Raw genomic sequence first — 57,671 nt, 5'->3', positions numbered from 1 at the left:
CCGTCCAATAATTCGTTGTCAAAAGAGATGCGCCCAAAGCAACGCCAAAACTGGCAATGATCGATCCAAAAAGCCCGGCAATTACCCCTTTGATCTTATCTTCAAGTTCCATCATAAGCGTATTGTTAATTCTTACATCGCAAAATAAAAAATGTGATCCGATGTTGTGTAAAAGAATTTGCCTGTCAATCTATGCCACCATAGTAACATCCTTTTGTACCTCTGTAAAAATAACATGTGAGAATGTTCGGGAGACTGATTGAAAAATATTTTAAACTTTACCATCAAACATGCACCGATCATATCATTTCTGTGTAGAAATGTTCCAAAAATAGTTGAAGATACTTTTCATGCTGTCCGTTATGATGCGATGATCGATCGCTACAATAAAGGGATATTTTCCGGAAAACAGAACCAGAGTATCACCAACAATCCAGAACGATGCCTTAAATGCGATGTCCTTTGGCATTTCGCGGAGGATGATCGTCTGTCTTTCTATTTTTTGTGGACGGATGTCTTTGATCGATCCTGCGGTTACCAGAGATTTTGTGATAATATTTTTTTCTTTCTTCAAGTCCAGCATTGCGTAGAAAAATTCCTCCGATAAAATTTTATGATAATTTCCCGCATGCGGATTTTCTATCGTGTAAATCTCACTTTTTTTCTTCATCCCAAGTATCATTTTTTCAATAAATGATTTGATGCTCGCTTTGCTGTCATAAATCTTTGCAAAAGGAAAATCAGACTCTGAGCGATAAAGATCGGCCAAAAGCATGCCCAATTCATCTGCTTGCTTCACACGATTCATAAATGCCTGCTTGAGCATGTGTGGCGACTCGATCCAAAAATAACTTCTTCCGCGATATCTGTGGATGGAAATGTACTTTTCGCCTTCCAGTTTTTGTAAGATGCTGATCACAGTCGTTCGCGGGAGACCGGCTTTTTTTGCAATATTTGTAGCATTGGATTCTCCCAATTGTGTCAGAGCGACATACGTCTTTGCTTCATTGCGATTGAAACCTAATTCTCTCAGTTGTCTAGTGATTGCTTTATATTCGCTCATAAAAATAATGTGGTGACGAAAATTTTCGTCACTATCAATGCTTAATACCCCCTATTTTAAAGGATAATTCACCCCCTGTCAATATTTTTTGTGATCTTTCCGAACAAAAGATCGTTATTTTTCTATCATGTGGTCACACGTTCCTTAACAATCACATCATACGGAGGCAACTATGAAAACAACTGCTGTATATCCTGGATGCTTTACCCCGCCGACACATGGTCATTTCCAAATTGCAAAAAGATCCGCAGAAATATTCCCCGAAGTGACGATCATCTGCTCAACCAATGAAGCAAAAAATGGCACACGCTGGTTTTCTGAGGAGGAATGCAAAACGATGTGGCAACACTATCCTCTTCCAAAAAATGTTTTGATAAAAACATTCGCAGAATATTCCCAAGAGTATGTCGACCTCTCGCGCATCATCATGATCCGTGGCATACGCGACGAAAACGATATGGAAAATGAAAAGCGTGTGATGAAACTCAACAAAGAACAATTTGGCATCGATAAGATCTTCTATATCTTGGCCGAAAAAGAATTTGCCGGTATTTCCGCTTCACGAGCGAGAAAATCTACGACAGAATGCGATTTTTACGATCTCGCATCATGTGTCTCTCCTGCCATTGTCACGCTATTACTGGAAAAATCGCTGGGGATTAAAAATCTGTTCATGGTTGTCGGAAGACCTGGCTCAGGCAAATCCACATTTCTCACAATGCTTACTGGGATCGACCCAATCAATATCCACATCAACACAGATCTTTTTTCCGCGCTGATCAAACCATTGATCATTGCAAAGTTCGGAGACAAGACCGACCTCGTCGATCTGGCAATTACACACGATGCCGAATTGACCGCATTTGTTGCACCGCAGTGGTTTCAATTTTTGAAAAAAGCACTGCAAAAAGTGCCAAAAGGCACCAACGTTTTTTTGGAAATTTCCTATGGGTTGAAACCTGGCAAAGAATTATACCGCTACATCGGACACAAAGTTCTTTATGTGGTCTGCGAAGATGAAATGGAAAATCGTCGACGAATCACAGAGCGTGGCACTGACAGGCATATGCGTTTTATCACAGAAATCCCCGACCTCGCCCAATCGATCGATATCGCTCATAAAAACCGCTTGGAGCTACATGTCATTAACTCAGATGGAAATATCTGCACACTGCGAAAACGCGCTATAAATTTTCTGCAAAAAATTTCCACTTCAAAGGAGATCTGAAAATGGAAAAATATTTCATGCACATTTGCAAAAAGTTCGGCACCGAGAAAAGATGCTCAGACACCTATACAAAACTCGTTGCGACATATCGCACACCAGCGAGATTTTATCACACGTTTTACGGACATATCGCTTTTTGCATCGCAGAGCTAAAAGATGTCCCTACACGCTTGATCAATGACAGAGAGACTGTTGCTATGGCAATCTTTATGCACGATGCCTTTCCTCAGAGCGGAGATGAGAAACGAAGTGCCACATTCGCCACTGCGTTATGTCGAGAAATGGGCATGCCAGACACATTTGGAGAAAAAGTGGCCAATCTCATTTTGTCAACAACACATAACACGTGTCCTGCAGACAATGATGCCAAAGTCATCATTGATATTGACTTGACGATCTTTGGACAATCAACTGAGATCTTTGACACCTATGAGAAAAATATTCGTAAAGAGTATTCTCATATTCCCGCAGATATTTTTGCAAGAGAACGCGCCAAGATACTCAGACGTTTTTTGCACCGTCCTTTCATATTTCTAACAGAATATTTTAGAGAAAAATATGAAAAGCAAGCAAAATCTAATCTAAGACGATCCATTGATCACCTCACATAAAAAACCAAAGAGCGAAGAAAATTCTTCGCTCTTTTATATTCACGTTGCATACGACCTAGTCGCAAACATACACGCACGGATCAAGCCATGCATCGAGTTCATTTTTTTTCTGGACATAGCCCATGATGTTGATACCTGTTCCTTTGTGGATGCCGAGATGGAGATGCTTCCGTTCTCCGCCGGTTTCTATGCTCTTATCCGATCCCAAAACCCCAATTTCCTCACCCATATCCACATGGTCGCCTATTTTTTGAGAAATGCTCGCCAGCTTCATGTGACCATAGATCACTGTCACAGGCTGACCATTCACATCACATGATTGTACTACCACACCGCCATAACCTGTAGCAGATCTCTTTACAAGCACTTGACCTGTGCAGATCGCCTTTACCACAACTGGTGCATCACGTTCTTCAGGAAAAATCTCAAAATCAGTACCCGTATGATAACCATAAAATCTTTCTGGTTGAATGGGAGAATTTTGCTGCGTAATGAATATGCCAAAATATTTTTTGATCACACGCTCGTTTGCTCTTTCCAGCGGAGACTGAAAATCACGTGATTTCGCATCAGATATATTGGGCACTTCCGGAGATATTATATCGTTGGGAAGCATCTGCTTCTCATCTTGGATTGGAATATCTTGGACATTATTAAATGGTTGTACAAAATAATTTTTTGACCAGATAAAAAATATCACGCCTACAATGATCACGATCACTGAAATGACAAGATATTTTTTCATATCTATCATGATACAAGCATGCACTCAAAATGAAAAGAGACCCGTGATAATTACTATCAGAAGTCTCTTTGATACTGGTAAGATCATTTTTTACACCATCATTTTTATGGCATGATCTTTGATCTGTTTGAGGTTGATCAGTTGATCAGTACAGTCTTTGACATTATATCTCATCGGACTCATACCGCATGGCGGTGTGATCAGATCGCCTGCACGAAAATCAGCTACGTGCTCTTTTCTCTCAACGCCCCACGCAATCTTTTTGCCGTTGCGATAGTATGGATAAAGAGCAATATTGAACTGAGAAGCATCAAAGCTGATCATATCAACAACAGATGATCGCAAAAGAATATCCCAATCCATCGGACCACAGCAATGCACACCACGGACAACATGAAAATTTGAGAAAATCGCATCCCATATGCTCTCATAATCAAACCCCGCCTGCCCCAATGCCGGCTCATCCAAAAAAAGAATGACTTCGTCTGCGTAAAGACCATCCATGATCGTGGTAATGTGATTGCAAATGACCTCTAATGCCTCATTCTCACCACACCCTGTTGTGATCAGTATTGCCGGACCGATGCATTGGATCTTTACACGCGAAAATCGATGTTTTTTGAACTCTTCCAGACAACTCATTTTCCCGGGATTTTTTGCGTAATTCAACATCGAATCACCAAGGATTGGGAGCTCAGGGAAAAATGGGATTTCGTGAAGCAAGCTGTAACTAACCGCTTCACTCACATTCATATGTGGCAAAGAACCAATTTGTGTAATGACTTTATCCGTCATTGAAATACCTCCTTTGTATTTTTTCAATGAAAATTTTTACCTACTGTAGCGGATGTATCATCATAGCATCTCCAGTGTCATTTTATCAAGAGCAAAAAATATACCTACTCCACATATCAATGACAAATTTTTTTATGGACAAAACAACGCATGTGAGAGATTACATGGTTCCAAAGAAGTGTAATATCTGCCACTGAAGAATTTTATATCAAACGCGTACCTGTAAGTGTTAATTTCTTTCCCAATTTTGTGGTGCCAAGAATTGTGATCACGAGATCACCTGTGTGCAAGATCCCTTTTCCCTTTGCCGCATCGATCGCATGGTTGATGCACTGCTCGCGGCTTTCTTCGCCCGCGGCAAGAAACGAGTTTACGCCCCATACGAGCGCGAGCTGGTTGTATGCTTTTTGACGATTTGTAACGACAATGATCTGCTGTTCCGGTCGATAATGTGACAGCATCCGCGCAGTGTACCCACTTTCCGAATAGATCACAATCGCTTGTGCATGCATTTCTTTTGCAAAATCGTATGTTGCATGAGCAATACGCACTTCTTCGGATGAAAACGTGATCGGCATCGCCACCAACATATCATCATAGGGAGACACTTCTGTATGTGCCGCGATCTGTGCCATTGTGTCCACGGCCTCTACCGGATATGCACCCATACTGGATTCACCGGAAAGCATCACGGCATCCGTATGGTCTGCAACAGCGTTGGTCACATCCGCTACCTCCGCGCGAGTCGGTCGTGCGTTATGTTCCATGCTCGCAAGCATTTGCGTTGCGACGATGACCGGACGCAAATGATGAATGGATTTTTCCAAAATATCTTTTTCGAGGATTGCGATCGTCGTCGGATCCATTTCGATACCGAGATCCCCACGCGCGATCATCACGGCATCCGTCGCCGCGAGAATACGATCCATATTCCCCAATGCTTCTTTGCATTCGATCTTTGATATGATCTTTGGCAAGTATGTTTCTTCGCCGATGATCTTTTGCATATTTTGCCGCACATCGACGATATCCTGCCCGTTGCGCACAAACGACAATGCCACGTAATCCACATCATGCGCCAATGCAAATGCGAGATCATCATAATCTTTTTTTGTCATCGTCGGCAATGGGATGCTCGCATCAGGAATATTCACGCCCTTGTGATTTTTGACTGTGCCGCCATCCACCACATCACAGACAACATACTCCGCCGTCTTATCCACTGCGCGCAACTTCATGAGTCCGTCTTCGATGAGGATGTCATTGCCTACAGTGATCGCATCAACGATATGTGGACAGTCCAGTGCGATATATTTTGCATTTGCCGCACTTTTTGCGATCACTTCATCAGTTTGCGACACGTCAAACAATTTGATCGTTTCACCGGATGTGATCACCACTTCTGCAGAAACATGCGTGCGTACACGCGGACCCTGCAAATCTGCGAGGATCGCAATTGGCACGCCCACATTTTTTGCCGCGGTGCGTACATTTTGCATCACCTTTTCATGCCATTCATATGCCCCGTGAGAAAAATTGAACCGTGCAACATTGAGTCCGGCACGAATCATCTGTTCCAACACCTCCACGGTTTCCGATACCGGACCAAGTGTTGCCACAACTTTTGTTTTTTTGATCAAAATATTTTTTTCCATATTTTTTATTTTACAATGTGTATTTACTCCCTCTACTATACCATACCTGCCTGCCAGTAGGTAAGCAGGCAGAGACTTGTAGATATTTAGACAAGTACCTGCCCGCAGTGCTTTTGCACACGCAATGCAGGCGGGGACTGGTAGATCAGTAGAAAAGTAGATTGGTAGACACGTAGACAGGTAGACGATAATTAGATGGATGAACTTTCGACATTATAAAAAAACAAAAACAGGTTTTCACCTGTTTTTGTTTTGTCTACAAGTCTACGTGTCTAATTAGTCTACTTGTCTAAATTTATTTATCCAAAAGATGAATTCCTCCGATAAGAGGAAGTTCTGTCATTTTACCATTGGATGCGTTGATGATGCCCATGATCCAAAGTACGATACTTCCGATCATTACGACAAAGTAGATCAAAAATCCGATCAAAATCACTGTCAAAATACTTGAAATGATGTATCCGCCAACCGTAAACATCAATAGAACTAGCGATTGATTAGCATGAAACTTTGCGTATGGACTGTCTTTTGAGTCCGTAATAAGTGGCAAAAAGAAAATAAAATATGCCAAAATTGCCATTGTTTTATTCTTTTCCACATCTGCAGGATCAGCTTGTCGCACGGGAGCTACTACCGGTTGTGCTTGTGGCTGTGGTTGTTGTGCTTGTTGTGTGTTATTTTGTTCTTCCATAATGTCACCCACCTTTCTATTATTTATGATTAATTTCACACTCGTATTATATCAGACTATGCGATTTCTGCAATCTCATCAGTGATCTCGTCCGGCAAGCTTTCTCCCGGCTCTGTCTTGCCGGGATACCGCCACGCACTGATAATGTGAATTTGCTTTTGGTTTTGCGCAACGTTATTGAGAAACCGCATCATTGGATTATCCTCTGCAGAAACTTTTTGTGCATCTGTGGGAGAAACTTTTTTCTTGGCGTATTTGTACATGACCCAAATTTCACTGTTCCATGTTTTTTTACCGCTCGCATCGCGACGCGTTGACTGTGGCTGCATGACAGCGATCGTTCCATTACCGACAATACTTTCTTCTTTGCGTTGTGGACTACGAATGACACGCGTAACACGTTGCGCGCTCAAACCATATTGACGCATCTTTGCCTTGGCGTGTTCCGTCCAATAATATTTTTCCGAATTTTTCGGAGATTTGATGATCATAATGTTTAAGAGAATAAAATCATTTTATCTCCGACCCTCTCAGTGCCGCCACGCGTTCCTCAACTGGCGGATGTGTTGCAAATAGACCGGAGATTTTTTTTCCTTTAAACGGATTTACAATATAGAGATGCGCCGTCGCACGATTTGCCGCTTCAAGCTTTTCACTGTCACCGGAAATTTTTTCCAATGCTCTAGCGAGACCTTCCGGATATCGCGTAAGCAAAACCGCGGAAGCATCTGCCAAAAATTCACGCTTGCGAGAAATTGCCATTTGCATCAATACCGCCGCAATCGGAGCAAGAATGGATAACATGATTGCGACGATCATTAAAATGAGTTGCAATTGTCCGCCATCTCGGTCACGTCCGCGTCCACCAAAAAACGCCCACCGGCGAAACCAATCCGCCAAAAGTGTCACGAAACCGACCAAAACGACGATGACCGTGGAAAGCAGAATATCTCGATTGCCAATATGCGACAACTCATGCGCAACCACCCCCTCCAATTCTGTCTTCTCCAATTTTTGAATGATCCCCGTTGTCAAACAGATCACACCATGTTCCGGATCGCGTCCTGTAGCAAAAGCATTTGGCGCACTATCTTCGATCACATAGATCTTTGGCACAGGAAGACCTGCTGTGATGCACAAATTTTCCACGATATGATAGATTTCCCGCGCATTGTCATGCGTCACCTCTTTTGCGCCACTCATACTCAAGACGATCTTGTCACTCCACCAATATGAGACAAAACTCATGATGATAGAAAATGCTACGGCAATATAGAGGATGATCTGATTGTTCATCGCGTTGGCAAAGACATAACCGACGCCCATCACAAAAATCAAAAATCCTGTGATATAGACAAAGGTCAAACGAATATTTTTATCCACTTGTGTATAAATGGTAGACATATATCAAAACAATGTTTATAAAGTCCATAAAGTTTATAAAGTGATAAGACTTTTTAACTTTATGGACTTTACAGGCTTTATAAACTTTACAACTATGTTTAAAATTGTACTTTGACGTTCTCTCTCTGTGTGTCCTCGATCTCAAAGAATTCTCTCTTTGTAAAAGCAAAGAGGCTTGCCACAATATTACTTGGTACAGTCTCTACTTTGGTATTGTAATCACGCACAGTACCATTGTAGAAACGACGCGCCGCTTGGATCTTATCCTCTGTATCCGTGAGATCATTTTGCAATTGCAAAAAGTTTTGATTTGCTTTGAGATCAGGATAGTTTTCCGCCACAGCAAAAAGTTTACCCAACGCCCCAGAAAGACCCTGTTGCGCACCGGCAAGCGCCGCCATATCTCCGGCTGTTGCATGACTTGCATCCACCGTGATCGCTGTTGCTTTGGATCGTGCCTCCATTACCGCCTCCAATGTTTGACTCTCATGTTTTGCATAGCCCTTTACCGTTTCTACGAGATTTGGGATCAAATCATAACGCCTCTTGAGTTGTACATCGATGTCACTCCATCCTTCGTCCACGCGTACGCGCATCTTTACAAGCGCGTTATAGATCCCGATGACCCACACAACGATCACAACGATCGCGACCAATAAAATAATTCCAATCATATTTTTCTTATTAAAATTACACTGCAATCCTAACACACTCTACCAAAAAAATACAGAGGGTGCTATACTATATGCATATGATCGACACATTGATACAATTTCAACTTTTTCTCATTCCTATTGCCATAATCATCTTTGCGCAGTCGATAAAATTTGTACGACTCTCGATCAGACACGGCATCAAATGGGACAATATCCTCGACCCGGGGCATTTTCCCAGCGCACACAGTGCGTTCGTCACCTCACTTGTTGTTGTGATCGGCTATTATGAAAATGTCACGTCCGGCGTGTTTGCCGTCGCATCGTGTTTTGCTTTCATTACGATCTATGACGCAATGCGCATACGTATGCAGATCGGCATGCAAGGACGCACACTCAACAAACTTGTAGAAGAAACCAAAGGAATCAACCATAAAGATTTCCCTCGCCTCAAAGAACACGTCGGCCATTATGCCAATGAGGTTGCCGGCGGTATCGCTGTCGGATTTGTCGTTACGGCATTTTTCATCTATATCGTCACACTTCTCTAGCATCCTCAAAAAAAGAAAACGCCACTGGAATATTTCCATTGGCGTTTTTGGATTTTCTTTCATAACAACCTGTCCCATATGCGTCTCACCGACAATTTTGCACCGCAATACTCATCAATAAAGACGAATTCTGCTTTTACATATTTGTCTGAAACACCGACAATTTTTATCGGGGTCTTAACTGTGCTTCCATGAGATGAAAAAGAAATGTCATATGTTCTTTTTATGCCTACTTTTGCAGAATAAACCGTGAAACTCACACCCTGCAACGATAAATCTACCAATATGATCGGATGCTCCTCATTATTAATTGTTATTTTTCCTGTAACACTGATCTTTTTTCGATCGCATTTGCGACGAATAAATGTCACAAGAAATTTTCCTCCACATTTACATCCAAGTGTTTTTTTGACATAGTGCTCCGGTACATTTATACCAGACCCCCTCTTACAATGCGGACAAACGATCCATGTCTGCCCCCCTTTTACTCCCGCTTCTAATTCTTCCATCATCGCACCCCATATATAATTGGAAAATTTTTATTGTCAAATAACAAACACCCATAACATTGTGATTATTCATTGTATGTAAAAACACCTTTTCTGTCAAAAAAATACATCATTTAGAAAAAGAGGTCATGTCTCATTGGTTTTTCTATTTTAAAATACAGTACTTTTTACAATACCAAAAATCAATAAATATGCTTTGTCCAAATAATTGCACGTATATGACTATAAAAAAATCTCTCGGAGAGCTCTCCAAGAGATTGTTTTCATCGATCTTTTTTTAAAAAAATTGTCTGCGCTTGGTAAAACATGCCCCCACCTTTTCGCCCGAAATATTACGGATGATCAACTTGTGTTGCGGAAACCGCGGATTCCAATCACATACGATCCGTTGCACCTGTTGACCCACGCGCAGTTTGCGCGCTTGTCCATGAGAAATACTAAAGCCTACACCTGCGCAAGAAATATCATGCAAAAGAACGGCCATATACCCCAATTCTCCCATGTCCAGTCGCGCTTTACCACTCTGCATTTCACGAATCGTATAACGCCGATTGAATGTGCATTCACATTTTTGCTTACACGCATGACAAGTAATTTTGCGACGTTTTTCATTGGGACGCAGAGGTACCATATATCTTTTTTTGCAATGCGGACAAATAAATTGCGCATGTCCCTCCTGTACTCGACAAATTATCCTTTTGTTTTTTTGCACATACATAATTGCTCCACCGCCTTTTATTTATGTTGCTGTAATGGTATGATCAGCCGATGTCGTGGTGGGTGATTCATTCCATCAGCATATTGCACACCGATCCAATCATCCCACACTCTCCGCACGACAAAATCATCTACTGTGTCACATCCTCTACTCACTTCATACTGAATAATGATGTTTTGCCCAACTAAAAGCTGGCGCTTTGCACCCTGCAAAAAACAAAAACCCATGCCACCAAATGAAATATCAAATGGTTGAATGATATGTTTTGTGCCACTTTTTGACACATATTGTGCAGTGCCAAATTTGTACGGACCCCGTCGACTTGTCCGCCGGTCGATCTCGCATACAATGACAAAACCACACTTACATCGCACTCTTAATTTTCGTACGCCACTCTTTACAGCAACATCCGCCTCGTGACGACACATCACACAACGAAACCGCATGATGCCGTCCTGCACGTTTGTTACAACCGTTTGGCCATCCACATCGATCACCTCTTTCGTTGAATTATCCTAAATGTTAAACAACAATTTTCTCTGCTATGCATTATACACCATTTATTATTTTCGTAATTTGCGCAAAGCCTCTCGCACGCACCGTCGATCATCCCATGGAAACAATATGCCGTCTTTCCCAGCGATCGCCTGCTCCGATCCCTTGCCGGTGATCAATACCACATCACCTGTGTGTGCGATAGAAACAGCTTTCTCAATTGCCCTGTCGCGATCTGTGATCAAAAAGAGATTTCGTCCTTCCACCTTACCTGTCTCTCTCGCGCCATCTGCAACTGCCGAAATAATTTCCAACGGATCATCATCATAAGGATCCTCGTTCGTCACGATCACAGAGCGCGCCAATTCTCCCGCAATGCGTCCGAGTTTTGCGCGACGTGAAATATCACGTCCGCCTCCGGTTGACCCGAGGACATGGATGATATTTTTTGGTTCAAGGACACGAATTGTTTCATATAATTTGGTTACAGCAACCGGCTCGAATGCATAATCCACGATTACGGTAAAGTCTTGCCCTTCGTCGATCCGCTCCAATCGTCCCGGCAAACTCATGACCTGCATCAGCCCTTCAATAGCACGATTTTTTTCCACGCCCAGTGCTTGCGCAACAGAGATCGCAGCGACAGCATTTGTCGCATTGAAATCACCCAGAATGTGCATCTGCACATCCACACCATCACATGCAAACCGCACACCCGTTTTGTTTGATATGCCTGCGGTATACTGCACGATTTGCATAGATGCATCCTGCATGTCGCCCTGTGTAAAACCAATCTTTTTTTCTACATCAAACTGCATGAAATCCTGTGCATGCAGATCGTCCATATTGGCTACGATCGTTTTTGCAATGTGTTTTCCCTTGATCGTTTTGTGTTTACACTGCGCAAGATGTGCAAAGATCTCTTTTTTTGCGTTTTTGTAATTGTCAAAACTGCCATGAGAATCAATATGCTCCGGATAGAGCCCGGTAAAAACCATCACATCATAATTGATAAAGCGATGGCGAAATTGTACCGCTCCCTCGGATGTTGTTTCTACGATTGCCACATCGCATCCGTTTCGCACCATGCGCCTGAGTATATTTTGTGTGAAAAACCGCCCCACCATCGTCATCTTTTTATCATTGAGCCAATCGTTCTTTCCATCGCTAAACATTGCTGTCGACGTATATCCTACGCGGAGTCCTGCATGACGCAATGCCTGCGCTGTCAAATACACCACTGTCGTCTTACCCGTCGTCCCCGTTACACCGACAACGATCATCTTTCTGCCGGGAAAACCGCACACAAGCACCGCCAAAAAACCCATCACATAGTGATAGATCGGTTGCGCCATGCGAAAGATCTTTCGCGGGATCATCTTTTTGATCATTGTAAGTATCATATATCTTATGATACAAGATAACGCGCGAGAAAACCAGATAGTCAAGATTTTTTCATATGACTGTAAAATTACTGATTTTAACAGTTTTGCAATATCACAATTTTAGCAACTATCAAAAATTTGAAAAAAATATTCACTATAGAAACACCATTTATATTATGTACAATATATTTGTGAAGTGTAATAAAAACAAAAGGAGCAGGTTACAAACCTGCTCCTGCAAGATTCGAAAGCAAGAAACCATAATCGCTTGCATATTTTCCTACTACCTTTTTTATTGTAGCACAAAATTAAAGAGCACTGTGTGAAATACAACACAGTGCTCGTTTTTTTTAGGATCACAGGACTAGGTTTCAAAGAATCCAGAGAAGATTCAAGAAACAAAGTCCCAAGAACTAATTTGCGCACAACACCGCAGAATGGACAGAACGGAAATCACCGTCGAGCCCGCTGCCGTGCCAGTACCACTGCTCACCGTCCCAACTGAGACAACGAACAGCCAAGCGACCATCGGAGAGGCAATAAATAGTGCCCCAGAATAAAACTACTTTATTCTTCCACTCTTCCGGGATAAGTTCAGGATGTGCCAAAAGGTAATCCAGCACATTGGCATTCAGCACAGGCATTTTTTCAATTTCTTTGCAAAGCTGATTACCCTTTATTTGCTTGCCACTTTCCTGTACTTTTGACAAGTGTAGTGAAACTTTTTTTGCGTTCCACTCCAATTGTCCGCATTTGTTATGTCTCTCAACTTTCCATCCTTTAGGGATGGACGGATCGGCATCGCAATCGATGAAATGTGCTATTGTTTTCATGTTATCAGAAGACATATCTTCCTCCTTTTTTCTGGCACATGTGCCATTTTTATATTTTCGCTGTTAGATTTGACCGATATGGTCTCTCACCACAACCAAAAATTGCCTTAAATACGACTCTTTTGGCTGTGGTGAATGAAAAATTGTCAAATTACTACGACTCTGTATTATACACCTAAATCGTCATTTTGTCAAGAGTAACGCAAATCTGATATAAGTATATTTTGCATATAGAATAATCATGAATTCCCGTTCCCCGATTTCTCGAGGACAAGCTTCACGGGAATGACAAGAATTTTTAGACTTACAAAGGGCGTCTCTACCCTATGATTTGAACTTCTGTGCAAGACGATAGCCATAGTATCGCAGTGGTGATAGGACAATATCATATGATCCTCGTGTGGCAAAAAACGTTTCTTGCGGTGCAAATCCTTGTTTGAATCGGGTGATTCCCTGCTTGCCTTTATCCTCTGTATGCGGGAATACACCCCCCAGGTCATACCATTCACATCCGCGTACCTTTGCATCGAGAATTGCCTGCCATTGCAAGAGGAATGGCGCCATCACGTCACGATCGCGATCGGCGGTTGCACCGTGCAAGTATGTTGCCACGCCGCCATAAAACGATACGAGGTTTGCGGCGATCACGTTGCCATTGTATTCAGCAATATACAGTTGCACATGATCATCGGATAATGTATTGATGATCTTTTCATAGTGTGACTTGTCATGGAAAGAAACTTCTTTCCTCACAGCCGTTTGCCCGACAAGCGCACAAAACGCATCTACATACTTTTGTTCTTTTGATGCAAAAACTGTCACACCTTTTTTCTGCGCGAGACGCACATTATACCGCGTTTTGCTTTTCATATTTTTTAATAGTTCTTCTTCGTCTTTGGCAATATCGATGATCAGATTGTGTCGCGGTTGCATGTCGTGCGGTGCGTGCAAAACATGTTGCCCGCATTCATCAAGAACGCGCATCATCGCTTCCGTGCCAACATCGATCCGCACCCATCCGGCACCATGCTCTCGCGCTACAGCGATGATCTTGGCACATGCTGTATGGTCCAGATCAAAAACGCGCGGTACATACATATACGCGCCAAATAGCGGTACGCGATTTTGGATCATGTGATGTATCGCATACGCACTCACTATACGGTATGTTTCCTTTTTTTCCGCATGCAAAACAGCCATCCATTCCTCTGATTGCAATAGTCCGCCTTCCGGTTTTTTGATGCTCTGATGTGTCATAATGTTTTTATACTATCAAACATGTCACAAAAAGGCTATAATACCCTCACAAGATCTCATTTAATATCCATGTCATGCTGAACTTGTTTCAGCATCTGAGATGTGAGATCCTGAAACAAGTTCAGGATGACAGAAGTTTTCTTTTAAATAATTGTTATATAAAAGAAAAAATGATATTTATATTAAATCAGTTATAACAATACAAAAAACTTATGAATGACTTTGATCACATATGCATGCGCCGGTGCATTGCACTATCACAAGAATCAATTGATGCGGGCGATGCACCATTTGGTACGGTGATCGCCAAAGATGGACACATCATCATCGAAGCACAAAATGATTACAAAACCAAAGTTTCCGAACACGCCGAAATCGTTGCCCTTAATCGCGCACATGCATTGTTCGGTTCATCCGACCTGAGTGGTTGTACGCTATATACCAATGTTGAGCCGTGCCCTATGTGTTCCTTTATGATCCGCGAATTCAAAGTGAGTCGTGTCGTTTTTTCTCTCCCCTCTCCTTATGTCGGCGGTTATACCCGATGGCCGATCCTGCAAGACAGCACAATGAGCGGACTCACTCCGTACTTCTCCACACCGCCGGAGATCACCGGAGGATTTTTGGAAAATGAAGCACACGCCGTACTCGCCGACACGCCCCTATGGATGTTTGGCAGTGATATCACGATCACAGATCCACCACATGACACAAGAAGGTAATTTCAAAAAACGTTAAAAAAATGTGCAGAACTTTATAGAAAACACTACTATACTACGTAGTGTAGTAGTGTTTTCTGTGTAAAATTTAGGCGATCTTTTTTTCCATCACATCCTTGAGGAAAAGTCCGATCGCACCGGCAAGTGGCACTGCAAGAAAAATGCCTACAATACCGGCAATTTGCCCGCCGATAAGTAATGCAAGAATAACCAACACCGGGTGCAGACCGATCGCCTTGTTCATGATCTTTGGTACCAAAAAATAGTTTTCGATCAAGTTGATCGCCCAATACGCCAAAAATACGAGAAATCCCACTGTCGGATCTTGCATAAACCCAAACACAACAGCCGGCGCACCAGCCATGATCGGACCAAAGTATGGCACAATCTCCAAAAGCCCTCCTATGATCGCCAACACAGACGCATATGGCACACCAAGTGAGAGTAGCGCAATATAATATAATAGACCGACAAAAATCATTGTGATCAGTTGCCCCGCCATCCATCGTCCGAAATTTTCTTGGATCCGATCAATAAGTGTCGCAATATATTTTTGGTGTTGTGCCGGTACAATGAGCAAAAGCGCGTTTTTCAACCCGTCCTCTTGCAGTGACATATAAAAAGACATGGAGACCACGGCAAAGATTGAGATCAGTCCCGACAGCAACCCCACCGTAGTGGAGAAAGGATTACCCAAAAGACCGATGAATTGTTGACTGATATTGCTAAGCGTCGGATCTTCGGCCGGTGAAAGATGCTGTGGTAAAAATTGCGCGAGAAGTTTGGGCAATTCTGTCCCGATCTGCTCGAATTGTTGCGAGATCGTTGGCACAATAAATGAAATGAGAATACCCAAAAGTAAAAAGAAGATGATATATACTGTGCCGACAGCCACAGCGCGCGGTGAACGTAAAAGTACCTGCGCACTTTTGATCATCGGATTGAGCGCAGCCGTAATGATAATCGCGATCAAAAAAAGCCAGATCACATCACGGATCACATACAAAAACCACAGTCCGAGAACAATTCCCAGCACGCGAAAAATGATATTTGATGACACATCAATGACTTGACTCATGTTTTTTATATCTTTAGGATTATGTATCAGCCTAGCACAATATCAGAACAAAAACAACTGTAAGACATTACCTTTTTATGGAGGATAAAAATATACCAATCCCTCCATCGATTACGCTACGCAAAGGATCAGAATTGAAGTATTTTTTTGATCTCTTTCTCACGTTTTTTCTGTGGACCGATGATCGCACAATTCAAGCTTTTATTCACAAAGATCTCCCTTGCCACGCGCTGAATATCCGCTCGTGTAACTCTTTTGATGCGACGCAATGATTCTTCCGGCACAATGATCTCATCGCGCGTCGCTTCTTGCTCCGCAAAATTGCTTGCAATCGCATCTGATGTTTCCATGCTATAGGCAATACGCCCCTCAAACCCACTGCGCGCACGCTCAAATTCCTCTTCCGTTACACCGCGTTGTGCCACTTTCCTTAATTCTTTTAAGATAAGTTCGATTGCATCAATGAGTTTATCATGCTCCACACCGGCTTTCACTGCAAAATATCCCACTTCCGGATAAAAATCCACAAACGCATGGACGCTATAGGCAAGACCGCGCTTTTCTCGCACTTCTTCCCACAGACGACTACTCATCCCCCCACCGAGGATATTTGCCAAAATAGAATACACGTAACGATCCTTGTGATCAAAACCTCCCGTGTGAACGCCCAGTACAAAATGTGTTTGATCTGTCTTTTTTTCTTCGATCATGCAGACCGGCTTTTCCTGCGCACCAATAAACAACTCGTGCTGTGGACGATCCCCGCCATACATTGTGCCAAAATCCGCTTTGATCTTTGCGAGAACTTTTTTTTCTGAGAAGTTTCCCGTTACACACACGACAGTATTATGTGCCGCATAACAGCGAGCAATATACGCCAGAAAATCCTTTCGCACAAATGATGTGACATTTTGTTTTGTGCCGAGAATCTCACGGCCAAGTGGATGATCTTTGCCATAGAGCAGTGTTTCGAACACGTCATACACTTTTTGCGCCGGCATATCTTGATACATATTGATCTCTTGTATGATCGTCCCGGATTCTTTTTTGATCTCTTTTACCTCAAATGTTGAGTGCAAAAAAAGATCATGCAAAATATCCATCGCTTGCAAGATCTTTGCGGATGGCACCTTCGTATAATATGCCGTGCGATCTTTCCCTGTATAGGCGTTATGTTGTGAACCGAGCGTGTCCAGTTCTTTGAGGATCATCATCGCTTTTGGACGCTTCTTTGTCCCTTTGAAAAACATGTGTTCAAGGAAATGCGCAAGCCCATTTTCATGCGCATCCTCAAAGCGCGATCCTGTCCCCACGCAGATTAGAGCCGTCGCCGTGGTCATTTCTTTGATCGGAACGAGAATTACGCGCAATCCGTTTTTCAATACGTGTTTTTTGTACTTCATAGAAATAATTTTTAGAAAATATCATTACCATTTCATTGTCCCTGAATTATGATACGACGTCAACTATTTTTTCTTTCCTTTTACGGCGAAAGCATTGACAAAATGTCAAAAATGGTATATAAATCATGTTGGTTATTTAACATATTTTTTAAAATTTTTTTTAGGAGATCTCCATAGTGGAAAAAAAGATACTCGTCGCTGGCACAATCCCATTTTTACTTGGTAAACCCCTTGAAAATGCAGAAGGTAATGAAAAAAAATTTGCCATCAATGAACTGGCAGCATATCTCCATTGCTTTCTCGATGGGAACATTTATTTGGGCGATCTGAAAAAATCGTCAAAAGTCATTGAGAGTGTCCTTACTAGGGCATCGATCGTGGATAATGTTTTATATTTCTCTTTTCCGGAAGAAGTGACTTCACGATTTTTGTTGGAGGATTGCTACGTAATGCCTCTCAAAAGAGGCGCCGCATTTAAGATCTATAACGATCAACTAAAGCCACAGTCACGTCTCACATGTCGGATTGTCGTGCGTGAGGAGTCCATGCTATATAGCAAAACTGTCATGCAATTGCAAAAGATCGTCATGCGCTCCAAAAAAAATCCCAGAAAAATTTCCATCGGACAAAATCGTCAAACGAAGCGATATGACATCAGGATTACCTTTACAAAGGACACAAGCCCGATGATCCGCGATCAGGCATCGAGCTTAAACGATGCTATTACAGCAGTTGCATCACACCTTGCCTAAAGAGAAATCCGTCCAAAAGGGCCCATGTCAACACATGCGCCCTTCTTTTTTTACAAATCATACAAAACCATTTATACTACACATTATGTATTGGATCAGTGTACGCATCTTTATCTATATCATCATCTGTGCTGGCATGTGGTATGGCGGGCAGTTTTACAGCGCGCGCGAAATGCTCAACACGCTCAAAGCACCCCCCTCCGGGGCAATTTTTGTCGACCAAAGCATCGCAACCGGCACCCACCCTGCAACAGCATATTTCGACCGCTATGATGCGCTCACACACAAATTATTATCCCTTGCCCACCTTGCTGATTTTTCTGATAAACACACTGGCACGATTACATTCCCTTTCACAACGATCACAGACGCTCTCACGAATGCACGAGAAAATAACATCCGTACAGTGATCGTCGCTCCTGGTACATATACAGAAAGCATTGTCATTCCTGAGAACACCACCCTCTACGGGCAAAACGATGTGATAGTTACCTATGATCGCCTCTTTGAAAAAAACATCATTCACACCAATGACCATGCAACATTGATCAATATGACAATTTCTGGAGGAATGAACGGTGTAAGCGTCCCCTATAACACATACACCACACTTCTAAACGTCACGATATCCGATGCGGAAGATTTTGGTGTCGTGATGGGTCAAAAAGATCGCCCGACAAACGCAGAATTAGCAAAACAACCCGTCGTATATGAGATTCTAAATTTATCAGAAGAAGAAATATCACAAATACCCCTTCTCAAAATCAAAAATTGCACCATCAAAAAAAGTGATAAGCAGGGACTCTATCTCTTTGATGGTCGGGTTCTTATTGAAAATTCACGCATCACCGAAAACGGCGAGGAAGGCATTGACCTCCATCCCCATATGAAGGTGACAATCATAAATACCGAATCCTCATCTAACCTTGAGGGGGGTATCGAAACAGAGATTTATGATAATATCATCACGATTGACAATAGCGTATTCAAGGATAATTTTAAAAGCGGGGTTGCCTTCATTACATCGTCTGGCATCGGGGACATTACCATAACAAACTCTCAAATAACCAACAACCAAGCATACGGGATGCGTTGCGCAATACATCTCAAAAAACCACCGAGACCCAGACCATTTTTTCAGAATATGATAACAGAAAAAAATAATGTATACGAGGGAAACATTCTTTCAAAACATGCCCCTGAGTGTTTTACATTCTAGAGACTTTCCTGATACATCATATCGTAATAGTAATCTACATCTTGCACCCACTTGGCAGTGCTCATACTGCTGTGATTCTGACAACTGAACCCACACTTCCACACGATCATCTTTTGTGGCGTATTATATTTTTTGGCGATCAAATCTTTGATTCGAGCAGACACGACCATCACAGCCTCACGCGGTGAGTCAAAACACGTGTGACCACCACTACCCATACGCATTCTCTTTTGACGAAAACCCCAATAGTTATAACAATCCTGTCCATGCAATTTCGGCGCACGTTTGCCCCACGCGCTTTCCTTTTTTGCGATCGCAACAAGAAATGCCGCCACTTGCGGATCTTCTTGTGCAATGTATGGCGCCATTGCCTCCATCGGATAGCCACGCATCATGTTGGTAGTTTTTTGCAAAATATACGGATTTGGCTGATTAAAAATGATTTGTTGTCTGTTGATCTGATCCAATCTGTTATTGATCGCATGAATCGTCACAATGACACCAAAAACACACCCATACATAAAAAACGACAGGGCAACGATCACATAGTTCCATGCGATATGTTTTTGCCATTTTTCCTTTATTTTATTGATTTTTTTGGCTTTTTGTGTCATATTTTTTTGGTTGTGGAGAAAAAGAAAAAAGCGAGCACCACCCGCTTCCGATCAATCTTATATTCTCTTGCTCTTAATTATAGCACAAAAATCGACGAAATACAATAGACGTATCTGTAACTATTCACTTTTTTTCAACTACTCTAAAATTATCTAACAAAACACATATCTTTGTGCGCGTCCGCCCTTTGGCGGAAGGAATGCAGTGTCAACGGAATGACGAGGCCTGCCTGCCGGTAGGCAGGCAATCTCACTTAGACATGTTGTTTTTCGTGCAGTGATCGAGATTGCTTCGTCGCTACACTTCGTTCCGCTCCTCGCAAAGACGAACTAAAAAGTTCACTATACTTTATATCTCAAAAAAAGATGAGTAGTTACACATATCTGAATTACTTCCTCAAAAAACTAATCAAAAAAAGTTGGAGGTGCATCAACTATTATAGTCGATGCACCTCATGTGAAAACTTCTTTGCTCTGATTATGGAGCATTGTGTTGGGACGAGTTAAGCCGCTCCAATTAGCTTAACCTCCCGGTTGGATATCAATACATACTTCCGGTAAAGATGTCAGCGATGTCATGTGGTGATCTCCGAGGCAATGGTAGTGACCTGCGCTTTTTTCGTACCGACGGTAGTGGTGGTCTCGATCGTATCTGTCTGAGCCGTTACCGCTGAACCCTTCAACTGATTGGCTTGAAAAAAATTGGGCGAACAACCATAAAACCGCTCCATGTGTTACCTCCTTGTTAAGGATGTATGTGATTTTGCCTTCACTTTTTCTGGAACATCCAGAACGTGATCAGCGACAAAACATATTTCCATTTTATTAAAGATGTGTTTTGCTGTCAAGTAAAAAGATCAAAACCAAAAAAATCCACAAAACAACCCATCACAACCCCAACAATTCATCTACAACACATATTACCACGCACTAGAGCGTGGTAATATGTGATCACAGCATTGCAAAAAAACGTTACATAATCTTACGGCCGTAAGATTATGTAACGTTTTATTTACGCGAGAATTTAATGAGAAGTTTATTATCGTAACTTCCGCAATTCTTTGATCTCATCGCGGATCATTGCCGCTTCTTCAAAATTCAACCCTGTAGCCGCTTTGCGCATGTCCGCTTCACGTTGTTTGAGATAGCCTTCGATATTTTCGATGCGTGCAAGCGTGATGAATTCTTTGGCTTCTTTGATCTGCGTCTCATCATGCTTTATGATTGATGCAATGGTCTTTTGAATTGTTTGCGGTGTGATATTGTGCTCTTTGTTATACGCCAACTGGATCACACGGCGACGCTCCGTCTCATCAATCGCGCGCTTTAGTGATCCGGTAATTTTATCCGCATAGAGGATCACACGTCCGCCCACATTGCGTGCCGCACGCCCGATCGTCTGGATCAGCGATACTTCCGAGCGGAGAAATCCCTCTTTGTCCGCATCGAGGATCGCCACAAGGGATACCTCCGGCAAATCCAATCCTTCGCGCAAGAGATTGACACCCACCAACACATCAAAAACACCACGACGCAATTCTTCGAGAATCGTGATGCGATCCAATGTGTCCACGTCAGAGTGAAGATACTTCGCCTTGATCTCATTTTCTTCCAAATATTCTGAGAGATCCTCCGCCTGTTTTTTGGTAAGTGTTGTGATAAGCACTCGCTCTTTCTTTGCAATCACTTTTGCAATCTCTCCGATCACGTTCTTTACTTGCCCGCTAGTTGGTCGGATCACAAGTTCCGGATCAATGAGACCTGTCGGGCGGATGATCTGCTCCACAATCTGCGTGCTTTTCTCCTTTTCATATTGCGCCGGTGTCGCTGAGACAAAGATCGTCTGTCCCATGCGCGATTGAAATTCATCAAAATTAAGTGGGCGATTATCCAACGCGCTCGGCAAACGAAATCCGAAATTCACGAGGTTTTGTTTGCGCGCACGGTCACCTGTGGACATCCCACTGATCTGCGGCACTGTCACATGGGATTCATCGATCACGAGGAGATAATCCTTGGGGAAATAATCAACAAGCGTATACGGCGCTTCTCCTACTTTGCGCTGTGTCAGATACAATGAATAATTTTCGATTCCGTTGCAATACCCAAGCTCACGCATCATCTCCAAATCTTGCCGCGTGCGCATTTCCAAACGCTGTGCTTCGAGGAATTTATTTTCTTTTTGAAAAATTGCCAATTGTTTTGCGAGATCGCTTTCGATCTGCTCCAATGATTCTTTGAGTACCGGCTCCGGCACAACAAAGTGTTTTGCCGGATAGATGATCACCTGGTCCATATCTGTCCGCCGTTCACCACTCACAATGTCCAATTCCATGATCGCCGCAACACGCGATCCGCGAAGCACGATGCGAATAATCGCTTCGCGCCCTGCCGGCACGATATCGATCGTCGGACCGGTTGCTCGAAACCGCGACCTCTGCAAAATGTCATTGCGTTCATAGTGTTGATCAATCAATTTTGCCATCAATACTTCCCGATCGATCGTGTCTCCCACGTTAACTGTGATCATGCTGTCACGATAAAATTCCGGCGAACCCAAGCCATAAATGCATGACACGCTCGCCACGATGATCACATCCCTACGCGTAAGGAGTGCAGCGGTTGCCGCATGACGGAGTCGATCAATTTCCTCATTGATCTCCACCTCTTTATCGATATATGTGTCTGACGCATGGACATATGCTTCCGGTTGATAATAATCGTAATACGATACAAAATATTCTACCGCATTGGTCGGAAAAAACGTGCGAAATTCTTGCACGAGTTGCGCCGCAAGCGTCTTATTGTGCGCAATCACCAATGTCGGTTTTTGCACTTTTTCGATCACATTGGCTACAGTAAATGTCTTACCGGATCCCGTCACGCCCAGCAGCGTCTGTGCCTTGTCGCCGCGCACAATACCATCCGTCAACGCAGTAATCGCTGTCGGTTGATCACCTGTCGGTTCAAATTGTTTGTGAAGTATAAATTCTTGCATATGCCCCATTGTGGCATAATTGCATGAAAATTTCAATATTTTGCAGTCTTTTTTAATATTCTTCTCCTGATCAAGTCTGGGATTATTTTATTTCTAATAATAGGTGATAATTTTTCATTATCAATATCACTCTCCCCAACCCAATGCAAGGCGCCAATTTCTGTTGATGCAATTGGCGTACCAATAAGCCTGCCCGCGTATAGTCTGATCATCACATCGCGATTTAAACCAGATGCTGCAACATCACTGTATTCCCCAATGATTTTAATACTATCTATATCAATATCACAGCCCAACTCTTCTCTGATTTCTGCCTTGAGACATTCTTCAACAGTTTCTTCCACAAACTGACCACCTGGCATCAAATATTGCGATACAGATTTGTCCTTATACAACAAACCTGGCTCGCAGACCAAAAAACTCGTTCGTTCTGCATTTAATACAAGTAGCCCAATTTTATTATAGTATGCCATTTTATTAAAAATTCATATATTTTTTCTCCGTTTTCAGATAGGATCAATAGTCAAAAATATGCACAAATCTTCATAGATTTATTGTGGCATATTTACGCATGAAATTCAATAATACAAAAAACAAAAACACTCACAAGTGGTGTGAATGTTTTTGTGGTTTTACATTGTGTCCAAAATTACCGCATGTTGTGCATACCGCTCCCGTCTCCCATGCCATTCCCCTGTCCGTTTCCAGATCCATCGTGCATGCCACAACCGCTTCCATCGCTATTCATGCAACCTCCATCCATCTTTCCGCCCGTCTGTCGTTCCATGGAAATGATTGCATCATAATCAGTCTGAGAAATATATTGCGGTGTATATGTTGTACCATTTTTCTCAAGATTTTTTACAAATGATTGTAAATGTCGTTGTGATCCATTCTTGAGATTTTCATATACATATTTGATATCAGCATTATCCGTTGCGGCAATCAGATCTTGGAGATCTTTGATATCCAAGTCTTCAACCGTTGCGCCAACATTCAAAGCATCTACCAGCGATACGTTTCCTTTTGCAATGAGATCATTGTATAGCTTTTGCAATTCCGGTGATGTAAAAACACCGGTTGCACCATCTGTGATCGGATCAGTCAATGCATACCGATCGATCAATTGCTTGACTTCATCCATGTGTGTTTGCTCACTGGATGTGATATTGAGAAATATCTTTTGTCCCCATTTGGCACCAAGTGTCGTGTAAACATCGCGCGCGAGCTTTTCCTCTTCACGCATTTTGATAATTCCCGCCTTTTCATCATCATTGAGATCCCCCTTTGCGATCGTGTCAATATTCATCATATGCTCTCCTTGCCCCATAACACCCCTACGATCCATTGATCGTATATTGTTTTGCATATCACCGCGCCGTTGCGCAGTATCGCCATATGAGACTTCTCCATTTTGATCTTTAGGATGAAATGGCAACGCACACCCTGATAAAAAGAACACTCCCCCAATAACTGCGATTGTCGCAACTATACTTTTTTTATGATTTGTCATAAACCCGTTCTCAAAAAAATTATTACCTCCGTGCTTGATGATACGTATGCGCATCGCATTTCTTTCACATATATGTCACATTCCGCTTTATGACAAACATACGTTATAATTGAAATATGTCTCATATAAACAAGATCAAGATTGCCCTCATATTGGGCGCATGCCAGTTTTGGCTCACCAGCTTTGTGTTATATCTCAACACGAGAGGATTTGATGCTGAATATGCCTATTTTTTACTTGGTCTCTATTCAATCGCGATCGTCATTTTTGAATATCCTACAGGCGTGATCGGGGACTTCTTTTCGCATAAAATATCACTATCACTTGGCTTTGGTCTACTGACGTTGTCATTGATTCTTATTTCATTTGCCGGCTCTGTGTACTATTACGGATTTATTCTCATATTATCTGCTCTCGGATCTTCCCTCATTTCCGGCAGTGACACAGCACTTCTCCACACAGCGTCTATCAACTTCAAAGCGGATCTTTCTCACGTAAAGTTTTATTCTCTTCTCATGTCAGTTACTGCAATCACAATTGGAGGATTTCTCTCTGCTATGGATTTGCGTTATCCTCTCTACGCCAGCGCATTATCTTTTTTTGTCGCAGGAGCTATATTATCTTTTGCTCCCAACTATAGAAGTGAGAGAATTGCCGGAAATATCTTTGCCACTTCTGCTGAAGGATTCAGGCATGTTGTCACGAACAAGGAGCTTCTTGCCCTCATTAAAGCATCCTCTCTTTTGGGAGCTTTTTTCATCAGTTTAAAATGGTTTTATAATCCGCTTTTTCTCGAGTTAAAAATACCTCTTAATTATTGGGGGGTAATCATTGCCGTAGCAGGATTACTCATCGCTGGCGGCGTATGGATCTTCAAAAAATTCCCCGAAAAAAATATTGTGATTATTTTCATCGCCGTGACTATATCCATTTTTTTCATCGGGTCGACCAACATTGTTGCCTTGCCAATTCTCGCTATTTTTATCAATCAAGCCCTCCGTGGCTACATTGATACGCAACTCGATATCAAAATCCATCATGCAATCCAAAAATCCGTACGAGCAAGCGTCATGTCTCTCAAGAGTCTCCTCGTGAGACTAGGTTCCTCTTTTATGATCTTTCTCTTTGGTATCATTCTCGCAAAAAGTTCCTTTTTTATTTTGATGTCTGCTTTTGCCATCGGCATTTTTGTCTTGGGCATTCATCCTATATTAAAAATAAGGAGCTACAAAGAGGTGGTTGCCAAATCAACTAACTCGTGCTAGACTGCGTTTACAACTAGAAAAGTCCATTGTATTCCGCCACGCACCTATTTTTGCGAAAATCATTGCAATATCGTTCAACTGGAGACGAAGTCGCTCCGCTCACGAATGATACGCATGTGATAAACGATCGTTGAAATAGGTGCGTGGATAGGATGCAAACCACTTCCATTCATGGAAAGCGTTTAATTGGCTTTTGTTGTTGAATGGATTTTTTGATTGTTGAAATCAAAGATCAATCCGCCTTGGGCGGATATTGTTCAATTAATTATTATTAACAATACATATCATGGAATATGAATTGATGTTCCTCATCGCAGAGTCAAAGAAACCGGAATTTGACCGCATCAAAGGTGAGATCCGCGCAATTGTGGAAAAATCAGGTGGTACATGGACCGGTAACGCTCTCGAGTTTGATCGCAAACTCTCATACGAGATCAAACACAACTGGCGCGGTACATATTTTGTCCAACGCTTCACAATGCCGGGTAAAGACGAATGTGAAGAAACCGGTGTAACAACAGAGGGTGCAGTCGCAGAGATCACACGCCAACTCAATCTCAATCAGGAGATCTTGCGTTATCTCATCGTCAATGCAAAAGAACTTCCACCACTCGCTGACTTTGCAAAACAATTTGACAAAGCGCAACGAGAAGACAAAAAGCAACTCAAAGAAACAGGTGAAAAGATCGACGAGAAACTTGAAGAGGCTCTCAATATCTAAATAATCTAATTTTACACATCATGACATCATGTGGTCATGATCATTAATACCAAAATTATGAACGTCAACAAAGCCATCATCGTCGGACGCCTCGTCCGTGATCCGGAAATGCGCACAACACAAAGCGGACAAACAGTCGCAAATCTCTCTGTTGCGACCTCTACACAATGGAAAGATCAGGGCGGACAAAAACAAGAGAAGACAGAATTTCACAATGTCGTTGCATGGGGAAAGCAAGCTGAAGTGATTGGACAATACTTTACCAAAGGACAAGAGATCTATGTTGAAGGCCGCCTTGAGACACGTAACTGGGATGATAAAGACAGTGGCAAAAAAATGTATAAGACAGAGATCGTCTTGGAAAAATTTGAGTTCGGAGCAAAACCGGCCGGTAGCGGAAGTCAAAGTAGCTATAGTGGCGGATCACAAAACCGTGCTCCCGTTTCTTCTCAAAAACCAAACCCAAAAAAGATGACGAGATCCCCACGATCAACCTTGATGACGAACAAGACGAGATCAAAATCGAAGATGTCCCATTTTAGTGGAAAGTTGAGAGTAAAAAGTTTATAAAGTAACATGCGCAAATAACTGTACGACTTTATAACTTTAAAAACTTTTAACTTTAAAAACTTTATTCCGCCAAAGGCGGATCAGCCGTTGGCTGAAACTTTATAACTTTAAAACTACTTTATATGGCAAAACGCAAAATTCGTATCGGTGATAAGACCTACGACACACTCGACTACAAAGACAGTATTTTCCTCCGTCGATTTCTCAATTCACAAGCAAAGATCTATCCTCCAAAAAGATATAATGTTGATGCATATTCCCAGCGCCAAATCGCACGCGCTGTAAAGTGTGCGCGGCACATGGCACTTCTCCCATTCACGGTCAACTAGTAAAAAGTCGAGAGATAAAAGTTTATACCTGCATGCGTGTGCAAAAGCACTGCTGACAGGTATAAACTTTTTGTTCACTTTCGGCGCGACAAGACTTACAAACTAAAAAACTAAATCTTATGTTAAACATCAGCGATATCAAAGTCGGCAAAAGAATCGTTTTGGACAATGCGCCCTACGTCGTCGTGACAAGCGAACATTCCAAAATGGGACGTGCCGGCGCCGTGCTTCGCACAAAGCTCAAAAATCTCATGAACGGTGCTGTCATGGACAAGACATTTCAAGGTGCTGACAAAGTCAAAGAGGCTGACATCACCAAATCAAAAGCCCAGTATCTCTATGTTGATAGCGACCAGTATTATTTCATGGACAACGATACGTATGATCAATTTCCTCTCAACAAAAGCGTGATCGGTGACGCGCCATATTATCTCACCGAAGGATTGGAAGTCACCATGCTCAATTTTAACGGCAATCCGATCAATATCGAACTTCCGGTCAAAGTCACACTCACTGTCACGGAAGCACCTCCCGGACTCAAGGGTGATACACAATCCGGTGGAGATAAACTTGTGACAGTGGAAACTGGCGCGCAAGTTACCACGCCACTCTTTATCGAAACAGGCGACCGCATCATCATCAACACAGACCGCGGCGACTACGTCGGCAAATCCCAAGAATAAAAATTTTAAAAACAGCATCTATCACAGATGTTGTTTTTGTTTTTTAGAAAATTAGATGAAGTGTTTAGATCAATTATTCCAATATTTCCTACTTACAATCATTTGTCATTCCCGTGAAGCTTGTCCTCGAGAAATCGGGGAACGGGAATCCAGAAGTATTCTATATGCGACAAGTGGATGCTATTAGATTCCCGTTTTCACGGGAATGACAGAGGTTTTTAGACTCGCGGACAATTGTGTTGACAAAATATACAAAATACGTACATAATAGAATATTATATATAGACATTTTGTTATAATTTTCATGAAAAAAGCACATTCCTCTATTACAAATAAACTTACCCTGCACGCACGCAAAAGCATCTCTCATGCAGAAAAAATTGCAAGCGCGCATGATGCGACGGAAGTTCGTCCTGAACATCTTTTGTATGGCGTATTTCTTGAGCGTGGCAGTGTCGGCGCGACCATTCTCTCCAACATCGGCTTGAACAAAGAGATCTTTGAAAAGGAGATCTTTGCGCAAAAATTAACGCCAAAAAAAATCCTCTCAAAAGTGCGCTCATCCCACGCTCTCAAAAAGATTATCACGGACGCGCATGCCCTTGCCGCAGAGTTTGGCTATGTCTATGTTGGCACGGAACATTTGATCTACGCACTTCTGAATACAAAATATCCTGCCGTGCAAACGATCCTCAACAAAGCAAAGCCCAAAAAGAATCCCAACCAAAATCCCTACACGATCAATCAGAATGCCGGACTTTTTGGTATTGAAAATCTCGCCGCATTGATGAATGGAGAACGCGATACCAACACGGAGTCCGCCTTGGAACACTTCTGTACAAATATTGCCGACCAACAACCGGAACCATTTGTCGGTCGACGATCTGATATTGAACGTATTGTCACAATTCTCGGACGTCGCATTAAAAACAATCCCCTCATCATCGGCGAGCCCGGCATTGGAAAAACGGCAATAATTGAACACATCGCACATCTCGCCAAAAGCCCTGATGCACCACACTATCTTTATGGAAAAGAAATTATCACTCTTGACCTTACACTTCTCGTTGCCGGCACAAGTTTTCGCGGTGAATTTGAACAACGTCTCAAAAGCATTATCACAGAAGCACAAGAAAATGAGAACATCATTTTGTTCATCGATGAAATTCACACTATTATCGGCACAGGTAACACTGGTGGCAGTCTTGATGCGGCAAATATTTTAAAGCCGGCACTTTCACGTGGCAATATCCGCATCATTGGCGCCACCACTCTCGGTGAATACAAAAAGCATATTGAAAAAGATCCTGCCCTTGTACGCCGTTTTCAGAAAGTGATCCTCACCGAACCGACAGCGCGCGATGCAAAAACGATTTTACACGGCATCAAACAGACCTACGAGAAACATCACGGCGTGCAAGTGCCTGATGAAACGATTGACGCAATCGTGCAATTCAGCGATCGTTACCTACCGGAACAATTCTTTCCGGATAAAGCGATCGATCTCCTCGATGAAACTGCTGCACGTCTGTGCACATCACGCAAAAAAAATGACATCCAAAAACAAGTGATTTCTTTGGAAAACGATCTGAAAGAAATTTCCGCACAAAAATCCACATTTGTCCATGCAGAAAAATATGACGATGCTTCCAAGATGCGAGAGGTGGAAGATGCTCTCACACAAGAGATCAAAGACACGCGTGCACTTCTCAAAGATCGCGCGATCAAAGATCAGCCCCTCATGACCATCGACGATGTCGCTCATACGATCGCGGTTAATACAGGCATCCCAAAAAACAAGCTCCTCCAACATGCAGACGCACACATTATTACCGCGCAAAAAAAATTATCACAGACCATCATTGGACAAGATCATGCAATCAAAAAAATTGCCGATACTTTGATCCGATCTGCAAGCGGTTTAAGCAATCCCAATCGTCCCCACGGGTCATTTCTTTTTCTCGGATCCACAGGTACCGGCAAAACTTTTACGGCACAAACGCTTGCCACAGAACTTTATGACGCACGATCCCTCATCCGTGTTGATATGAGCGAACTCATGGAACGCCACCACACATCCAAGCTTCTCGGCGCTCCCGCCGGATATATTGGGTATGGTGAAGGTGGCACACTGACAGAAAAAGTGCGTCGAAATCCACATAGTGTCGTTCTCTTTGACGAGATTGAAAAAGCACATCCCGATGTGTTCAATATCCTTTTGCAAATATTGGAAGATGGTACACTGACAGATGCAAGCGGACGTGTGATCAATTTCAAAAATACGATCATCATCCTTACATCCAATGCCGGTAGTACATCTCTCACTCGTGAAAAAAAGCTTGGTTTTGATAAATCGACACACGCATCACATGCTATTTTGTCGCAAAAGATCCTAGAATCGACAAAAGATATTCTCCCACCGGAATTGTTGTCACGATTGGATCATATCATCGTATTTCATCAATTATCACAAAAAGAACTGCAAAAGATCACACGTATTGCATTTGGACATCTCGCAGATCGTCTCAAAAAACGTTCCATCACTCTTTCTGTGAAGCCACATGTTATTGCACATATTGCCGAGCAAGCATACACAAAAAATGACGGCGCACGCGGTATACGTCAAATTATTCAAGAAGAGATCGAGAGCATGATCGCACACCATGTGATCACGCACCCCCGTGTGAAAAAAATAATCCTCGATTACACCAATGATACGATCACTTTGTCATAAAACTTATGCCATGCTTTTCCTCACCTGGAAAGCATTTCTCGATTCACTTTTCCCCATCCAATGTTTGCGATGCAAAACTTTTGACCACTGGATTTGCACGCAGTGTCATAGCACACTGCCTATCATCGTTGAGCAACATTGTCCTCTATGCAAAAAAAACGTCACCGCCAATGGTGATGTATGTTTTGCATGTATGGAGAAGCATAATCCGCCCTACGACGGTGTTTTTGTCGCATCATATTTCAAAGATCCCTTGGTGCGTAAAATGATCCACTATTTCAAATATCGTTTTGTAAAAGACCTTTCTCACCCTCTTGCACTTCTTATGGCGCAAGCTCTCCACAATTCACACTTCCCCGCACCTGATCTGATCATCCCCATTCCACTTCATGCACGACGTTTACGCTGGCGAGGATTCAATCAGGCAGAAGAAATTGCACGATCCTTGGACTTACACATCCCTCTCAATACTGATATACTGAAACGTATACGCTACACACATCCCCAAGTGACCATGCGTGACAAAGAAAGTCGTGAAGATAATGTTCATAATGCATTTGCCGTACATGACCCATCACTCATTCGCGGAAAAAATATCCTTCTCGTTGACGACATCATGACCACTGGCGCAACAATCACCGCATGTGCCACAGTTCTCAAAAATTCCGGTGCTGGAAATATTTATGCTATAGTAATTGCAAGAGAATAAGAAATTGACTACAAAACTGATACAAAAAAAAATTATGAAAAAAATAAAACAAACCTTCTTTTTTATCCTTTTTTTGTTGCCGACACTATTGACGGGTGTTTATATTTACGCCTACTCTCCATCTTTTGTCATTACACCGTTAGCGCCAAAAACGGGACAGGTACTTCTCCCATCAGATCCATTCACGATCCAATTTGATAAACCAATTGATATAAAATACTATCAGAGCAATCTCGATCTTTCTCCACGTACACCGATGACTGCCGTGATCAACAATGATCATACTCAGATCACCCTCACACCAACAACAACATGGACAATCGGACAGGCCTACACGTTAGATCTTCCTGCCGGACGCGCGACAAATTTCATGCCAATTGACAGCGCGCAGTTTGTTTTTTCGATTAGTGCACGGCCACAAGTTATCGACGTTGTCCCTGCAACCGGTGCCGTAGATGTGCGTCTTGACATCGAAGATCCGATTACGATCCAATTTGATAAATCCACGGAAGGTTTTTACATTGATTTTCAACTTGATCCGCCCATTGATGTCAAATACCAAAATAATGAACGGAAAACACAATTTGACATCCTACCCCAAAAACCTCTCGCTGATGGTACAAGATATACTCTCACTATTCGGTCAAAGGCACTGAACGCACCTGATGATACTTACACGACAATTCACACTACATCATTTACAACGCTTGCCCCAAAACCAAAAACATGGGCGGAAAATCTCCAAGAACGTGTGGAGCAGGCCAAAAAATTCACAGTCGCACAAATAAAAACCGGAAAATATATCGACGTCAATCTCGCCACACAGATCATGACCACTTTTGAAAATGGAAGAATCATTGATTCATATTTGATCTCATCCGGCAAAGCGGGCATGCCCACGCCAAAAGGGACACACAGAGTTTACAACAAAAATCCTCGCCCATGGTCCAAACAGTATGGTCTCTATATGCCGTTTTGGATGGCAATCACCGGTGACGGTAAATATGGCATTCATGAATTGCCTGAATGGCCAGGTGGCTACAAAGAGGGGCAAAATCACCTCGGCATCCCCGTATCACACGGTTGCATGCGCTTAGGCGTCGGGCCAGCAAAAAAAGTCTATGATTGGGCAGATATCGGCACGCCGGTAATTGTCTATTGAGATAATCTTGTGTTAGAATGACCGCACAATAGCTAATGTATGCAGTCATGCACCATAATACTCTACAAAAATTTCATAACATCTTTCTTTACATATTTGCCTTTCTACTTCCATGGCAGACGATTTGGATCGTGCGAGAAGTTTTTTTTGGTAGCGACAAATGGCAATATGGCACAATTGGCATCTATCTTTCTGATGTTTTTTTGATTGCATGGCTATGTTCAAGTCTGTATTGTCATACAGATATCATATTGGAATGGATCACACAACACAGAAAAATGATCATTTCTCTCTTATTTCTCGATTTTTGGCTGTTTGCATCAATTCTATGGGCAAATGATCCCACGCTTGCATTTTATCATGCGCTGCTTGTGTCCTGTGCGATTGACCTAACCACCTTACTCTGGATTGTGCCCTTTTCATTGCAACATGTGACAATAGCATTGATCTTGAGTGCATGTATGCAAGCACTTTTTGGCGCCTACCAATTTTTCACACAAAACACTTTTGCCAACACCTATCTTGGCATGCAAGTACACGATATTATCTGGGGTGGTACAGCCACGATTACATCAAATGGTGAACGTTGGTTGCGCGCCTATGGAGGCATGCCCCACCCAAACATGCTCGGAGGCTTATTGATCGCTACACTTCTTCTTACAATTACACTTTATGTCACAACTAAAAATAAAACGCCTCTATTTAGAATTCTTTCACTGCTCGCGTGTGGTATTTTAACACTGGGACTCATTGTGACTTTTTCTCGCACTGCGTGGATCACTGCTGTTATTAGTCTTTGCATTCTTTTCATATTCTTTTTTCTACATACTAAAAAACGTTCTGTTCTCATTGCGCCATTCATCACAATACCCGCCACTGCCGCGATCTGCACGATCTTTTTTGGATATCTTTTTTTTACACGCATCGCACATGATACACTCTTAACACACAATTCATTCAATGACCGAGGGGTATATTTAACGCACGCACGCACGCTTATCACCGAGCATCCACTCATCGGCACAGGTATTGGCAACTACACAAACGCTGCCTACAACACATATCACGCATCGCACCCCATCTGGTATTTCCAACCGGTACACAATGCGTATATTCTCGCCTGTGCGGAAATCGGCATGATCGGATGTATTATGCTCGTGTGCACATTGGTCTATTGTATTGCCACGCTGTATCACAAAAATTTCTGGCAATCACCACTTCGCGTCACATACGCACTGATCTTTGTTGTGCTATGCATTACGTCTCTCTTTGATCATTGGACATGGTCATCCCATTTTGGTATCCTTTTCTGTGCGTTATGCATCGGGCTCTTTTTCAAAACAAAAAACACATCACAAGATGTGCTTTAACTCATTTCAACAAATACTACCTTTTGATCGCTTGCTCAATCGCATGTAAGACTTTATCTTTACCTCTACCTGTTCGCGCACTGAACGGCACAACGACCACACCTTCCCCGATTTCCGCAGAAATATCAGTCAGCGATCGATACAGATCTTTTTGATTGAGTTTGTCGATCTTGTTGGCAACGATCATAAACGGATGCCTATATTCGCTTAGCACAGCGATCATCTCGCGATCAAATTCCCGCAAGCCCGCCTTTGCATCAATAATGAGCACAGCAAGCGCTACAGGCGCCTCTCCGCTGATAAGGTACCAGAGGATCAACTTCCGCAATTTCTCCCGATATTTGACACCCATCTTGGCATATCCATATCCTGGGAGATCCACAAAATACATATTCTCATTAATGAGAAAGAAGTTGATCTCTTGCGTTTTGCCCGGACTTGATGAGGATCGCACAAGGGATTTTTGCCCCACAAGCATATTGATCACGCTAGACTTTCCCACATTGGATCGACCGATAAAAGACACTTGTGGCTTTTCATCCACAAGTAAATTATGCGAGCCTATCACACCTCTAACAAATTGTGCGTCAGCGATCTCCATCACTCTTTCACGATCAAAATATTATGTAACGTAAACTGCAGAGTATCACGTTTATTCTCTTTTGGCAATAAATGACCGCCGTATGTCAAATATTATCGCCAAAAATCTAAGAGCCCAAAAAGTCCCCACTTATCACCACGCACTAGAGCGTAGTAATATCGTGTGGATTGATCGTTCTTGCCAATTGCATATTTCTGCCATGACATTATACTGGAGACATGCGTCATTTACCGTTTTTTCTAAGAAATTTATCCTATGAATATCGTCGAGGAGGTGAAGAATTTTGTCGAAGGGGAGTGCAAAAAACCAAGTAGTCACTATGGCTATGAGCCATTTCTCTTTCACTTCATTCCAATGGTACGCTATGCCACACAACTGGCAGACGAGATTGGTGGCGATAAAGAAGTAATCATTCTCGCGGCATGGTTGCATGACATTGGGTCGATCGTGCACGGTCGCACGGATCATCATGTTACCGGAGCAACAATCGCCGAGACAAAACTGCGCGAACTGCATTATCCAGATGAAAAGATCGCTCTCATCAAACAATGTATCTTCAACCACAGAGGGTCGCAAAAAAATGATCGTCGCACAATTGAAGAACAAATTGTCGCAGAAGCGGATACACTAAGCGCTTTTGATAATATTTCCGGTATTTTCAAAGCGGCATTTATCTATGAAAATCTGGACCAAGGCTCTGCGCAACAATCCGTACGACAAAAATTAGAAAGAAAGTGGATGCAACTGCATTTTGAAAAATCCAAAGAATTGATCCGTCCGCGCTATGAAGCAGCAATGATCCTCCTTACATAAAAAATAATAATCAACTATATGAAAAAAATATTTGGCATGATCAGCATCATCCTTCTCACTGCTATTCTAACTGGAAGCGGTATATACCTGTGGCAAAAAGAACGATGTGCAAAAGGTGCGGATTCCGCTCAAAAACAAATTGCCGAGCCTAAAAAAGCTCTTCCTACGCAGGAAAAAAATGTGCAAAAAGATCCTGTTGCTCCTGCAGAAAATACAACGATTGAAAAAATCTCTGCGTCAAAACCGGTTATCGTTTTCAAGCCAGCTACATTCACAGAACAAGAAAAGGAAGACTTACTCACGCGGATCATCAATCCCTATATTGATTACGCATTAGAATCTGAATCAACGACTCCTCTATCCATATCGATCGTCAAGAACACGGAAGGTCAAAATACAACGGGATATATGTATACAATCGATGTCATATTTGGGAATGATACTTACAGTGATTGGCTTGAGAGAGAGGTTGGTACGCCGTTGCGAACATGGACACCCGATTGTATGGACACATGCACTTTTTCTGAGCAGTACAAAATGAAACACCCTAACGTTGTCGCAGAATATAATAAAAATAAATAAAAAATAATGATAAAAAAACTCATTCATCGCATTACATCATTGCTTGGCGTCCACATTGTAAAAAAATATGATCCAATCATTGACCGTGATGGAAAATTCATATCCATCTATACTGCTTGCAAGCCATACACATTGACATCAAAAGAACGTATGTATGCTCTATACAAGGCCGTACAATATATCGTTCATAATAATATTCTAGGAGATTTTGTGGAATGTGGCGTATGGAAAGGCGGGAGTGCTATGCTGATTGCGCGCACATTACTCGATCTCGGTGTCCAAGACAGAAAAATCTATCTCTATGACACATTTGAGGGCATGACAAAGCCGGAAGCACATGATTTCAAATTATTGCAACCATCTCAGCGCGCGATCACAAAATGGCGCAAGAAAGAAAAGGGTGATCACAACAAATGGTGTTATGCCTCGTTGGATGAAGTACAGAAAAATATGGATGCAACACAGTATTCAAAATCACAGATCATCTACATCAAGGGCATAGTGGAAGATACAATTCCCCAAAATATTCCTCTTTACATTGCATTGCTTCACCTTGATACTGATTGGTATAAATCCACCAAACATGAATTGATACACCTTTACCCTCTATTAACCTCTCACGGCGTTTTGATCATTGATGATTATGGGGATTGGGCAGGATCGCAGAAAGCTGTAGATGAGTATTTCAAAAATTGTCCAATTCTACTCAATCGAATCGATCGCAGTGGAAGGATTGGCATCAAAACATCAGCAAATGTTTCATAATAATTCATAAAAAATATGAGCTTAACACCAGAAGAACTTTCTCACGAAATTGAAGAGATCAAAAAACGCAATCAACGTGTTGAAGCAGATAAAGCATGGGAAACGAGTTTGGCGCGCAAATGCATGATCGTTTGCCTTACATATACTGTCGTTGTGATTTTTTTCTTCTCTGCAAATCTTTCACGACCGTTCATCAATGCGATTGTCCCAACGATTGGATTTCTCTTATCCACGATCACAGGAGGCTTGATCAAAAAAAGATGGCTCGCAACGGTATATAAAAAGACTAAATAAAAAGATCTACCGATATTCTTTTCCAAAAGACCACCCATACCCCCAGCGCCACGGCGTAGCAAGATATGGCACGCCACCAATACGGATCATCACATACGCGCCAAGTGACAACGGCTTGTTTTGTGTTTTTACATAAATACACTCTTCAAATCTTTTATCTGATGCTTGGCGCGCATCCATAGAGCCTCCCTGCCAGTAATCACGATCATGTGCGATACAACATTCTTTCCACGATCCATTCACAAACATCGTACATTCATCTGTTGCAAATGTTTTTTGTTTTTCTTTTGTAAGATCATACATTGAGTGTGCCACCATATACCAAAAGAACAGTCCGAATGCGATCACAATGAGAAATGCCCAATACACTGCTTTATCCATATCTTTTAAATTTAAAACCTACTTATATAATACCACAACTCATGGTATTATGGAGACAGAATACATCATTCCTTTTTGACACAATACCGTTGCTAAAAAGCATCATATCAATCCCATGTTCAAAAAAATGCTCAGCACAACATTCGGCAAAGTCGCATTTATCACAGTGCTTTTTGTGATTTTTACCACATCCGCGTTTGCATTTTATATCATTCCCCGCATCAATCAGTCTCTCATGAGCGAAAAACAGTACATGCTCCATGAAATGTCAAGTCTGTTGATTGCAACACTGAATAATCTCAATGACAGAGTTATTTCCGGCGAGTTAGATGAGGAAGAAGCAAAAAAAATCGCCACAGAGATCATCAGCAATTATCGTTACGGCAAAAATGGCGATGACTATTTTTGGGTAAATAATGTCAATGACGGCATTATTTTTATCCATCCATACGACACGGTACGTGGCACCAACTTGGAAAACCTCTCCGATGAAAACGGCTACAACTTTGGCGCCGTTATGCTTGCTATGGCAAGAAATGACGAGGAGGGCTATGTAAAATATATGTGGATGCCAAAACACGGTGACACTTCGATCGCAGTGCCGAAGCTATCTCATGTGACCGTATTTAAACCATGGGGATGGCTGATTGGCACAGGAATGTATATCGATGATGTTCAAAAAGAGATTGTTACGATCATGTGGCGCATCATTGGGATCATTCTTTTGATTTTAATCCTTTTGATCGGATTACTCGCCTTCATCCTTAGAGTTGGATCAAAAATTGAGGAGCAAAAAAACCTTTTAAAATCTGAGTTTGTGTCATTGATCCAACACCTGCCAATTGGTATGTTTCGCATCCGCATGGATAAGCCCGCCCCACCGCTTCTATGGAATAATGCCCTTCTCGAACTCTTGGAAATCCCCGATAAGAAACATCTGCAAAAACCAGATTTTGACTTTATTGATTTTTTCAAGAACAAGGATGAAAAAGAAAAATTCAAAAACTTACTTTTAAAAAAACATGAGGTTATAGGAGAGGAACTCGAGATATTGACATTCAAAAATAACGCTCTCTGGATAAAAATATATGGGAAGATCATTCCAGGAAAAAATGCTTTATATTTTGACGCCTCCGTAGAAAATATCACAGAGAAAAGAAAACTCCGTGAAAACATGCAGAAATCCTACAAGGAGTTAAAGAAGGTTGATAAAATGAAGAATGAGATCATCTCGATCACCTCACATGAACTCAGGACGCCCCTTACGATCATTAAGGGCTTTGCATCGATGTTATTGAACGGAATGTTTGGTGAAGTAAATGAGACACAAAAAAATTACACAGAAAAAATCATCAATAACACGGATAAACTGTTGGAAATGGTGTCAAACATGCTTGATCTGGAAAAATTGGAGTCTGGAAAAATGCAATTTGATATTGAGGATGTGAACCTCAGTGACTTGATCGAAAAAACTTACAGCGATTTTCGTATGCGCTGTGCCACAGAAAACAAAGCCCTTATATTCCACGCGACAAATCCTCATGTGCGCATTATGACAGACCCAACTCAATTGCGACGTATCATCATCAATTTGATCGATAATGCCATCAAATTCACAAAACCTGACATCGGCAAAATAGAAATTTTTACGAAAAAACTTGATTCTGATAGAATTGAAATACACGTTAAAGACAACGGCATTGGTATTGCAACAGAAGATTTACATGATATTTTCAAAAAATTCAAACAGGTTGGGGGGCATATGAAGCGTATATCCGGAGGTTCCGGCTTGGGTCTCCCAATTGCAAAAAAATTGATCACGCAACTCGGTGGCGATATTTACGTAGCAAGTACACTTGGAGAAGGAAGTGATTTCTACGTCATATTGAATATTAAAAAATAATTTTTAACCATAATGTTATGAAGAAAAAGGTATTGATCATCGACGATCATGCGGAAATCCGAGAGATGTATGAAGCTGTCCTACGATTAAAGGATTATGACGTTTGTTCCGAGCCGGATGGACTGCGCGGAGCGATGAGAGCCGCAGAATTCAAACCTGATGTAATATTACTTGATCTGATGATGCCAAAGATGGATGGATTTACTGTTCTTGACGCCCTCAAAAACAATCACGCGATTTCCTGCAAGACTATCGTCGTCAGCAATCTCAGTAATCAGCAAGAAGAAGAACGCGCCCTCAAATCAGGTGCCGACAAATTTCTCCGAAAATCCGACTACACGCCAAATCAAATTGCCGAAGAAGTACAGAAAGTCCTTGAAACGACATGATAAAAAAACACCTCCCAATCTTTCGGGAGGTGTTTTTTTATTTTTTTTACCTTCCAATTCCCTTGTAAATAATACCACTTTTTTTGATCTCATTTTTATCAAGACAATTCATGCCGTCAACAATGACTTTGATTCCATATTTTTTTAGTAACTTCCCATTGATGCCGGAAAACTCTTTATGGTTGGTCACAAGAATTAACGCATCTGATTTTTTCAAGATCGCTTCCAATGTCTTGCATGTTGATTTGGATAATACATGCGGATCAAAAGAATGAATTTTTGCTTTATGTTTGGTCAGTGCTTTTACGATCGCATAAAATGGCGACTCCCGATCATCATCCACGTTAGCCTTATATGCAATGCCCAAAACACCCACATTGGTACCATTAAGAGGAAGTTTCGCCTCATTGAGTTTGTCCTGCAAAAGCTCCACAGTATAATCCGGCATGGAATTATTGATCTCACGCGATGTGCGCAAAAACTTATGATCAAATCCCGCCTTTTTTGCTCTTTCAATAAGGTAATATGGATCAACGGGAATGCAATGTCCGCCGATCCCTCTCCCTGGGTAATGTGCCATAAAAGCAAACGGTTTTGTACTTGCTCCTTCGATTACATCTTTAATATCAATTCCTAAAGCGTCAAAAGATTTTGCCAGCTCATTGACAAATGCAATATTGATATCACGAAAAGAATTCTCTACAACTTTGCACGCCTCCGCTTCGCGAATATGTTTCATTGCTCTAATCTCACCATCCACGATCGACTCATAAAAAGCTTTTGCCTTAGCCAATCCTCTTGGCGTAAAAGATCCGACAACGCGCGGGATATTCGTCACATTCCATTTTGGATCACCGGGATTGATTCTCTCCGGACAATGTGCAATTTGAACATCTTTTCCAACCTTATGTCCATATGATTCAAATATTGGCTTCACGACTTCTTCTGAAACACCGGGATTGACCGTTGATTCCAAAACTACCAATGCACCATTTTTGAGATTTTCTGCCACCATTTTACATGCTCCCTCTACCGGACCGAGGTCAGGTTGATAGAGATGATCTACCGGCGTTGGCACACAAATCAAGACAATATCAGCCTTTTTGATCTCTTTTGCCTCTGTAGTTGCTCTGAAGGGGTATTTCGGTAAATTCTCGATCAAAAAATCATCCTCAATGGGAGATTTTTTTTTGTTGATCATGTCAACTTTTTTCTTATCCAAATCTACACCGATCACATCATAACCTCGTTCTTTGGATCTCACTGCAAGCGGTAAGCCCACATAACCCAGCCCAATTACCGCGACTTTCAATGACTCCATTTTTCTCATAAATTTTATCTTACAATTACAAATTTATTTGTATGGTACTCTTCTAACATGAGATGTCAATAGTTTTTTTGCACAATATATGCGACAAAATCACATTATTTTATATAAAACATCATGCGATAAATTACACTGTTCTGCGCAATTTTTGCTTCTTCCCACTTGGTCGTCACATCATGCGGAGTGTTATTGAAAAATTCAATAGTGACACCTTCAATACCACGCAACATCTCCACCGTTTCCTCAAATAACTGCTTTTGATCCGTTTGAAATATCCACTTTGTCCCTGCCGGCATCCATTCTTGTACTTTTAATACGAATTTCTCCGTGATCACACGACGTTTTTTGTGCCGGTCTTTGAACCACGGATCGGGAAAATTCACATAGACCTCCTCAACTATTACACCTCTATCAACAGATGGCTTGATGATCTTTAAAAAATTGCGCACGATATCACCGTCAAAAACTGCCACATTTTCATGATCTGAAAACTTTTTACGCAATCTCTCCGCCAACGGTTTACGAATTTCACAGACGATAAAATTCTTTGTATCACCGAATTTTTCTATGAGTTTTTGCGTGAATTCCCCACGATCCGCACCAATATCCATAATGATCGGTCGATCATTATCAAAACCGGCAAAACTATGTTCTGTCATATCTGCCAGAGGATTCACATGATGTCGCACCCGTCTTTTTGCCATAAATATCTACCTAAAAAAATAATTGCAATCTTATTGTCATCCTGAACTCGTTTCAGGATCTCAGCTAAATAATAGAACTCGTCAAATCACTCCAATCTGGATTAAATTGCGATATCAAATTGTTTTTCCACCCCCTATGCCAATTTTTTAATTGTTTTTCTCTTCTCAATGCACTCAAAACATCTTCAGTTTGTTCAAAATAAACCAATCTATCAACATTATATTTTTTTGTAAAACCATCAACAAGCTTACTTTTATGCTCATGTACACGTTTTTGCAAATTACTCGTGACACCAATATATAAAACTGTCTTACGTGAATTTGTTAAAATGTACACACAATATTGTTTCATGTTTATTTTTTAGGATATGAGATCCTGAAACGAGTTCAGGATGACATGTATTGCTACATTTTAAAGTCCATCAGAAGCGGGCAATGATCCGAACCGTATTGTTCGTTGAGATATGCGATCTCTTGTACATTTTTTAACTGCTTTTTATCGATGAAAAAATAATCGATCCGCCATCCCACATTTCTGTCCCGTGCATGCGTATATGAATCCCACCACGAATAGACGTCCGTCACACTAGGATTGATTGCACGCCACACATCCACCCACTTGTCCGCTATCACATGATCCATCCATGCACGCTCATCCGGATGAAAGCCGATATGACCATCATTCTCTTTCGGTCTCGCGAGATCGATCGCTTCATGCGCCACATTCATATCTCCTCCCACGATCACCCTGTGACCCTGCGCACGCAGATCATTCATAAAATCCAGCACCTTATCAAAAAAGATCAATTTTTCCTTCCATGCCTGCGGACTCTTTCCTCCATTGGGAAAATAGATCGACAAAATATCATATATCTTTTTGCCATGAGTAAATGTGAGATGAGACATGCGCCCTTCGTCATGATTTGGCGCATCTGGCACATGTGTGTTGAAATTGATCTTTGTCGTATATGCATCAGCAAATTTCTTATGCATCCACACACCCGTTCCCGCATACCCGGGTTTTTCTGCGCTGTGATAAAACTGCTCATACGATTCATGCTCTGTCAAAAAAGAACTGAATTGCTCCCGCTTCCCTTTGATCTCTTGTAAAAGCAAGAAGTCCGGTCGTTGCACAGCAATCAGATGTTCCAATTCCCCTTTTCGCTCAACAGCACGCAAACCGTTGACATTCCATGTAATAATTTTCACAAAAAAATATTAAAGTTACAGCCTCATTATACTACAAAAATTTTCTTTGACAGAGATGCTATTTTGTGCTAGAGTGGGGTTTCCGTATCAGTTCCTTAAAACCGTAGTGGTAGATACGGCATAAACCCGAAAATCTCATTACTGGAGGGAAATATGAGAAAATTTACTGTTTTATTTTGTGCTGTGACAATGTTGTTTTCGTTCTGTTCCATCTCCGCCGCTGTGGCAGGAGAAGACAGTATCACCGGGAGTATTTCCGAAGATCTTCGCACAGGCTACCTGGGCAATGGCGGATTCATGTTTAGCAACAGAGGCGTATCCCAAACGGATGCATCCCTTTACTACAAAGGGTTCCGCGTCGAAGCGTGGCTATCGACAAATTTCAACGGGGAATTTGTCGAAAACGATGGCGGCGAGATCGACTTGATCGCCGCCAAAAATCGTGATTACACGATCTGGGGTCGAAGTGTCAACCTGGATGTCGGATTCGCATATTTTGATTGTCCTACTCTCTTTTCCAGCCCCGATACTGTTGAGTTTTTTGTGGAAGCACAACTCAAAACAGCTACCCGCTTCACGCCATTTGCACGCGGTGAATTCGACTTTACCACAGACGATGGCAGAAACAAGAATACCCTGTTTCTCGGCACACTGCATCAGTGGAAGATCAGCGACGCATTCACTCTTAAGAGCAAAGGTGCCGGCGTCTTTGATCTCGGTGATGGTACATCCGACAGTGGCATGATCTTGCTCATTGAAACCGGACTCGACTGGAAATTGAGTGAGAAACTCACTTTCAAACCGATTTTTTTGAAGGCGACCACTCCGGTCTTTGGCGCTGCCGATCGTGAGGGCACAGAAGAAGTTCTTGGCACAAATCTGACGTACAAATTCTAAAAACTCAGCAGAGCCATCGTACACACAATGTGTATGATGGCTCTTTCATTTTCACTATTTACTACACTAATTTTTTAAAAAAGAAAAACCTTCCGCCATGTAACCGCGGAAGGTTTATTTCAGGATGTGAGATATTGTGCAAGCGTTTTACCCTGCATTTCTACATCATCAAATGTAATACCCAGATGATACAGATCTTCTCTCAATTGGATAAAATCCGGATGGAAGCCGTCTCTCATCCCGATAAGGAGAGCGATGCCACCGACAAATGTTTTATTATCATATTCATTGAATATGTATGCCAGATCATCAAGCGTGAATTTTTCGCCGGTTTTTTTGTTTGCACGCAATTCTGCACATCTGCGCTCACGGAGAAATCGTTCAAGATCCGGAAAAAACATCGCAAAAGGATCATCGCTACCAAACATGTGCCCTGAGCCATCTACGGATACTTTTTCTTTTACTTTCGCAAGAAGACTCTCCAGCAAACGCAGGTCCGCGATTGGCAACACATTCTGTTCTGCACTTTTCTCCACTGGTCGCGGCTTCTGATACATGCAATCCCCTCCCTGATAAAGGAAATGCCTGACTCTATGCGCCCAATCATCCGGTACAGGATTTTCCTCTGTATGATCTGGCGTTGCCGATGACAATTTGTTACATACATGACCCTCCCTGGACCATAAAAAGTTCTTTTCCATACATGCCTCCTTCCCGTGGATTTTTGATCACACGTTTATCCTGATTGGTAAATAACAATAGAATGAATTTTTCATAGCAACACTTATTTCATTATATCTTGCCAATAATAGTAAATAAAGTAAATATTGACAATATTTTATATTTATGCTATTATTATTCTTCCAAAACAGCAGTTCATTTATAACCAACTAGAGGAGTGAAGACGATGGATCAGAGATATGCAGAAATCACAATTGGCCCAGTACAATCAGAGACAAGAGAAGTGAGTCTCTACTATTTTCAAAAAAACATTGAGACTTACGTCACGATTACATTTGAGACAAATATTCACACCCTGCAAATCATAAATTTTTTGTCAGAATTCGGTTGTGTTCTAGTATCCTCGATCCCTGGAATTTCACGTAAGAAAGAACTTCTTACAATCCATTACATCTCAGTTCCAAACGAAATCGATGCTAACATGATTTTTTCTGAACTAAAAAAACGATTTGCACATTGAGGTGTGGAGACCGACGGAATCAGTTTATTCCTCGGTCTTTTTTATAATTTCAGAAACTTTTTTTGAAAACCTCCGTTCGTAAAAAACGACAACATATGTCCCGCAAAATGATCCAATGGCAAGCGGGACAATATAGAGATAGTTTTGCACATAATTGATCACGCCAAACGCAAGTAAAAAATGCATCACTGCGCCGATCGATGCCGACGTAAATGGTTTTTTCTTTACAACAGACAGTGTATATACAGCATACATCGCATCGATCAAAAAATACGCCACAAAAATAAGCAGTCCGATGTCGATATCAAATTCCATCCATAAATTGTGTATCATATACGCATCGTATTTTACAATTATTTCATCATCTTCCCCAAAGATTACATACATCCACATAGTAGCATATATAAAAATGGATACCCAAAAAATACAGGACGTTTTTATTGACACAGCCGATTTCTCATGCTACGATCATTTGTTCACCGTTTTTTGAAAAATGCTACAAAGAGGAAAATTAACGATATATAATATATATCTCACCCACACCAAAAGGAGACGCTCATGTCAACAACGCTTGTTTTTGCAATGCATCCCGGCATCAACGGTCTAAGCAATAACCGCAATGGACAAAAAATTGATAAACTGATCGCCAAGATCGAAAACGTGGCATTGAGTGAAAACTTCAGCGTACGCGCAACATCACGCCTGGGCGAGGCAACGTTGTTTTGTCTCATTGGAAACGACGACGTGACCAGGTTCTTGGAGCGATTAAAAAACTCTCTCTTCATATCGGGAGAATTTGCAAGTGTAACATTCACCGCTGTCACTGGCCACACTGCAGAGCCAACACTCACCGCAAATGAATGTCTCAGTAGCCGCTGAGAAAATGAAAACTTCCACGCAACAATTCTGTCGCGTGGAAGTTCTTTTTTTAAAAAAGTGTATTGATCATCAGTCAACCAAACAAGCCTTGCGCAATTGCGGACGTGTCACACCGGGGATGCCCAGTGCTTTGTGCCGCGTCGCTTTTTCCATTTTGCGCATGAACATGGTGAGTTGTACCTGTTCACCTGTATAGCCAAGTTTTGACTGAAGGGCATCGGTCCATCGTGCACGTCTACCACGCACCACACCGAGATCCAGATCCTGCTTGCAGATCCATGCGATATTACCCTCTTCCGTGCATGTGCCATAAGACAGGCGGATATCAAACCCGTACGACCGTGCAATCATCGTCAGTTCATTCTCATCATTATGCATATTGCCATTTGCTTGCAGATCAGCAGAAGGAATTTTTTCCGCGATCTTTTTGCAAATTGGTGCATTATACTTTTCACCAAACCACAACGCGATTTGCCGCACTTCCATTTTGGTCAGTCCGACGAGAATGTTATTATCCACTGCACCATCACCAAATTTATCATAATACCGCAAAAGGAAATCCTCTTCGAGATTGCCTGTGCCATAGATCCTGCCATTGCCACCATCAACGGCCTTGGCAATAAATCCTGCAAACGGCGTCATCATCCGAGACTTGAGCGACGCATATACATTCACCCACGTCTCGCCATTGATCTGCTCGCCTTCCTTTAGCCATGGCAGATCATTCTCTATAAATTGTTTTTGGACATTGTCCAAAAATGCATCATAGATCGGATTGAGATCCAGACAGATCAGTTGAAAACCCAATGCCTTCGCAAGTATTATGGCATCTGCCTCATGCTCTGGGTTGCTACGAATATCACGATACACCGCTACGACATTTTCTTTGCCGAAAGCTTTGACCAATATCATCGCCACAACTGCAGAATCCACGCCACCGGACAAAGAAACATATACCTTCTTACATCCGTTGCCGTACCTTTTTGCTTCCCATGTCAGATAAGTTACCACTTCTTTGATCGATCGTATAAACATGGCCATTCTCCTCTGTGATTGTTTTATGATTCATATCGTTTCTGTTCAAAATTTTCCTGCGTACCAAAACAGATCGTCCCCTCATAGATACTCGGCGTAATTTTTACTGCTAGCACATCACGGAAAACATTGTTATCCGTCACCACTATTGCATCATTACTACGCACTGCGATCACGATCTCTTGTTGTGCAACGGTAACACGCAAACTTTTTTGCGTGCATATACCAGTCAGACACCACAGAGAGCTTCCCAGTGGCAAGATCGTCCCGCCGGCATTACGATTGTATGCCGTACTGCCTTGGGGCGTCGCCACGATCACACCATCACCGACCACATTTAGCTGCGCATACTCTCTCGTGGTCAACTCAAGCCGGACCACGCCTGTCGGATCGAGAGATTTGATATAGACGTCATTGAATGCAATACCCTGTTCCATACCGTGGCGTGTCGTGATCTCTGCATTGATCCCATAGATCGGGAAGGTAACCCATTCTTTTTTCCGTAAACTTTCCACAAAATCCTTTGGAGACCCCGTCCTGCGATTCAATAAAAAATTCACATGACCGAATCCCACGCCCACGAACGGCACACCCATTTTGTAGTATGCTCGTTCCGCACCGAGAAATGTACCATCTCCTCCCAAGACGGGAATGTACTCAGGATTTGTTTCATCAACATCCACACCATACTTTTGCATCTCTGCCCAATATTCCTGGACACCGTCTTGTTGACCCAATACCGGCAATATCTTCATGGCTTTCTCCTTATATTATTTAATTGTTAAAGATCATCTCCAACTTTTTCCTGCACACCTCACAAAGATATGCACGAAGAGTTGGGCAAAGAAAGTGTTTTTTCTTTGCCACAGTTTTTTAATATACACATTGTTGCGTGAAAGTATTGGTGTACCCGAAGATGTTTTTAGCCATCATGATCGCTTCTGGCTTTCCCATTGCTTTGGCGAGATTGTCGCTCAGTTTGACCGCGGGATTGCCTGCTGCCTCGATGAGTTTCATCACGATCGAGATCGGCTTGAGAAAGCCCGTGTCATTGGTGAAGTTCGTCCCCCAGCCAAATAACACTGTGATCATCTGCGCGAAAGCATCTTGCAATCGCACCATCTCCGTAACATCCAACCCGTCGCTAAATAGAAGTGTCTTCGTCTTAGGGTCGATACGCAGACGTCGATACATCTCGATGAGCATGTGACCAAATACGATCGGATCACCAGAGTCTTGCCTCGCACCACGAAAGTTTTCAGCAAGTTCCTGTGGCAATCCGGCAAAGAATTGTTGAGAGCCGAATGTGTCTGGCAACATGATTCGCAAATTTTGCGGATATAATGCCTGCCATTTTTCCAGCACTTCATACTGTGCATACCGTGCAATATCATTGTTTTCATAACATCGCAGTGCATAGAAGCCACTGTACAATTCATGTGCATTGGTACCACCCCACGGAACACCAACTCGGTCAGCGAGTGCAACGTTAGATACTGCGACAATGTTTTGTGGCATACGATCCAACGCCATTTCCGTTACATGCTGTTCCCACCAGCCAGAGAGCCTCCGACGTAATCCGAACTGGAGAAAACGGATATCGGTCTTTTGCAAGGTCGCAATTTTTTCCAATAATCGTTTTTCTCCTTCGGCGATCACTTTTTGCTGGAAAGCCGGATCATAACCGATCACGTTTTCCGCATATAACTGATTGACGATTGCCAAAATGATCGTTTCCCACAATGTCACCTGATACCATATACCGCTCACGGTGATGTCGAACTGACCGTCCTCTCTCTTGATGATCTGCGGTTCTGGCAACACGATCGTGCGAATATCCGCCAGAAATTCTTCAGAAAAAATTCCTTTGGCTCGCAGGTAATCGACGATCCGATCCGTAATGCGCATTGTGCGCACTGCGGACAACTCTTCTTTGAGACGCTCCACGGACACGTGATCACCAAGTACGACTTTAATCGTACGATTGGTAAACGCGAATGTCACTCGCATGAACGGTACATACGTCCAAATGAAATACATCATCAGAAATTTGTAAGTATCCACTTCCATGAGAGTTGTAATGATCGGTTCATCTGCTTTGCCAAACAGCATGCTGTCTTTTTTTGTGTTCATGATCTTTCTCCTTACATGTATAGTTGTTTTTGTGCGATATAGTTCAATACTGCCTGACTTGTATATGGCGTATTGTCCAATCCTTTTGCGAGACGCTGGCGGATGAGTGTACTGGAAATCTCCGGTATATCACCATCGATCACAGTGTATTTTTTTGGATAGCGGATTACTGATCGTTCCAGACCTTTTCTTTTTACGATCAGAAAATGCTGTCTTTCCATCAACCACTCTCCTTCATGCCAAAATCCTTCAATATTACATCGTCCATCGAACTCCTCACGAGCAACAAAATGATCCAAACCGCAATACCATACAATATCTGCAAGCGGAAAATCTTTTTGCGCCTTACGGATCACTCCCGCCGTCGGCATTGCCACTCCTTCCTCATACGTGACATCCACACGATCATCTGTGACAAGAAGTTTCATCATACGCCAGCGATCGATTGCCGAAAGTAATTCTGGTTTGTCTGGTCGATCTCCCGAGACGATCCATGCGATCTTATCAAAACAATTTAAATTGATGATCGTTTCCACAAGTCTTTTGTGTCCATAGTGCGCAGGATTAGCTGCAGTACCGCCAAGTGCAATTTTCATGATTTCACCTCTTCAATCGTTACATGTGTATATTGTCAAAGAACCAAAAACCTTGTACTCATCGGAGCCAAGGCTTTTTGTCGAGATCCTTATTGATCTCTCTGTAATTGCATGAGAAACACGACTAACGCACGCTATTACAGAGAGAAAGGGTCTCGAGAAAAACCTTCCTCACATGTGAGTTTTGTCGTGTTTCTTTAGTTGTTGAAATGTACAAATTTCTTCTTTACTTAGTGTATTATATACACCCCTACAGTCATCCTAGCACACGTCTTAAATCGTGTCAAGTGTACACGAAGTAATCAAAAAACACCGCCTTTCATTTGAAAAGCGGTGATATTGTTATCTCCTTATTTGTGTTCATTTCATCCGCACGCGCCACACAGTGCGGTCATCGACATAGATTACCGTATTATCGATATGCACCAGATGCGTACCGGTCTTTATGAGTCCATCGGATACTTTTGTATGGGCGCCATTTGACGGTACAAAGATATCCAGAGCTCCATCTTCAACGATCGTTGCACACACACCTTTTGGTAGCGCTGTGATAACCAGCTCCGCACTATCCACCACATCACTCCATATGGTGTACGCACGATATGCCGCATCAAAATGAAATTCATGTTTGTGATACATGCCTTGCGTATCCAATGTGATGATCGTGATAAATCGCGTGCCCCCATAACCGGCAATTGGTACCAATCCGTCCAATTCTTTGACACGGATCGTCGCGCACGCGCGATCACCAAACGGTGCGATCACGTGTATGTTTCCCATGACATTTTCCACGCCCACACCATGAAACCACTGTGTGGCATATGGAAGCGTCTGCCATGTATTACCCATTGAGAGCAGTGATCTTTTCATGCGTGTGAGCATTATCTCTGTCAGACCACGTTCGGTCACGACAAACATCCTTTCACCCATACTCATCACATTGCGTGCGGAGATCGTCGTATCGACAATTTCTTCACGACCAGTATACAGATCCACGAACCGACACATCAATGTGTCATTTTCACACTCTGCAACGAACCAACCATCATGCTGCACCACGATCGCAACATTTTTTTTCGTCACAGTACAGATCTTTTTACCACGTACCACATCTACAAGTACACCATCTGCACAAAGCACCACACCACCATCAAAGATACGCGTAATGTGTGACGTACTCTCGTACATCTTATCAAACACAAGCATACCTTTTGCAGTAACTTGTGTATGTGCAATACGTCCTCGTGTTGGTACGATCTTTCCTACATCAAACGGTGATGGAGGTACTACTCGCTTACCTTTGGCAAAAACCTCTTCGTACCACTGACGCAAACCGCTTGGTATACGTCCAAAATCCCGTACAGCATGATTAAGTCGGACATCACTATGAAATACCGAGGCGTTGTCTTGCATGCGTTTTGCGAGATCATGTTGTGCATATCCTGACAATCGTCCCTTATATGGATGGATACCCGCATACACTTGAAATGTCACTATGCCCCACGCAAACCAGTCACTCAGCTCATCAAATACTTTTGCATGCCAATCACGGATCGACGGCATGATCACACGTGCACGCCACCGATCGATCGCCCACGCATCAACATCAATTGCTCGCGGCTCTGGCGCATGCTTCTTAAGATCATCCACCAACCAATTCATCTCATTGGCATCCGCCATGACGATCCGCTTGCTGTGCACGTGTTGCACAACTGTTCGCATATGATCCACAAGCATATGTGCATCATCATCGGCAAACTGCGTGCGCGCACGATAATCGTTTGTAAAAACCCGTGTGATCGGCTCACCTGTGACATATGGCATATAATATCCGATCGGTTTTCCCATCACGTCTTTTACCATACCTTCCGGCGTCACGATAAACGGATGCTCCACACGCTTCAGTGCGATGATCTTTGCATCCATACCGTCACGGATCATCTTATCCGAGTCTGTATAAAGCTTAATGACTGTATTGTTTTTCTTGTAGATCGATCCTTCGCCGCCTGTGATCATGTGATCACATGGCTGCAGAGAGATCATACCTCGCCCTTCCAACATCACATCGGTTTTTCGCGTGATCTTTGTCATGATCATTACCTCCTTCTGTATTGCTCAAGAAAAATGAATCGTTGCACAGGCGATATCATCAAGTGGTCCTCTGTGTTCTCTGGACACATCCTTAATGAGTCGCATCATACGCCTCTTAACAAATGCCCCTTTGACGTTCTTATATGCCACACTTTGTGACACAACATCTGACCACGACAACCCATCCACTAGTTCTGCCCCATCAGAGAATATCGTGATACTTTTGACCAGATCGTCTTTTACTCGTTCTGACAGATCGATCGTCACACCGCGCATACCCTGCGCGATCGTATGATTTTTTACAGCTACTGGTTTCACGGCACCTACCGGATCAATGACCCATTGCTCTTGCGTCAGACGCGTCTGTGCTCCATCTCCACCGTGTGCAAGGATGAATTGTTCCTGACGACCCAAGTCATACGCCGGATAATACGGCGTATTATCCGCCCAGAGATACCGCCATACATCTATGCTGCCATCTACCGCGACTACTGCCACCACCCCGTCACCCACCACATGTACGTAGGTATAATTTTTTACACTGAGTGCATAGATATTTGTTGCGAGGAGATCATTGTATTGCATATGCAATTCTCTGTGTACACGATCAATGGTCAATAGTCGTTGACTGGCGACATCTGTCACCACACCAGATATCACATCGTGATGTCTGTGCCATAAGATCATATTTTTGAGTGCTTGTACCGTCGCATAATTCACAATACGTGCACCCATATCAGTTGCTCCACCGCCAGAACATCCGTCGGCAATACTGACATACACATTATCATCTGCATCATATCCCGAGAGTGCATGATCCTGACACGGCTTTCCATCTGCACGATGCTGCACACCGATCGCATAATATTCGTCTACATGTTTCATATACATTCCTCCAAAAAATGAAACGGGCACAACAATCGATGATTGTGTGCCCGCACTGTTTATGTACCCGCAATATCATTAGATCGTTGCGGAGATATTTTGACTCGGTCCACCAGTGCCCATTGCTTGCGATTGCGATGCAATAGATCGACTGACAAAATCCGCCAAACGTGCCAGTTTTCCTGCGGTAGCATCACCAGCATCGATATACTGTGTGATGCCCACATTTTGTTGAAATTGCTCCAGTTCATTCTTGTATGCTGCAGCATTGATCCCGATGAGTACGCTGATCATGGATTCCAAGATCTCGCCAGAAACAGCCTGAACGATCTCCTGTTTGATCATATTTTCGGTTGCCGCGGATGCATTATCGTCACCATCAGTGATGATAAAAGCAATCGCATTAACACCGAAGTCATCATCGGAAAGTTTTTTGCCGTAAGCATTCATGGCGCCGATCGCGCTGTAACATGCATCACGCAGCGGTGTCCCACCCCCAGTCCTCAGTTGCCCATATTCCTTTTGCGGATCAATATCAGCAAGCGGTTTGAACCCGTGCAACTCATCCACACCATTGGAAAATACCGTGGAAAAGAGGATGACCCGCAAAAGCAGATTATCGGATCTGGGAGATTTCTTGCACGCATCGACTGCGGTCTTGAGACAACGCAGCAATTCGGCTTCGAAACCGCCGACAGAACCTGTGACATCGATCGCGATCGTGACAAGTGTGTATTCGGTTGCACCGAGATGCTCAGTACGAACACCTGAGAAACCAAATCCATTTGCACCGCCAATCTTACCAAATTCCATATCATCATTGAGCCGTGGCATAATACTACCTCCTCATTGTGTGTTATTCTGTTTATTTATCGCAGAAATTCATCAGAACGCATCAATTTCATGCCGCGTTTTTCCATGTCCCGCAACCACTGATCGGCAATTGCCGGAAAGTCCGGTCCACCAGGCACTGCCCCAACAGGAGAGGAACAGTCCATCAAAATAACGAACTTTTTAATGTGTTCATCTCCGATATTGTCAGCGATCTGGGTCACGGTTTCTTTCACACAGTGACTGAGTGCTTCACCAGCAACAGCGACGATATCCGCCTCTTGCAGCATGGTGAGAAAATCACGATTGAGCATGGTGCTTGGATCTTCCGGGTCAGGCACTTCCGCCATGAGAGCTCCATAGTGCTCAGTCCATGGATTGGATCCCTTGGTCACATAATCCACCATGGCAAATTCCTTTTTTGACCAGTCCTGCAGAGCACGATTGAGATCAACTTGTACATTGTGTCCCCAGGTACCAATCAAACAGTGTGGCGGCCATATGCAGAGCGGATATTTTCCGCCGCGAGCCAAGTCTGCCACATATCGCAGTGCACGTTCCCGAAACCGCGGGTTACGTGGCGTCCAAATCCCGTTAGCCACATCATCTTCAGAGATGATGGTAAACGGCACTGGGTTATTGCCCTGCGCATTTACCCACCATGCAGGCTGTGCGATATCCAGAAGTCTGTGACTATCCAAAGTCACGTGGATATCTGCCAGCTTTTTCCCTACACGGTCGATCAGCGTAGCAGTGCGTTGCATGTCCGCAACAGCACCGGCAACAGGCAGAGTGGATTCCGACATGTCCATGAAATCGTTTTGTGGATCGATGATCAGTAATTGAATGTTCATGTTTTTTCTCCCTTTGTTATTCATGATTGGTTGTGTTGGAATTTTTATCGGCATAGCGATCACATCATGATCTCCCAGCATATCGAGCGGTTTATTGGGCACAATGTACTCCATAAGTCCGCGATTACCGGCAGCATCATAGGTGTAACCATCACCGGAAAACAGTTCCCGCAAATGCACTGTAAAATACAGAAAGGCACGTGTAGCGATCATATCGCCGTTGCTCACGAGAAATCGCTCATACGTCATGAAGCGATCATCTTGTGATCCTGCCTTATCAACATCTGCAAAACTGAATCCCGCTTGTTTCTCGATTTGTGCAAAAGATGATCTTTTGAGTACGTCGAGATTTTGATAGAGATTGCCAGCAATTCGCGGATACACCGCCGCAACAACTGCAGCGACGTTATCCCAGGTTGCCAGCTTCGCTTCACCACCTTCTGCAAATACCACCAGCTTGAATTGATTCCCTTCATCCACCACTTTTCGCACAATATAGTTCGGTTCATAGCCGATCGCCACAAGTGCTTCATAACCGGTCTTGTCCATGATCTTTTGCAATCCATCCGGACCCATGAGCATGACCAGTTTGCGCGCGGGATCGTCAGTGAGCGTTGCGAAGTCTTCCGGTTTAGTACCGCGAATGATCCGTCCGCACAGCCCCGTAACCTGCGCATATTGCTTCTTGCCAAAAAGTGTTCGATAGTCATTCAGTTGCATGATCCATCCTCCTCGTTATGTAATTGTTAAGATACAAAAAGCCCGTACTCCCACATGAGCCAGGCTTTTTGCCGAGATCCTTATAGATCTCTCCGTGATATATGTGACAATGTGAGAAACACGACTAACGCACATTGTGCATATCACAGAGAGAGAAAGGGTCTCGAGAAAAACCTTCCTCAGTTTTGTGAGATTTGTCGTGTTTCTTCTTTTTTGGATAAGGTACTTTTTTAGTTAGTGTATTTATTACACATATCTGACCTCATCCTAGCACATGGTTTATATCGTGTCAAGTGTACACGAAGTAATCCTGTGCATATCTCAACATTTCATTGTATTTATCAAGCTTTTTTCAATTCTTTACCAAACAAAAAACGAATGATTTTGTCATTCGTTTTTTGTTTGGTTTAATCCGTAAAGACCAATTGCCGTTTTTTGAATCGATAGAGTCTCGCCGGTCGGTTTTTCGCACCAGAACGCTCTTTAGCTGTCTCTGTGAGAATATGTAAAGAGAGGATTTTTTTGCGAAAGTTTCTTTTGTCTATTACATGCCCAATGATCGCTTCATACACATCCTGCATCTCCGTAAGCGTAAATTCCTTAGGCAATAAACCATAGACAATGTTGGAATATTCGATCTTGGCACGCAATCTCTCTGCGCCATAACAGATCATCTCCTTGTGATCAAAAGCCATTTTCGGCAATTTATCCACGTCATGCCATTCGATCGCAATATAATAATCCATGGTTTCCACAGCAAATTTATCACTATCCACAAGAGCAAAATATGCCGTTGACACAATCCTGCCTCGCACATCGCGATGCACATCACTAAATGTATAAAGCTGTTCCAAATGCAGTCCTTTGATGCCCGCTTTCTTTGCCAAAACATTTTGTGCCGCCTGATCCAGCGTTTCATCAATTTGCACAATACCCCCAGGAAGCGCCCACTGATCCTTATATGCGCCCGTGCCAATTTGAATGAGAAGTACACACAATTTTCTTTGGCGTATCGCAAAGATCATCGTATCCACAGCAAGTGCGGGACCGATGATCACATCATCATTTTTTTTGTTGTGTTTGATCTTCATAAGATGTTATTTAGTGTATATATGACACTACTATATCATGCCCGCGTATAATTGTAAACCATGCCATGCTCCTCATACAGCAATATCAAGTTTTTGTAAGCCGAGATACAGTCGATGGAGTGGCAATCCGATGACATTGGTATGGCAACCGGAGATCTTTTCAATGAATGTAGCCCCGCGTCCTTGGATCGCAAAAGCACCCGCCTTATCCAACGGCTCTCCTGTTTTGATGTATGTGACAATTTCTTTTTGTACAAGTTTTTTGATCTTCACTTTTGTGATCTCATGTGCGATGTATTCCCTTTTGGTTTTTGTATCAATGATCGCGATACCGGAATAGATCGTGACCCACTGCCCCGAGATCGTCTGCAACATTTTTACCGCTTCCTTCTTGTTTATTGGCTTGCCCATTCTCACACCATTGTATGTAACAAATGTATCTGATCCGATCACCACACCATCCTGCACTTTTTTGGCAACATCCACAGCCTTGCCATATGCCAAAACTTCCGACAATCGCGCATTGCTCATTTTCATATGCATGTCCTCCTCATATGCGCTTGGCATGATCTCAAAATCCAATCCGATCTGCTCCAATAGTTCTTTGCGTCGTGGTGACGTCGATGCCAAAATGATCCGTCGCTTTTTCATAATATGCTATTTTTACACTAAAAACCCTATCAGATTGTAGCAAATACACACAACTTGACAACAAAACGCCATCTGTTATAAAATAAGAGCATCACCGTCATAGAGTACCAGAATAACCTTTGACGAACGTAACATCGTTCATAATATCCCCCAGCCACCGTAGTACACATCCACCCCTGCTCCTGCTTTACGTTAATCGTGAAGCGGGACTCTTTTTTTATATCACGGTATTTTAGAGGTGTATTCATGATCATTATATCAACATATTCTTTTAAAAAAGTGTTACAATTGCAGCAATTAGGGTTACCTTTAGGTTTTAGATCTCATGTGATATGGTGGGATGCATATTTGCATCATCATTACCATAAATTCTATGAGAAGAAACACAATAGAGGAAACCATCCATA

The 57,671-nt window shown here is 42.5% G+C and carries 63 protein-coding genes (1 of these 63 running past the window's edge); 23 read left to right on the top strand and 40 right to left on the bottom strand.

Annotation, left to right across the window (positions count from 1 at the left end):
* Both WC819_04880 and WC819_04875 read right to left on the bottom strand, forming a co-directional pair.
* Positions 1 to 115, bottom strand: partial view of a VIT1/CCC1 transporter family protein gene (locus WC819_04880; protein MFA5986652.1) — the start only. It extends 365 nt beyond the left edge of the window; the window shows 115 of its 480 coding nt (coding positions 1–115); the start codon lies at positions 113 to 115; its stop codon lies off the left edge, out of view.
* A gap of 189 nt (positions 116 to 304) precedes the next feature.
* The gene (locus WC819_04875) at positions 305 to 1,063 is read right to left on the bottom strand and encodes a helix-turn-helix domain-containing protein (protein MFA5986651.1); all 759 of its coding nucleotides are present in this window, start codon (positions 1,061 to 1,063) and stop codon (positions 305 to 307) included.
* Positions 1,064 to 1,235: 172 nt separating this feature from the next.
* Between WC819_04875 and WC819_04870 the strand changes: the two genes are divergently transcribed.
* The gene (locus tag WC819_04870) at positions 1,236 to 2,291 is read left to right on the top strand and encodes an adenylyltransferase/cytidyltransferase family protein (GenBank protein MFA5986650.1); all 1,056 of its coding nucleotides are present in this window, start codon (positions 1,236 to 1,238) and stop codon (positions 2,289 to 2,291) included.
* Between the two features lie 2 nt (positions 2,292 to 2,293).
* A complete protein-coding gene (locus WC819_04865) occupies positions 2,294 to 2,902 on the top strand; it encodes a hypothetical protein (protein MFA5986649.1) in 609 nt (202 codons plus the stop codon).
* Positions 2,903 to 2,957: 55 nt separating this feature from the next.
* Here the strand turns inward: WC819_04865 and WC819_04860 are convergent, their stop codons facing one another.
* From WC819_04860 to WC819_04830, 7 genes are all read right to left on the bottom strand, one after another.
* Positions 2,958 to 3,647 carry a M23 family metallopeptidase gene (locus WC819_04860; protein MFA5986648.1) on the bottom strand — a complete coding sequence of 230 codons (690 nt, stop codon included), beginning with the start codon at positions 3,645 to 3,647 and terminating at the stop codon, positions 2,958 to 2,960.
* A gap of 90 nt (positions 3,648 to 3,737) precedes the next feature.
* The gene (locus tag WC819_04855; GenBank protein ID MFA5986647.1) at positions 3,738 to 4,442 is read right to left on the bottom strand and encodes a hypothetical protein; all 705 of its coding nucleotides are present in this window, start codon (positions 4,440 to 4,442) and stop codon (positions 3,738 to 3,740) included.
* Positions 4,443 to 4,645: 203 nt separating this feature from the next.
* Positions 4,646 to 6,097, bottom strand: coding sequence for a pyruvate kinase (pyk, locus tag WC819_04850; GenBank protein MFA5986646.1), 1,452 nt, complete (start codon positions 6,095 to 6,097; stop codon positions 4,646 to 4,648).
* A 295-nt stretch (positions 6,098 to 6,392) separates the two neighbouring features.
* Positions 6,393 to 6,788, bottom strand: coding sequence for a DUF4870 domain-containing protein (locus WC819_04845; GenBank protein MFA5986645.1), 396 nt, complete (start codon positions 6,786 to 6,788; stop codon positions 6,393 to 6,395).
* Positions 6,789 to 6,844: 56 nt separating this feature from the next.
* Entirely contained in the window at positions 6,845 to 7,279 is a 435-nt protein-coding gene (locus WC819_04840; protein ID MFA5986644.1) for a hypothetical protein, read from the bottom strand.
* A 19-nt stretch (positions 7,280 to 7,298) separates the two neighbouring features.
* Complete coding sequence (locus WC819_04835; GenBank protein ID MFA5986643.1) at positions 7,299 to 8,192, bottom strand: M48 family metallopeptidase; 894 nt, start codon at positions 8,190 to 8,192, stop codon at positions 7,299 to 7,301.
* Between the two features lie 98 nt (positions 8,193 to 8,290).
* Positions 8,291 to 8,866: a LemA family protein gene (locus WC819_04830; protein MFA5986642.1), complete on the bottom strand. Its 576-nt coding sequence runs from the start codon at positions 8,864 to 8,866 to the stop codon at positions 8,291 to 8,293.
* 77 nt (positions 8,867 to 8,943) lie between these two features.
* On the opposite strand from WC819_04830, the gene WC819_04825 reads away from it, so the two are divergent.
* Positions 8,944 to 9,396, top strand: a complete 453-nt coding sequence (locus WC819_04825; protein ID MFA5986641.1) for a divergent PAP2 family protein — start codon at positions 8,944 to 8,946, stop codon at positions 9,394 to 9,396.
* A 59-nt stretch (positions 9,397 to 9,455) separates the two neighbouring features.
* Here WC819_04825 and WC819_04820 read toward each other — a convergent pair whose 3' ends face one another.
* The 6 genes from WC819_04820 to WC819_04795 all read right to left on the bottom strand — a co-directional run bounded on the left by WC819_04820 (position 9,456) and on the right by WC819_04795 (position 14,593).
* Entirely contained in the window at positions 9,456 to 9,908 is a 453-nt protein-coding gene (locus tag WC819_04820) for a hypothetical protein (protein ID MFA5986640.1), read from the bottom strand.
* 274 nt (positions 9,909 to 10,182) lie between these two features.
* Positions 10,183 to 10,536, bottom strand: coding sequence for a hypothetical protein (locus tag WC819_04815; GenBank protein MFA5986639.1), 354 nt, complete (start codon positions 10,534 to 10,536; stop codon positions 10,183 to 10,185).
* A 104-nt stretch (positions 10,537 to 10,640) separates the two neighbouring features.
* The gene (locus tag WC819_04810) at positions 10,641 to 11,111 is read right to left on the bottom strand and encodes a hypothetical protein (protein MFA5986638.1); all 471 of its coding nucleotides are present in this window, start codon (positions 11,109 to 11,111) and stop codon (positions 10,641 to 10,643) included.
* Between the two features lie 75 nt (positions 11,112 to 11,186).
* Positions 11,187 to 12,521: a UDP-N-acetylmuramyl-tripeptide synthetase gene (murE, locus tag WC819_04805; protein MFA5986637.1), complete on the bottom strand. Its 1,335-nt coding sequence runs from the start codon at positions 12,519 to 12,521 to the stop codon at positions 11,187 to 11,189.
* A 395-nt stretch (positions 12,522 to 12,916) separates the two neighbouring features.
* Positions 12,917 to 13,351, bottom strand: a complete 435-nt coding sequence (locus WC819_04800) for a hypothetical protein (protein ID MFA5986636.1) — start codon at positions 13,349 to 13,351, stop codon at positions 12,917 to 12,919.
* A gap of 309 nt (positions 13,352 to 13,660) precedes the next feature.
* Positions 13,661 to 14,593 (bottom strand): peptidoglycan bridge formation glycyltransferase FemA/FemB family protein, encoded by a 933-nt coding sequence (locus WC819_04795; GenBank protein MFA5986635.1) that lies wholly within the window; start codon positions 14,591 to 14,593, stop codon positions 13,661 to 13,663.
* A 212-nt stretch (positions 14,594 to 14,805) separates the two neighbouring features.
* Between WC819_04795 and WC819_04790 the strand changes: the two genes are divergently transcribed.
* On the top strand, positions 14,806 to 15,315 hold the full coding sequence (locus tag WC819_04790) for a nucleoside deaminase (GenBank protein ID MFA5986634.1): 510 nt from the start codon (positions 14,806 to 14,808) through the stop codon (positions 15,313 to 15,315).
* 85 nt (positions 15,316 to 15,400) lie between these two features.
* Here WC819_04790 and WC819_04785 read toward each other — a convergent pair whose 3' ends face one another.
* Positions 15,401 to 16,390: an AI-2E family transporter gene (locus WC819_04785; protein ID MFA5986633.1), complete on the bottom strand. Its 990-nt coding sequence runs from the start codon at positions 16,388 to 16,390 to the stop codon at positions 15,401 to 15,403.
* Positions 16,391 to 16,518: 128 nt separating this feature from the next.
* On the bottom strand, positions 16,519 to 17,793 hold the full coding sequence (locus WC819_04780) for a pitrilysin family protein (GenBank protein ID MFA5986632.1): 1,275 nt from the start codon (positions 17,791 to 17,793) through the stop codon (positions 16,519 to 16,521).
* A gap of 176 nt (positions 17,794 to 17,969) precedes the next feature.
* On the opposite strand from WC819_04780, the gene WC819_04775 reads away from it, so the two are divergent.
* Positions 17,970 to 18,545 carry a hypothetical protein gene (locus WC819_04775; protein MFA5986631.1) on the top strand — a complete coding sequence of 192 codons (576 nt, stop codon included), beginning with the start codon at positions 17,970 to 17,972 and terminating at the stop codon, positions 18,543 to 18,545.
* A gap of 85 nt (positions 18,546 to 18,630) precedes the next feature.
* On the top strand, positions 18,631 to 19,764 hold the full coding sequence (locus tag WC819_04770; protein MFA5986630.1) for a right-handed parallel beta-helix repeat-containing protein: 1,134 nt from the start codon (positions 18,631 to 18,633) through the stop codon (positions 19,762 to 19,764).
* Here the strand turns inward: WC819_04770 and WC819_04765 are convergent.
* From WC819_04765 to WC819_04745, 5 genes are all read right to left on the bottom strand, one after another.
* A complete protein-coding gene (locus tag WC819_04765; protein ID MFA5986629.1) occupies positions 19,761 to 20,378 on the bottom strand; it encodes a hypothetical protein in 618 nt (205 codons plus the stop codon). The two genes, WC819_04770 and WC819_04765, sit on opposite strands and share 4 nt — an antisense overlap.
* A 575-nt stretch (positions 20,379 to 20,953) precedes the next feature.
* Positions 20,954 to 21,109, bottom strand: coding sequence for a hypothetical protein (locus WC819_04760; GenBank protein ID MFA5986628.1), 156 nt, complete (start codon positions 21,107 to 21,109; stop codon positions 20,954 to 20,956).
* 308 nt (positions 21,110 to 21,417) lie between these two features.
* Positions 21,418 to 23,376 carry an excinuclease ABC subunit UvrB gene (gene uvrB / locus WC819_04755; protein ID MFA5986627.1) on the bottom strand — a complete coding sequence of 653 codons (1,959 nt, stop codon included), beginning with the start codon at positions 23,374 to 23,376 and terminating at the stop codon, positions 21,418 to 21,420.
* A gap of 32 nt (positions 23,377 to 23,408) precedes the next feature.
* Complete coding sequence (locus tag WC819_04750; protein MFA5986626.1) at positions 23,409 to 23,849, bottom strand: NUDIX hydrolase; 441 nt, start codon at positions 23,847 to 23,849, stop codon at positions 23,409 to 23,411.
* 176 nt (positions 23,850 to 24,025) lie between these two features.
* Positions 24,026 to 24,889 (bottom strand): DUF2202 domain-containing protein, encoded by an 864-nt coding sequence (locus tag WC819_04745; protein ID MFA5986625.1) that lies wholly within the window; start codon positions 24,887 to 24,889, stop codon positions 24,026 to 24,028.
* A 116-nt stretch (positions 24,890 to 25,005) separates the two neighbouring features.
* Between WC819_04745 and WC819_04740 the strand changes: the two genes are divergently transcribed.
* The 9 genes from WC819_04740 (at position 25,006) to WC819_04700 (ending at position 34,432) form a co-directional block, all read left to right on the top strand.
* Entirely contained in the window at positions 25,006 to 26,154 is a 1,149-nt protein-coding gene (locus WC819_04740) for an MFS transporter (protein ID MFA5986624.1), read from the top strand.
* Between the two features lie 286 nt (positions 26,155 to 26,440).
* Positions 26,441 to 26,875: a 30S ribosomal protein S6 gene (locus WC819_04735; protein MFA5986623.1), complete on the top strand. Its 435-nt coding sequence runs from the start codon at positions 26,441 to 26,443 to the stop codon at positions 26,873 to 26,875.
* 57 nt (positions 26,876 to 26,932) lie between these two features.
* Positions 26,933 to 27,445 (top strand): single-stranded DNA-binding protein, encoded by a 513-nt coding sequence (gene ssb, locus WC819_04730; GenBank protein MFA5986622.1) that lies wholly within the window; start codon positions 26,933 to 26,935, stop codon positions 27,443 to 27,445.
* Between the two features lie 122 nt (positions 27,446 to 27,567).
* A complete protein-coding gene (gene rpsR / locus WC819_04725; GenBank protein ID MFA5986621.1) occupies positions 27,568 to 27,774 on the top strand; it encodes a 30S ribosomal protein S18 in 207 nt (68 codons plus the stop codon).
* Positions 27,775 to 27,893: 119 nt separating this feature from the next.
* Positions 27,894 to 28,457: an elongation factor P gene (gene efp / locus WC819_04720; protein ID MFA5986620.1), complete on the top strand. Its 564-nt coding sequence runs from the start codon at positions 27,894 to 27,896 to the stop codon at positions 28,455 to 28,457.
* Between the two features lie 304 nt (positions 28,458 to 28,761).
* Positions 28,762 to 31,191 carry an ATP-dependent Clp protease ATP-binding subunit gene (locus WC819_04715; GenBank protein MFA5986619.1) on the top strand — a complete coding sequence of 810 codons (2,430 nt, stop codon included), beginning with the start codon at positions 28,762 to 28,764 and terminating at the stop codon, positions 31,189 to 31,191.
* Between the two features lie 193 nt (positions 31,192 to 31,384).
* Entirely contained in the window at positions 31,385 to 31,900 is a 516-nt protein-coding gene (locus WC819_04710; protein MFA5986618.1) for a ComF family protein, read from the top strand.
* Between the two features lie 34 nt (positions 31,901 to 31,934).
* Positions 31,935 to 33,062 (top strand): L,D-transpeptidase family protein, encoded by a 1,128-nt coding sequence (locus WC819_04705; GenBank protein MFA5986617.1) that lies wholly within the window; start codon positions 31,935 to 31,937, stop codon positions 33,060 to 33,062.
* Between the two features lie 47 nt (positions 33,063 to 33,109).
* Positions 33,110 to 34,432 (top strand): O-antigen ligase family protein, encoded by a 1,323-nt coding sequence (locus tag WC819_04700; GenBank protein MFA5986616.1) that lies wholly within the window; start codon positions 33,110 to 33,112, stop codon positions 34,430 to 34,432.
* A 16-nt stretch (positions 34,433 to 34,448) separates the two neighbouring features.
* Here WC819_04700 and yihA read toward each other — a convergent pair whose 3' ends face one another.
* On the bottom strand, positions 34,449 to 35,033 hold the full coding sequence (gene yihA / locus WC819_04695; protein MFA5986615.1) for a ribosome biogenesis GTP-binding protein YihA/YsxC: 585 nt from the start codon (positions 35,031 to 35,033) through the stop codon (positions 34,449 to 34,451).
* Between the two features lie 255 nt (positions 35,034 to 35,288).
* On the opposite strand from yihA, the gene WC819_04690 reads away from it, so the two are divergent.
* From WC819_04690 to WC819_04675, 4 genes are read left to right on the top strand one after another with little or no spacing between them, the layout of a single operon-like run.
* The gene (locus WC819_04690; GenBank protein ID MFA5986614.1) at positions 35,289 to 35,846 is read left to right on the top strand and encodes an HD domain-containing protein; all 558 of its coding nucleotides are present in this window, start codon (positions 35,289 to 35,291) and stop codon (positions 35,844 to 35,846) included.
* An 18-nt stretch (positions 35,847 to 35,864) separates the two neighbouring features.
* Positions 35,865 to 36,428 carry a hypothetical protein gene (locus tag WC819_04685; GenBank protein MFA5986613.1) on the top strand — a complete coding sequence of 188 codons (564 nt, stop codon included), beginning with the start codon at positions 35,865 to 35,867 and terminating at the stop codon, positions 36,426 to 36,428.
* A gap of 6 nt (positions 36,429 to 36,434) precedes the next feature.
* Positions 36,435 to 37,193 carry a TylF/MycF/NovP-related O-methyltransferase gene (locus tag WC819_04680; protein ID MFA5986612.1) on the top strand — a complete coding sequence of 253 codons (759 nt, stop codon included), beginning with the start codon at positions 36,435 to 36,437 and terminating at the stop codon, positions 37,191 to 37,193.
* A 15-nt stretch (positions 37,194 to 37,208) separates the two neighbouring features.
* Positions 37,209 to 37,487, top strand: a complete 279-nt coding sequence (locus tag WC819_04675; GenBank protein ID MFA5986611.1) for a hypothetical protein — start codon at positions 37,209 to 37,211, stop codon at positions 37,485 to 37,487.
* A 6-nt stretch (positions 37,488 to 37,493) separates the two neighbouring features.
* On the opposite strand, the gene WC819_04670 is transcribed toward WC819_04675, so the two are convergent.
* Positions 37,494 to 37,868, bottom strand: coding sequence for a hypothetical protein (locus WC819_04670; protein ID MFA5986610.1), 375 nt, complete (start codon positions 37,866 to 37,868; stop codon positions 37,494 to 37,496).
* Between the two features lie 115 nt (positions 37,869 to 37,983).
* Here WC819_04670 and WC819_04665 point away from each other — a divergent pair, with 115 nt between their 5' ends.
* A complete protein-coding gene (locus tag WC819_04665; protein MFA5986609.1) occupies positions 37,984 to 39,771 on the top strand; it encodes a cache domain-containing protein in 1,788 nt (595 codons plus the stop codon).
* 17 nt (positions 39,772 to 39,788) lie between these two features.
* Positions 39,789 to 40,160 carry a response regulator gene (locus tag WC819_04660; protein ID MFA5986608.1) on the top strand — a complete coding sequence of 124 codons (372 nt, stop codon included), beginning with the start codon at positions 39,789 to 39,791 and terminating at the stop codon, positions 40,158 to 40,160.
* 46 nt (positions 40,161 to 40,206) lie between these two features.
* On the opposite strand, the gene WC819_04655 is transcribed toward WC819_04660, so the two are convergent.
* The 4 genes from WC819_04655 to WC819_04640 all read right to left on the bottom strand — a co-directional run bounded on the left by WC819_04655 (position 40,207) and on the right by WC819_04640 (position 43,400).
* Positions 40,207 to 41,490 (bottom strand): nucleotide sugar dehydrogenase, encoded by a 1,284-nt coding sequence (locus tag WC819_04655; protein ID MFA5986607.1) that lies wholly within the window; start codon positions 41,488 to 41,490, stop codon positions 40,207 to 40,209.
* A 95-nt stretch (positions 41,491 to 41,585) separates the two neighbouring features.
* Positions 41,586 to 42,191: an rRNA adenine N-6-methyltransferase family protein gene (locus tag WC819_04650; protein ID MFA5986606.1), complete on the bottom strand. Its 606-nt coding sequence runs from the start codon at positions 42,189 to 42,191 to the stop codon at positions 41,586 to 41,588.
* Between the two features lie 64 nt (positions 42,192 to 42,255).
* A complete protein-coding gene (locus WC819_04645; protein ID MFA5986605.1) occupies positions 42,256 to 42,543 on the bottom strand; it encodes a GIY-YIG nuclease family protein in 288 nt (95 codons plus the stop codon).
* Between the two features lie 53 nt (positions 42,544 to 42,596).
* Positions 42,597 to 43,400, bottom strand: a complete 804-nt coding sequence (locus tag WC819_04640) for an exodeoxyribonuclease III (protein MFA5986604.1) — start codon at positions 43,398 to 43,400, stop codon at positions 42,597 to 42,599.
* A gap of 153 nt (positions 43,401 to 43,553) precedes the next feature.
* Between WC819_04640 and WC819_04635 the strand changes: the two genes are divergently transcribed.
* Positions 43,554 to 44,297, top strand: coding sequence for a hypothetical protein (locus WC819_04635; protein MFA5986603.1), 744 nt, complete (start codon positions 43,554 to 43,556; stop codon positions 44,295 to 44,297).
* A 119-nt stretch (positions 44,298 to 44,416) separates the two neighbouring features.
* Here WC819_04635 and WC819_04630 read toward each other — a convergent pair whose 3' ends face one another.
* The gene (locus tag WC819_04630) at positions 44,417 to 44,998 is read right to left on the bottom strand and encodes a hypothetical protein (GenBank protein MFA5986602.1); all 582 of its coding nucleotides are present in this window, start codon (positions 44,996 to 44,998) and stop codon (positions 44,417 to 44,419) included.
* A gap of 524 nt (positions 44,999 to 45,522) precedes the next feature.
* The gene (locus tag WC819_04625; protein ID MFA5986601.1) at positions 45,523 to 45,831 is read right to left on the bottom strand and encodes a hypothetical protein; all 309 of its coding nucleotides are present in this window, start codon (positions 45,829 to 45,831) and stop codon (positions 45,523 to 45,525) included.
* A 225-nt stretch (positions 45,832 to 46,056) separates the two neighbouring features.
* Here WC819_04625 and WC819_04620 point away from each other — a divergent pair, with 225 nt between their 5' ends.
* A complete protein-coding gene (locus WC819_04620; GenBank protein ID MFA5986600.1) occupies positions 46,057 to 46,377 on the top strand; it encodes a hypothetical protein in 321 nt (106 codons plus the stop codon).
* A gap of 69 nt (positions 46,378 to 46,446) precedes the next feature.
* On the opposite strand, the gene nadE is transcribed toward WC819_04620, so the two are convergent.
* From nadE to WC819_04570, 10 genes are all read right to left on the bottom strand, one after another.
* Positions 46,447 to 47,412: an NAD(+) synthase gene (gene nadE, locus WC819_04615; protein ID MFA5986599.1), complete on the bottom strand. Its 966-nt coding sequence runs from the start codon at positions 47,410 to 47,412 to the stop codon at positions 46,447 to 46,449.
* 23 nt (positions 47,413 to 47,435) lie between these two features.
* On the bottom strand, positions 47,436 to 48,167 hold the full coding sequence (locus WC819_04610) for an NAD(+)/NADH kinase (protein MFA5986598.1): 732 nt from the start codon (positions 48,165 to 48,167) through the stop codon (positions 47,436 to 47,438).
* A gap of 118 nt (positions 48,168 to 48,285) precedes the next feature.
* Positions 48,286 to 49,545: a nicotinate phosphoribosyltransferase gene (pncB, locus tag WC819_04605; GenBank protein ID MFA5986597.1), complete on the bottom strand. Its 1,260-nt coding sequence runs from the start codon at positions 49,543 to 49,545 to the stop codon at positions 48,286 to 48,288.
* Between the two features lie 11 nt (positions 49,546 to 49,556).
* A complete protein-coding gene (locus WC819_04600; GenBank protein MFA5986596.1) occupies positions 49,557 to 50,141 on the bottom strand; it encodes a nicotinate-nicotinamide nucleotide adenylyltransferase in 585 nt (194 codons plus the stop codon).
* A 360-nt stretch (positions 50,142 to 50,501) separates the two neighbouring features.
* Positions 50,502 to 52,232: a hypothetical protein gene (locus WC819_04595; protein MFA5986595.1), complete on the bottom strand. Its 1,731-nt coding sequence runs from the start codon at positions 52,230 to 52,232 to the stop codon at positions 50,502 to 50,504.
* A 24-nt stretch (positions 52,233 to 52,256) separates the two neighbouring features.
* A complete protein-coding gene (locus WC819_04590) occupies positions 52,257 to 53,117 on the bottom strand; it encodes a protein phosphatase 2C domain-containing protein (GenBank protein MFA5986594.1) in 861 nt (286 codons plus the stop codon).
* 78 nt (positions 53,118 to 53,195) lie between these two features.
* The gene (locus WC819_04585) at positions 53,196 to 53,951 is read right to left on the bottom strand and encodes a vWA domain-containing protein (protein ID MFA5986593.1); all 756 of its coding nucleotides are present in this window, start codon (positions 53,949 to 53,951) and stop codon (positions 53,196 to 53,198) included.
* Between the two features lie 35 nt (positions 53,952 to 53,986).
* Positions 53,987 to 55,522, bottom strand: a complete 1,536-nt coding sequence (locus WC819_04580) for a hypothetical protein (protein ID MFA5986592.1) — start codon at positions 55,520 to 55,522, stop codon at positions 53,987 to 53,989.
* A gap of 407 nt (positions 55,523 to 55,929) precedes the next feature.
* A complete protein-coding gene (locus tag WC819_04575) occupies positions 55,930 to 56,613 on the bottom strand; it encodes an NUDIX domain-containing protein (protein MFA5986591.1) in 684 nt (227 codons plus the stop codon).
* A gap of 72 nt (positions 56,614 to 56,685) precedes the next feature.
* Positions 56,686 to 57,264, bottom strand: a complete 579-nt coding sequence (locus WC819_04570; GenBank protein ID MFA5986590.1) for a Maf family protein — start codon at positions 57,262 to 57,264, stop codon at positions 56,686 to 56,688.
* Positions 57,265 to 57,671 lie beyond the last annotated feature (407 nt).

The sequence above is a fragment of the Parcubacteria group bacterium genome (assembly GCA_041660065.1).
GTDB lineage: Bacteria > Patescibacteriota > Minisyncoccia > Moranbacterales.
This window is presented reverse-complemented; position numbering and strand designations above follow the sequence as displayed.

Bases quoted from the DNA above. Each gene is read 5' to 3' on its own strand.
- uvrB (MFA5986627.1), bottom strand. From the start codon at position 23,376: ATGCAAGAATTTATACTTCACAAACAATTTGAACCGACAGGTGATCAA.
- WC819_04770 (MFA5986630.1), top strand. From the start codon at position 18,631: ATGTATTGGATCAGTGTACGCATCTTTATCTATATCATCATCTGTGCT.
- murE (MFA5986637.1), bottom strand. From the start codon at position 12,521: ATGATACTTACAATGATCAAAAAGATGATCCCGCGAAAGATCTTTCGC.
- WC819_04875 (MFA5986651.1), bottom strand. From the start codon at position 1,063: ATGAGCGAATATAAAGCAATCACTAGACAACTGAGAGAATTAGGTTTC.
- WC819_04715 (MFA5986619.1), top strand. From the start codon at position 28,762: ATGAAAAAAGCACATTCCTCTATTACAAATAAACTTACCCTGCACGCA.
- rpsR (MFA5986621.1), top strand. From the start codon at position 27,568: ATGGCAAAACGCAAAATTCGTATCGGTGATAAGACCTACGACACACTC.
- WC819_04840 (MFA5986644.1), bottom strand. From the start codon at position 7,279: ATGATCATCAAATCTCCGAAAAATTCGGAAAAATATTATTGGACGGAA.
- WC819_04835 (MFA5986643.1), bottom strand. From the start codon at position 8,192: ATGTCTACCATTTATACACAAGTGGATAAAAATATTCGTTTGACCTTT.
- WC819_04595 (MFA5986595.1), bottom strand. From the start codon at position 52,232: ATGACAAAGATCACGCGAAAAACCGATGTGATGTTGGAAGGGCGAGGT.
- WC819_04785 (MFA5986633.1), bottom strand. From the start codon at position 16,390: ATGAGTCAAGTCATTGATGTGTCATCAAATATCATTTTTCGCGTGCTG.
- WC819_04665 (MFA5986609.1), top strand. From the start codon at position 37,984: ATGTTCAAAAAAATGCTCAGCACAACATTCGGCAAAGTCGCATTTATC.
- WC819_04680 (MFA5986612.1), top strand. From the start codon at position 36,435: ATGATAAAAAAACTCATTCATCGCATTACATCATTGCTTGGCGTCCAC.
- WC819_04760 (MFA5986628.1), bottom strand. From the start codon at position 21,109: ATGGAGCGGTTTTATGGTTGTTCGCCCAATTTTTTTCAAGCCAATCAG.
- WC819_04580 (MFA5986592.1), bottom strand. From the start codon at position 55,522: ATGCAACTGAATGACTATCGAACACTTTTTGGCAAGAAGCAATATGCG.
- WC819_04690 (MFA5986614.1), top strand. From the start codon at position 35,289: ATGAATATCGTCGAGGAGGTGAAGAATTTTGTCGAAGGGGAGTGCAAA.
- WC819_04705 (MFA5986617.1), top strand. From the start codon at position 31,935: ATGAAAAAAATAAAACAAACCTTCTTTTTTATCCTTTTTTTGTTGCCG.
- WC819_04630 (MFA5986602.1), bottom strand. From the start codon at position 44,998: ATGGAAAAGAACTTTTTATGGTCCAGGGAGGGTCATGTATGTAACAAA.
- WC819_04600 (MFA5986596.1), bottom strand. From the start codon at position 50,141: ATGAAAATTGCACTTGGCGGTACTGCAGCTAATCCTGCGCACTATGGA.
- nadE (MFA5986599.1), bottom strand. From the start codon at position 47,412: ATGTTTATACGATCGATCAAAGAAGTGGTAACTTATCTGACATGGGAA.
- WC819_04780 (MFA5986632.1), bottom strand. From the start codon at position 17,793: ATGAAGTACAAAAAACACGTATTGAAAAACGGATTGCGCGTAATTCTC.
- WC819_04670 (MFA5986610.1), bottom strand. From the start codon at position 37,868: ATGGATAAAGCAGTGTATTGGGCATTTCTCATTGTGATCGCATTCGGA.
- WC819_04870 (MFA5986650.1), top strand. From the start codon at position 1,236: ATGAAAACAACTGCTGTATATCCTGGATGCTTTACCCCGCCGACACAT.
- pyk (MFA5986646.1), bottom strand. From the start codon at position 6,097: ATGGAAAAAAATATTTTGATCAAAAAAACAAAAGTTGTGGCAACACTT.
- WC819_04700 (MFA5986616.1), top strand. From the start codon at position 33,110: ATGCACCATAATACTCTACAAAAATTTCATAACATCTTTCTTTACATA.
- WC819_04710 (MFA5986618.1), top strand. From the start codon at position 31,385: ATGGAGAAGCATAATCCGCCCTACGACGGTGTTTTTGTCGCATCATAT.
- yihA (MFA5986615.1), bottom strand. From the start codon at position 35,033: ATGGAGATCGCTGACGCACAATTTGTTAGAGGTGTGATAGGCTCGCAT.
- WC819_04660 (MFA5986608.1), top strand. From the start codon at position 39,789: ATGAAGAAAAAGGTATTGATCATCGACGATCATGCGGAAATCCGAGAG.
- WC819_04845 (MFA5986645.1), bottom strand. From the start codon at position 6,788: ATGGAAGAACAAAATAACACACAACAAGCACAACAACCACAGCCACAA.
- WC819_04575 (MFA5986591.1), bottom strand. From the start codon at position 56,613: ATGAAGATCAAACACAACAAAAAAAATGATGATGTGATCATCGGTCCC.
- WC819_04820 (MFA5986640.1), bottom strand. From the start codon at position 9,908: ATGATGGAAGAATTAGAAGCGGGAGTAAAAGGGGGGCAGACATGGATC.
- WC819_04800 (MFA5986636.1), bottom strand. From the start codon at position 13,351: ATGTCTTCTGATAACATGAAAACAATAGCACATTTCATCGATTGCGAT.
- WC819_04625 (MFA5986601.1), bottom strand. From the start codon at position 45,831: ATGATACACAATTTATGGATGGAATTTGATATCGACATCGGACTGCTT.
- ssb (MFA5986622.1), top strand. From the start codon at position 26,933: ATGAACGTCAACAAAGCCATCATCGTCGGACGCCTCGTCCGTGATCCG.
- WC819_04650 (MFA5986606.1), bottom strand. From the start codon at position 42,191: ATGGCAAAAAGACGGGTGCGACATCATGTGAATCCTCTGGCAGATATG.
- WC819_04750 (MFA5986626.1), bottom strand. From the start codon at position 23,849: ATGGCATACTATAATAAAATTGGGCTACTTGTATTAAATGCAGAACGA.
- WC819_04685 (MFA5986613.1), top strand. From the start codon at position 35,865: ATGAAAAAAATATTTGGCATGATCAGCATCATCCTTCTCACTGCTATT.
- WC819_04635 (MFA5986603.1), top strand. From the start codon at position 43,554: ATGAGAAAATTTACTGTTTTATTTTGTGCTGTGACAATGTTGTTTTCG.
- WC819_04585 (MFA5986593.1), bottom strand. From the start codon at position 53,951: ATGCCACGGCTCAATGATGATATGGAATTTGGTAAGATTGGCGGTGCA.
- WC819_04830 (MFA5986642.1), bottom strand. From the start codon at position 8,866: ATGATTGGAATTATTTTATTGGTCGCGATCGTTGTGATCGTTGTGTGG.
- WC819_04735 (MFA5986623.1), top strand. From the start codon at position 26,441: ATGGAATATGAATTGATGTTCCTCATCGCAGAGTCAAAGAAACCGGAA.
- WC819_04610 (MFA5986598.1), bottom strand. From the start codon at position 48,167: ATGAAGATATTGCCGGTATTGGGTCAACAAGACGGTGTCCAGGAATAT.
- WC819_04765 (MFA5986629.1), bottom strand. From the start codon at position 20,378: ATGACACAAAAAGCCAAAAAAATCAATAAAATAAAGGAAAAATGGCAA.
- WC819_04825 (MFA5986641.1), top strand. From the start codon at position 8,944: ATGATCGACACATTGATACAATTTCAACTTTTTCTCATTCCTATTGCC.
- WC819_04860 (MFA5986648.1), bottom strand. From the start codon at position 3,647: ATGAAAAAATATCTTGTCATTTCAGTGATCGTGATCATTGTAGGCGTG.
- WC819_04865 (MFA5986649.1), top strand. From the start codon at position 2,294: ATGGAAAAATATTTCATGCACATTTGCAAAAAGTTCGGCACCGAGAAA.
- WC819_04740 (MFA5986624.1), top strand. From the start codon at position 25,006: ATGTCTCATATAAACAAGATCAAGATTGCCCTCATATTGGGCGCATGC.
- WC819_04795 (MFA5986635.1), bottom strand. From the start codon at position 14,593: ATGACACATCAGAGCATCAAAAAACCGGAAGGCGGACTATTGCAATCA.
- WC819_04620 (MFA5986600.1), top strand. From the start codon at position 46,057: ATGTCAACAACGCTTGTTTTTGCAATGCATCCCGGCATCAACGGTCTA.
- WC819_04675 (MFA5986611.1), top strand. From the start codon at position 37,209: ATGAGCTTAACACCAGAAGAACTTTCTCACGAAATTGAAGAGATCAAA.
- WC819_04790 (MFA5986634.1), top strand. From the start codon at position 14,806: ATGAATGACTTTGATCACATATGCATGCGCCGGTGCATTGCACTATCA.
- WC819_04745 (MFA5986625.1), bottom strand. From the start codon at position 24,889: ATGACAAATCATAAAAAAAGTATAGTTGCGACAATCGCAGTTATTGGG.
- WC819_04570 (MFA5986590.1), bottom strand. From the start codon at position 57,264: ATGAAAAAGCGACGGATCATTTTGGCATCGACGTCACCACGACGCAAA.
- WC819_04855 (MFA5986647.1), bottom strand. From the start codon at position 4,442: ATGACGGATAAAGTCATTACACAAATTGGTTCTTTGCCACATATGAAT.
- pncB (MFA5986597.1), bottom strand. From the start codon at position 49,545: ATGAACACAAAAAAAGACAGCATGCTGTTTGGCAAAGCAGATGAACCG.
- WC819_04815 (MFA5986639.1), bottom strand. From the start codon at position 10,536: ATGGTACCTCTGCGTCCCAATGAAAAACGTCGCAAAATTACTTGTCAT.
- efp (MFA5986620.1), top strand. From the start codon at position 27,894: ATGTTAAACATCAGCGATATCAAAGTCGGCAAAAGAATCGTTTTGGAC.
- WC819_04655 (MFA5986607.1), bottom strand. From the start codon at position 41,490: ATGAGAAAAATGGAGTCATTGAAAGTCGCGGTAATTGGGCTGGGTTAT.
- WC819_04645 (MFA5986605.1), bottom strand. From the start codon at position 42,543: ATGAAACAATATTGTGTGTACATTTTAACAAATTCACGTAAGACAGTT.
- WC819_04590 (MFA5986594.1), bottom strand. From the start codon at position 53,117: ATGAAACATGTAGACGAATATTATGCGATCGGTGTGCAGCATCGTGCA.